Genomic DNA, 56,596 nt, shown 5'->3' with positions numbered 1-56,596 from the left:
GACGGCCTTGGGCGAGCAGCCGGCGCGTCGGGCGAGTTCTCCGATATACATGGGGCGTGATCGTAGTCGCTGGCGCCGGGCTCTCATGGTCTGCATGGCGTTGGCGCACAATGACCGGATCGCGGCGCTGGCTTCGCTCGAACGGTGCGCCCATCCCTGACACGAGGACCCACCATGAATGCACGCACTCCTTCACAACTGCTGCAGCCCGCAGCCGCGCTGGACCGGATCAGCCGCTCCTGGGACGAGCGCATCGTCCCGGCGCTGACCGAGTACATCGCCATTCCCGCCAAGTCGCCCATGTTCGCGCCCGACTGGGAGCAGCAGGGCCACCTGGAGACCGTGCTGCGCAATGCGGCCGACTGGGTGCAGGCGCAGAAGGTGGCGGGCCTGACGCTGGAGATCGTGCGCCAGCCGGGCCGCACGCCGGTGCTGTTCTTCGAGGTGGAAGGCACGCAGGACAAGGCGGCCTCCAGCCCCACGGTGCTGATGTACGGCCATCTGGACAAGCAGCCCGAGTTCGACGGCTGGCGCAGCGATCTGGGTCCGTGGACGCCCAAGTACGAGAACGGAAAGCTGTACGGGCGCGGCGGTGCCGATGATGGCTATGCGGTCTACGCCAGCATTGCCGCCGTGCAGGAGCTCAAGCGCCAGGGCGTGCCGCACCCGCGCATCCTGGGCCTGATCGAGACCTGCGAGGAAAGCGGCTCGCGCGACCTGTTGCCCTATGTCGATGCCCTGCGTCCGCGCCTGGGCGATGTGGGCCTGGTGATCTGCCTGGACAGCGGCGCCGGCAACTACGACCAGCTGTGGCTGACCACCAGCCTGCGCGGCATGGCCAGCGGCACGCTGAAGGTGGAGATCCTCACGGAGGGCGTGCACTCGGGCGATGCCTCGGGCGTCGTGCCGTCGTCCTTCCGCATCCTGCGCCAGGTGCTGGACCGTCTGGAGGACAGCAAGACCGGGCGCCTGCTGCCCGCCAGCTTCCACTGCGAGGTCCCGGCCGACCGCATGGCCCAGATGCGCGCCACGGCGGCCATCCTCGGCGAGGAGACCTATGCGCGCTTTCCCTGGGCGCACTACGACTGCGGCGGCTCCACGCTGTTTGCCCTGCCCACCACCACCGACCCGGTGCAGGCGCTGGTCAAGCGCACCTGGGAGCCCACGCTGAGTGTCACAGGCGCAGAGGGCCTGCCCGCGCTGCAGGATGCCGGCAACGTGCTGCGGCCCTACACGGCCTTCAAGCTCAGCCTGCGCCTGCCGCCCCTGGTCGATGCCGCCGCCTGCGTGCAGGAGATGAAGGCGCTGCTGGAGGACAACGCGCCCTACCAGGCCCGTGTGACCTGGCAAGGGCTGTCGGGTGCCAGCGGCTGGAATGCGCCAGCCATGGACGGCTGGTTCGAGGACGCGCTCAACGCCGCCAGCCAGGCGCATTTCGGCGCCTCCTGCGGCTACATCGGGCAGGGCGGCACGATTCCGCTGATGAACATGCTCAGCCAGGGCTTTCCCAAGGCCCAGATGATGGTCTGCGGCGTGCTCGGCCCCAAGAGCAACGCCCACGGCCCCAATGAATTCCTGCACGTGCCCTATGCCAAGAAGCTCACGGCCGCCGTGGCCCAGGTGATCGCCGCCATGGCCGTGACGCAGGCAGCTTCCGAAGCCGGTGCCGGCACTGCCGGCGTGGCGTGATGGCAGCGTCTGCCCCCGCACCCGTTCCTGCATCTGCCTCGCAAGGCCAGGTCACGCGCCTTGCGTCCAGCGACGGCGCCGAGCTGTCACTGTGCGATTGGCCTGCCGGCGAGGGCCCGGCGCGCGCCACCGTGCTGCTGGTGCACGGCCTGGGCGAGCACATCGGCCGCTATGCGGCGCTGGCCCAGCGGCTCAATGCCTGGGGCTATGCCGTACGCGGCTACGACCAATATGGCCACGGACGCTCGGCAGGGCCGCGCGGTGGCCTGACGGGCGACAACCGGCTTCTGGACGACCTGGCGGCCGTGGTGGATGACACGCGCGCCCGGCAACCGGCCGGCCAGCCGCTGGTGCTGTTGGGCCACAGCCTGGGCGGCCTGGTGGCGGCGCTGTTCGTAGCCCGGGCCATCCGGCCTGTCGATGCGCTGGTGCTGTCCTCGCCAGCCCTCGATGTGGGCCTGTCGCCGATCCAGAAATTGCTCGTTGGCACGCTGCCGCGCCTGCTGCCCGATCTGCGCGTGTCCAACGGCCTGCAGATTCCGTATCTCTCGCATGACGTGGCGGTCTGCGATGCCTACCGCGCCGATCCGCTGTGCCACGACCGCATCAGCGCACGGCTGGCGCGCTTTCTGGCGCAGGGCGGCCCGCAGGTGCTGGCCCGTGCGGGCAGCTGGCGTGTGCCCAGCCTGTTGCTGTGGGCAGGGGACGACAGGCTGGTGGCGCCGGCCGGCAGCCAGGCCTTTTCCGACCGTGCGCCGCCGGCCGTGGTGCAGGCGCAGTGCTTTGACGGCGCCTACCACGAGCTGTTCAACGAAAGCGATGCCTTCGCCGCGCCCGTGTTCACCAGGCTGCGGCAGTGGCTGGGCCGGTTCAGTCCAGCGTGAGCGCCGCCAGCGCGGCCAAGGGCGCGGTTTCCGCGCGCAGAACGCGTGGACCCAGCGTGACGGGCACGAAACCCTGGGCGCGGGCCAGGGCCTCTTCGGCCGGAGAGAGGCCCCCTTCGGGGCCCGATAGAAAGACCACGGGCGCATCCTCGGCCGTGGCGTCCACGATCTCGCCCAGCGGCCGGGTTCCCTCGCCCAGCGACAGCAGCAGCCGCAGCGTGCCGGGCGGCAGCTGTTTCGCGCCGCCCTCCAGCCAGTCTTGCAGGTCGGTGGGCGCATGCAGCGGCGGCACGCGGTTGCGTGTGCACTGCTCGCAGGCCGACACGGCCACGGCCTGCCAGTGCGCCAGCTTTTTCTCGGCGCGCTCGCCCTTGAGCTTGAGCACGCTGCGCTCGGCCACCAGCGGTGTGATGCTGGCGGCGCCCAGCTCGGCGGCCTTCTCCACCAGCCAGTCCATGCGTTCGTTGGCCGTGATGCCTGCCAGCAGGTGCACGGGGCGCAGCGGTTCGCGTTCCACGGCGTGGTGCGCGCCTATGCGCACGGCCACGTCGCTGCGGCCCATGCGCAGCACGGTGGCCTCGAACTCGCCGCCGCTGAAGCCTTCGCCGGCACGGCCCTGAAAGAGGGTGATGCCGTCGCCGGGCTGCAGGCGCAGCACCTGCACATGGCGGGCCGCGCCGGGCGGCAGTTCGATGTCGTCGCCGCTGCGCAGCGCGATGGGGCAGTGAAAGCGTGGCATGGCGTACCTGTCCTCAAACGCGCCCGTAGGCCCAGCCCACCTGGGGCTGAATGTTCTCGATCTGGTCCACCAGGCGCAGCAGCGGCGTCAGTTCGCGGTAGCGGCTGCAGGTGGCGCGGATGTAGTGGATGAAGCGCGGCGTATCCGCCAGGTAGCGGGGCTTGCCGTCTCGCAGTGTCAGCCGTGCAAAGATGCCGGCCACCTTGAGGTGGCGCTGCAGCCCCATCCATTCCACGCCACGGTAGAACTCGCCGAAATCGTCGCCCCAGCCGCTTTGGCTGCGCGCGCCCACCAATCCCGACTTGCGTGCCTTTTCCCAGTAACGCACGGTAATGTCGATGACAAAGTCCTCTTCCCAGCTGATGAAGGCATCGCGCAGCAGGCTGGCGATGTCATAGGTCACCGGGCCGTAGACCGCATCCTGGAAGTCCAGCACGCCCAGCGGGCCGCTGGCGGTCACGGGCTGCATGAGATTGCGCGTCATGAAGTCGCGGTGCACGAAGACGCTGGGTGCCGCCAGGTTGTGGGCCACGATCTGGTCGAAGGCCTTGGCCAGCGTGGCCTGCTGCCTGTCGTCGAGCACGGTCTCGCGGTGGCGCGCGATGTACCAGTCGGGGAACAGCTGCAGTTCGCGGCGCAGCAGGGCGTCGTCATAGGCGGGCAGCACGTCGGGGCGCGAGGCGGTCTGCCAGGCCAGCAGCACCTCCAGCGCCGAGCGGTACCAGGCTTCCGCGTCCTGGGGCTTTTCCGGGTCCAGCGCCTCGATGACGGTGTGGCCGCCCAGGTCGGACAGCAGCATGAAGCCGTGCACGGCGTCCCAGTCCAGGATCTGCGGCACGGCCAGGCCGGCCGAGGCCATCAGCGCCTGCACCTTGGCGAAGGGCGCGCAGTCTTCCTTGTCCGGCGGGGCATCCATGACGATGAGGCTGGCGCCGGCGGCGGTGTCCAGGCGCAGATAGCGGCGAAAGCTGGCATCGGCCGATGCCGGGCGCAGGGTTTCGGGGCGCAGCGCGTGGCGGGCGGACAGCGGGGCCAGCCAGGCGTCGAAGGCGGCATGGCGGGCGGGGTCGGCCCAGACAACGCCGGCCGTGGGGGTGTTTGGATGGCTCATGGATAATCGCGATTCTACAAACCGCCACCCCGGCGAATGCCCGGCGGTGATGCTAGGCTTGCGCCTTTGTCCACCCGCCGCTGTTGACCACCGTGTACCTCCGACCGCCGCTCCCCGATCCGCTGGCTGCCCGCGCGCCCGCGCGCCCCGCTGTACGCCCGCTGGCCTGGCTTGTGGCTCTCGCATGGGCCGGTGGCTCGACGCTGGCCCAGGCCCAGCCCGCTGCGGCCGATGAAGGCCGGCTGCAGCAGGTGCGCCCGCTGCGCCCCAGCACGCTGATGCAGGAAACCTACCCTGAGGCGGTCCGCTCCCAGCAGCCCGTCTACGTGCGTGGCGACGCGCTCAGCGGCCAGCCGGACATCAATGCGGTGATCGAGGGCAATGCCGAACTGCGCCGCGGCGACACCATGATCCGCGCCGACCGGCTCGAATACCAGGTGCCCGACGACCGCGTCAATGCCTCGGGCGCCGTGCACATCAACCAGGCCGGCAATGTCTACGAAGGCTCGCAGCTGGACCTGCAGGTCGATGCCTTCAAGGGCTTTTTCGACAACGCCGGCTACCGCTTCCTGGCCAACGGGGCCTACGGCAAATCCTCGCGCGTGGACTTCATCGACCGCGACCATGCCGTGGTCCATGACGCGACCTACACCACCTGCCAGCGCGATGACGAAGCCACCTGGCAGCCGGCCTGGATGCTGCGCGCCCGGACCTTGCACATCGACATGGCCGAGGAAGTCGGCGTGGCCGAAGGCGCGGCCCTGCAGTTCAAGGGCGTGACCGTGCTGCCCGTGCCGCGCATGAGCTTTCCGCTGTCGGACAAGCGCAAGTCGGGCCTGCTGCCTCCCACCATGGGCCTGGACAAGCTCAGCGGCATCGAATACACGCAGCCCTACTACTGGAACCTCGCGCCCAACCGCGACATGACCCTGTATCCCTCGGTCATGAGCAAGCGCGGCGTCAACCTGGGCGCCCAGTTCCGCTATCTGGAGCCCACCTATTCGGGCGAGGCCTACGCGGCCTACATGCCGGGCGACCGCCAGCGCGACCGTGACCGCTGGGCCTACTCGCTGCAGCACCGGGGCGTCATCAGCTCGCCCATCGGCGGCCTGGGGTTGAACATGAACCTCAACCGCGTCAGCGACGACAACTACTGGCGTGATTTCCCGCTGGCCGCCCGTTCCTTGCGCGAGCGCCTGCTGCCCAACGACGTGAACCTGTCCTGGGCGCGTGGCGACGGGGTGCTGACCCTGCGCACCCTGTACTGGCAGACCATGCAGGACGCATCGGCGCCCATTGCCCCGCCCTACGGCATGAAGCCGCAGCTGCAATGGCGCTACACGCCGCTGGACCTGCCGCACGGCCTGGACTTCAGCTTCGTGGCCGACACCACGCGCTTCGAGATCGACAAGCCCCTGGCCGGCATGACCTACAACAACGGCCAGCGCAGCTACATGCAGGCGCAGCTGAGCCGTCCCTTCCTGTCGCCGGGCGCCTTCATCACGCCCAGGATCCAGTTGCACACCAGCAACTACCAGGTGGACCGCCTGATGAGCAACGGCAGCCGCAATGCCTCGCGCACGCTGCCCACGGTCAGTGTGGACAGCGGCCTGGTGTTCGAGCGCGACACCACGCTGTTCGGCCGCCAGCTGCTGCAGACCTTCGAGCCGCGCGCCTTCTACACCTACACGCCCTACCGCGACCAGAGCTTTCTGCCGCTGTACGACACGGCGCGCAACGACTTCAACTTCGCGAGCATCTACTCCGAAAACGACTACAACGGCCAGGACCGCATTGCCGACAACCACCTGCTGACCCTGGGCGCGACCACACGCCTGATCGACGGGGCCACGGGCGCGGAAAAGGCGCGTTTCGGCATTGCGCAGCGCGTGCGTTTCTCCGACCAGAAGGTCATCCTGCCCGGCGAGGTGCCTGCCACCAGTCGGCTGTCCGACGTGCTGCTGGGTGCGGCCATCAACTGGACCGATGCCTGGTCCACCGAAGGCACGACCCAGTACAACCGCGACCTGAACCGCCCGGTGCGCACCACCTTCGGCGCGCGCTACAGCCCCAGCTCCTACCGCACGGTGAACGTGGCCTACCGTACCCAGTACGACACCGTGGCACGCACCGATGCCAGCAAGCTGGTCGATGTGGGCTGGCAATGGCCCATCAACGACCTCTGGGGCGACAAGGGCCGTGACCTGGGTGCCGGCCGTGGCCAGGGCGGCGGCCGCTGGTACACGGTGGGCCGGCTGAACTACAGCCTGAAGGACCGCAAGCTCGTCGATACCGTGGTCGGGCTGGAGTACGACGGCTGCTGCTGGATTGGCCGCGTGGTGCTGGAGCGCCTGCAAAGCTCCATCACCCAGTCCAACACCCGGCTGCTGTTCCAGATCGAGTTCGTAGGCTTCTCGCGGCTGAGCCTGGGTGCCGACCCGCAGCGCAGCCTCAAGCAGAATGTGCCGCGCTACCAATACCTGCGCGAGTCGGTGACGCCGCCCAGCCGCTTCACCAATTACGATTAGAGCCAAGGCTCCAAACACGCTTTTTGCAAGGCATCTCTCCCATGCGTTTTCTTTCCCAGACCCATTGCTGCGCAGCGGCCGCTGTGGCGCTGGCCTTGCTGGCCACCACAGCCCAGGCGCAAGGCCTGCGTGTTCCGGGCCAGTCCAGGGCGCCCCAGGCCGGCGATGCCTCCGTCTCGCGCGCGCTGGACGCCACCAACCAGCCCTTGTCGCGTGATCGCGGCAGCAATGCCGGCGTGCGCTCGGCCGACTACATCGTGGCCGTGGTCAACTCCGAGCCCGTGACCAACAACGAGGTGCGGGCCCGCATGGCGCGCGTGGCGCAGAACATTGCCGAGCAGGGCGGCCAGATGCCGCCCGAGGCGCTGCTGGCCCGCGAGGTGCTGGAGCGGCTGATCGTGGAAAAGGCCCAGCTGCAGGAAGCCAAGGACACGGGCCTGCGCGTGGATGACTACGCCGTGGACCAGGCGCTGACCAATGTGGCGCGGCAAAACGGCCTGGACAAGGCCGGCCTGCAGTCACGCCTGCGGGCCGAGGGCGTGAACGAAAAGCAGTTCCGCGAAGAACTGCGCCGCCAGATCACGCTGCAGCGCCTGCGCGAGCGCGATGTGGACGGCCGCGTGCGCGTGACCGAAGCCGACATCGACCGCTACCTGGCCGAGCAGCGCAGCGGCGGCGCCGACAAGGCGCCGGCGGCCGTGAATCTGGGCCACATCCTGATCGCCGTGCGCGAGGATGCCAGCCCCGCCGAAGTGGCCGAGCGCGAAGCCCGCGCCAAGCAGGCCGCCGAGGCGGCCCGCACGCAAGGCGACTTCCTGGCCGTGGTCAAGGAGTTCTCCGATGTGCCCGACGGCCAGGGCGGCGGCGCCATGGGCATGCGCCCGCTGGACCGTTACCCCGAACTGTTCACCAAGGCCGTGGGCCAGACGCCGCAGGGCGGCATCGTCGGCCCCTTCCGTTCGGGCGCGGGCTTTCACGTGCTCAAGGTTCTGGAGAAGTCGCAGGCCGGCATGCCTTCCGTGGTCACGCAAAACCATGCGCGCCACATCCTGCTGCGCATCGGCGACCAGATGACCGAGGCCGATGCCGCCAAGCGCCTGGCCGACTACAAGCGCCGCGTGGACAGCGGCCAGGCCAGCTTCGAATCGCTGGCCCGCGAGTTCTCGCAGGACGGCAGCGCGCGCAACGGCGGCGATCTGGGCTGGGCCTCGCCCGGCCAGTTCGTGCCCGAGTTCGAGCAGGTGCTCAATGCGCTGCAGCCCGGGCAGGTCAGCGACCCGCTGGTCTCGCGCTTCGGTGTGCACCTGATCCAGCTCATCGAGCGTCGCCAGGCCGCGCTGACGCCGCGCGAGCAGCGCGACATGGTGCGCAACGTGGTGCGCGAGCGCAAGCTCGAAACCGACTACCAGACCTGGCTGCAGGAGCTGCGTGGCCGCGCCTACGTCGAGTACCGCGAGCCCCCGCAATAAGACACCCCCCAAGCAGCCATGGCTGCGGCAGTCCACAATGGAAGGCGGTGCCATGGCGCACCGCCTTGCTTTTTCTATGAAACACATTCCTCGCAAACGCTTCGGCCAGAACTTCCTGACCGATGGCGGCATCATCGACGGCATCGTGCGTGCCATCGATCCCCGGCCGGGCCAGTCCATGGTCGAGATCGGTCCGGGCCTGATGGCCCTGACCCAGCCCCTGGTCGAGCGCCTGGGCCGGCTCACCGTGATCGAACTGGACCGCGACCTGGCCGTGCGCCTGCGCCTGCACGAGCAGCTCGACGTGGTCGAGTCCGACGTGCTCAAGGTGGACTTTCGCGCCATCGCTGCGCGCCTGGGCGTGCCCAAGCTGCGCATTGCGGGCAACCTGCCCTACAACATCTCCAGCCCCATCCTCTTTCACCTGCTCGAGCAGGTGGACGTGGTCGAGGACCAGCACTTCATGCTGCAAAAGGAGGTCATCGACCGCATGGTGGCCTCTCCGGCCACGGCGGCCTATGGGCGGCTGACGGTCATGCTGCAGTGGCGCTATGCGATGGAGAGCGTGCTGTACGTGCCGCCCGAGAGCTTCAATCCGCCGCCCAAGGTGGACAGCGCCGTCGTGCGCATGGTCCCGCGCGAGGCGCCGGCGGCCCTGGACGCGAAGCTGCTGGAGGAGATGGTGCAGGTGGCCTTCAGCCAGCGGCGCAAGATCCTGCGCAACACGCTGGGGCGCTGGCTGGAAGCCAAGGGCTTTGACGGGGAGTTCGACCTGCAGCGCCGCGCCGAGGAAGTGCCGGTGTCCGAGTACGAGGCACTTGCAGCCCGGTTCACGCGCAGCTAGACGCAGGTGGCGCACGGCGCCAGCGCCCGCATGGGACGCTGGCGCCGTGCAATCAATGTGCGGCTCTTACAGGAAAGAGTAGAAGCAGCGGAACGGGATCTTGCGCTCGGCCCAGTACTCGGCCGCGTCGCGGAAGCTGTCCAGCAGCTGCTCGCGCACTTCCTTGTCGAACTTGGGCGTGGTCGGGATCTGGTCGAGCACGAGCACAAAGCCCGGCTGCGGGCCGGCCTTGTGGATGGGGTCGGTCAGGCAGTCGTAGAGCGCGTCGAAGTTCTTGCCGAAATGCGCGGGGAAGAAGAACTGCGTGGCCAGCAGTTCCAGGATGTCGGCCTTGGTCTGCGCATGGGCCAGGTTGGCATACAGGAAATGGCACCCCAGCGTCTCGGCCGCCTGTTGCAGATCCTCCACCCTGTAGGCGCGGATGGACTGCACGATGTTGGCGCGCACGTTCCGCAAAGGGGTGTCCGGGATCTTACGAAGTGGTGCATCCATCTCCGTGGCTCTTTCTCTAACGTGGATGTGGCCTGCGGGTACGGGCACCTGGCCTGCGGCGTCCCCGGGCTGTGGATGAAATGCAGACCCCTGCCAGCGCACTGCGTCGGACGCGGAGGGTCGAACTGGCTGCAAAGACTGGGTCGAGGTCATTCGATGATCTTGCGAAAGCTGCTGTAGTGGTCGCTGGTGTAGTAGCAGGCATCGGGCTGCTGGGGCTCTCCGCCGCAGACGATGCGGCGGGCTCCGCGGTCACGCGAGCCGGGCGTGCGCACCGTGTACTCACGGTAGTAGCCGCGCGACTGGCGCGGCAGGATGCGCTCGCGGTTGCCGAACACCGTGCCGTCCTTGTCGTGGGCAAAAGGCCCGCCGCGCAGGATCAGCGTATAGGTGGAACGGCCTTCGCGCGGCAGCTCTGACAGGGTGACGGTGGCCATGGCCGCCGTCGAATCCACGCTCTCGGGCGCCGAGCGGCGCGCATCAGCGAGCGAGGGCGACAGCACAAAGGCGGCCCCGACGATGAGCGCTAGACCGGACTGGTACGCCTTGGCGGCGGCTGCCTTCAGCATCAACTACACCTTTCAGAAATCCAGGGAAGCCCTGAAATCTCGACCCGCTAGTGTGACGGAACACCCCTCAAAATGCAAGTTCTGCCTAAAAAACAGGCAGCTTGACCGAGGAAATGTCTGGGGATTGAACAGTGAGAAGGCAACTCTGCGCCTGAGTTGCCTTCCATTCAATGCAAATGCCGCCCGTTGTCTCAAAAACGCGCGCGGCCAAAACGAGGGACACCGAGCAAGGGCCGCCCCGCAGCGAGGGTGTCGTCCCCCTCCCGCGAAGCGAGAGAGGGCGCCGTGCACACGGGGGAAGCGGCGAAGCCGCTCAGGGGGTGCTTAACGGTTAGCGTTAGCGTCCGCCACCGTCAGCGCCGTCATGTTGACGATACGGCGCACCGTCGTGCTCGGCGTGAGGATGTGCACGGGACGGGCGGCGCCCAGCAGCACGGGGCCGATGGCAATGCCGCCGCCAGCGGCCTGCTTGAGCAGGTTGTAGCTGATGTTGGCCGCGTCGATGTTGGGCATGACCAGCAGGTTGGCATTGCCCAGCAGCGTGCTGTTGGGCATGAGCTGGGCGCGGGCCTTGCCGTCCAGGGCCACGTCGCCGTGCATCTCGCCGTCCACTTCCAGCCAGGGGGCCTGCTCGCGCAGCAGCTCCAGGGTCTGGCGCATCTTGACGGCGCTGGGCTGGTTGCTGGAGCCGTAGTTGGAGTGCGACAGCAGGGCTGCCTTGGGCTTGACGCCGAAGCGCATCATTTCCTCGGCGGCCATGATGGTGATCTCGGCCAGCTGCTCGGCCGTGGGGTCGTAGTTGACGTGGGTGTCCACCAGGAAGACCTGGCGGTCGGGCAGCAGCAGGCCGTTCATGCAGGCATAGGTCTGCACGCCGGCGCGGCGGCCGATCACCTGGTCCACGTACTGCAGGTGGTGCGATGTCTGGCCCCAGGTGCCGGTGATCAGGCCGTCCACTTCGCCCTTGTGCAGCAGCATGGAGCCGATCAGGGTCAGGCGGCGGCGCATCTCGATCCTGGCGATGGGCACGGTGATGCCCTTGCGCTCGGTCATGCGGTGGTAGGTCTGCCAGAAGTCGCGGTAGCGCTCGTCGTGCTCGACGTTGACCACGTCGTAGTCCTGGCCCTCCTTCAGGCGCAGGCCGAACTTCTCGATGCGCTGGGCAATGATGGCCGGGCGGCCGATCAGCGTGGGGCGCGCAATGCGCTCGTCCACCACGATCTGCGCGGCGCGCAGGATGCGCTCTTCCTCGCCTTCGGCATAGGCCACGCGCTTCTTGGTGGCCTTCTTGGCCGTGGCGAACAGCGGCTTCATCATCGTGCCCGAGGCATAGACGAAGGTCTGCAGATGGGCGCGGTAGGCGTCCATGTCCTGGATCGGGCGCTGGGCCACGCCGCATTCGGCGGCAGCCTGGGCCACGGCCGAGGCGATCTTCATCATCAGGCGCGGATCGAAGGGCTTGGGGATCAGGTACTCAGGACCGAAGCTCAGCTGCTCGCCCACGTAGGCTGCCGCCACTTCCTCGCTCTGCTCGGCCTGGGCCAGTTCGGCGATGGCGTGGACGGTGGCGATTTCCATCTCGGTGGTGATGGTGGTCGCGCCGCAGTCCAGCGCACCGCGGAAGATGTACGGGAAGCACAGGACGTTGTTGACCTGGTTGGGATAGTCCGAGCGGCCCGTGGCGATGATGGCGTCGCTGCGCACGGCCTTGACGTCTTCGGGAACGATTTCGGGGTTGGGATTGGCCAGCGCGAAGATCACCGGGCGCGCGGCCATCTTGACCACCATGTCCTGCTTGAGCACGCCGCCAGCGGACAGGCCCAGGAAGACGTCGGCGCCTTCGATGACCTGGCCCAGGGTGCGCAGCTCGGTGGCGCGTGCGAACTGGGCCTTGTCCTCGTCCATCAGTTCGGTGCGGCCTTCGTAGACCACGCCGGCCAGGTCGGTGACGAACACGTTCTCCCGGCGCAGGCCGACCTTGAGCAGCAGGTTCAGGCAGGCCAGGGCAGCGGCGCCCGCGCCCGAGGCGACGAGCCGGACCTCCTCGATCTTCTTGCCCGCGACCTTGAGCGCGTTGACCATGGCCGCAGCCACGGTGATGGCCGTGCCGTGCTGGTCATCGTGGAAGACGGGGATCTTCAGGCGGCGGCGCAGTTCGCGCTCCACGAAGAAGCACTCGGGCGCCTTGATGTCTTCCAGGTTGATGGCGCCGAAGGTGGGCTCCAGCGCGGCGATCACGTCGACCAGCTTTTGCGGGTCCTTCTCGTTGATCTCGATGTCGAAGACGTCCACGCCCGCGAACTTCTTGAACAGGACGGCCTTGCCTTCCATCACCGGCTTGGAGGCCAGCGCGCCGATGTCGCCCAGTCCCAGCACGGCCGTGCCGTTGGAGATCACGGCCACCAGGTTGCCGCGCGCCGTGTACTTGAAGGCGGCGGCCGGGTCCTTGACGATCTCTTCGCAGGGCGCTGCCACGCCGGGCGAGTAGGCCAGGGCCAGGTCATGCTGGTTGGCCATGGGCTTGGTCGGCACGATGGTCAGCTTGCCGGGCTTGGGAAACTCGTGGTATTCGAGTGCGGCACGGCGCAGCTGGGCACGTTTATCGGAAGGGGTCGGGGCCGTGTTGTCGGACATCAAGCGTCTCCAGCGAAGGCATGGCCAACGCACGCGCGGATCAGCCCGCGTGCCGTCGGCCGAGGTAGGGGGGAACCGATTGTAGGCCGACAGGCAATAGCCGGGCCCTGCTGTGAAACTGTTGTGATGCCTGGTTGCCCAATGTCCCGCGGCGGCGGCGGTCTTTGCTTGCGCGGCGCCGCAAAGCCGGGCAATCAGATGGCGTCCATCAGATGGCGTCCAGCGGAAACACCGGGCGGCTGACCTGGGCGAACGGAAAGCGCGAATAGTCCGAGGTGGTCACGCCGGGGCTGTCGCACTCGACCAGGCCGGCGGACAGCGGCACGAAGACGGGCCGGCAGTACATGCGCGACTTGAGCAGCACGAAGCGAAAGCGCGTCGGGTCCATGCCCACGCAGTGGAACACGCCCAGGTCCCAGGGCTCGTGCGTCTGCTCGGTGATCACGATCTGCGCTGCGCCCGTGTCCAGGCAGACCGTGCGGCCCATGTGGCAGCGCTGGCCGGTGTAGATGGGGCCGCTGACCGTGTAGGCGCCGTCGCTGACGGCGCGCACCGTGCCGCGCAGCCGCAGCGGCTGCTTGTGAAGGCCGATGCGTTCCAGCGAGACCTTGTTGCCCAGCGCGATCTCCACCTCGGCGCCTTCGCCGGCCGCCGTGAGCGAGGCAACCGCTTCGGGGTCGCACAGCGGGCCCACGGCAATGCCTGACAGGCCCAGCTCCAGCGCGGTCTGCAGCACGTCCATGGTGTCGCAGGTGCCGCCGGACATGCAGTTGTCGCCATGGTCGAGCAGCAGCACGGGGCGGTCGGCTCCCTCGGCCAGGGCCTGGGCGCGGCGCAGCGAATCGGCCAGCGGCTCGCTGCGGTAGACGAAGTCGGCGCGGCGCTGCCAGATCCGGGCGGCCAGCGCGTCCACGCTCGCCTGGGTGGCCGCGCGTTCGTCGGTCCTGCAGGTGGCGACCACGCTCACGCAGGGCGCGGCGATGTCGGCCAGCGAGAAGCCGCCGAACACCGAGACAGCGGGCAGGCCCTCCGCTTCCAGGGCGCGCGCTGCGTTCACGGCGTCCAGCATGGGGCCGTCCAGCGTGGTGCTGCGCAGCGTGTGGCTCATCAGGGGCAGGCGGTGCCAGCACACGGCGTAGCGCGCGCGGCCGGCCAGCATGTCCAGCAGCAGGCGGCCCGCGTGCTCGCCGGTCTCGTACATGTCGATGTGCGGATAGGTCTTGAAGCCGACCATCACATCGGCATTGCCCACCATTTTTTCGGTGATGTTGCCGTGCAGGTCCAGCGCCACGCCAACGGGCACGCCGGGTGCGGCGGCGCGCACGCGTTCGAGCAGGTCGCCTTCGCCGTCGGCGCTGTTCTCGGCCACCATGGCGCCGTGCAGGTCCAGCAAGATGGCATCGCAGCCCGGCGCGGCCGCCACGATGCGGTGCGTGAGTTCGTCATAGGCGGCCGCATGCACGGGGCCGCTGGGATTGGAGGTGGCCGACACGGGCGTGACCAGGGTGGCGCCCGCCGCCTCGGCCAGGTCGATGAAGGCGGCCATGGCCGTGCGCATGCCCTTGTTGGCCGAATAGGCCGCCTCGCCATAGGTGGGCGCAAACGCCTCGATGGGCGTGGGCACGGGCGAGAAGGTATTGGTCTCGTGGTTGAGCCGGGCGATCAGGATCTTCATGCCGGCACCCCGCCGTCCGCTGCCTGCACCACGCCCGCGGCCGCCAGCATGGCGCGCAGCAGCACGTTGCAGCCGGCCTCCAGGTGGGCGGGCTCGGCATCCTCGATCTCGTTGTGGCTGATGCCGTCGGCGCAGGGCACGAAGATCATGGCGGCAGGCGCCACGCGCGCCAGGTAGACGGCATCGTGGCCCGCGCCGCTGACCACGTCCATGGCGCTGTAGCCCAGGTCGGCGGCATTGGCGCGCACGGCCTCCACCAGGTGTGGCGTGAACGGCTGGGGCGGGAAGTAGACGACCTGCTCCACGCCAACGGTCACGCCATGCGCGGCCGCAATGCGCTCGCAGGCCGCGCGCAGTGCGGCGTCCATGTCCAGCAACTGGCCGTCGTCCGGCGCGCGCAGGTCCACGCTGAGCTTGACGCCGCCCGGGATCACGTTGCGCGAGTTGGGAAACACCTCCAGCGATCCCACGGTGCCGCGCGCATGCGGCAGGCGGTCCAGGGCGATGCGGTTGACCTCGGCCACGAGGTCGCTGGCGGCCAGCAGGGCGTCGCGGCGCAGCTCCATGGGCGTGGGGCCGGCATGGGCCTCCATGCCCTGCACGCTGACGTCGTACCAGCGCTGGCCCAGCGCGGCGCTGACCACGCCGATCACGCGTTCATGGTTTTCCAGCACCGGGCCCTGCTCGATATGGGCTTCGAAATACGCGCCCACCGCAGGCGCCGGGCCGGCCGGCCCGGCATAGCCGATGGCGCGCAGCGCCTCGTCCACGCTCACGCCCTGGGCATCGCGCTGGGCCAGCGCATGCTCCAGCGTGAAGGCATTGACGAACACGCCCGAGCCCATCATCACGGGCACGAAGCGCGAGCCTTCCTCATTGGTCCACACGGCCACCTCCACCGGGGCGCGCGTGCGCACGCCGCCATCGTTGAGCGTGCGCAGCACCTCCAGCCCGGCCAGCACGCCGTAGTTGCCGTCGAACTTGCCGCCCGTGGGCTGGGTGTCGATGTGGCTGCCCGTCATCACGGGCGGCAGCGCATCGTCCAGGCCCGCGCGCCGCGCGAAGATGTTGCCGATGGCATCGACGCGGATGCTGCAGCCAGCCTCGCGCGCCCACTGCACGAAGAGATCGCGCCCCTGGCGGTCCAGGTCCGTCAGCGCCAGGCGGCACACGCCGCCCTTGGGTGTGGCGCCTATGCGCGCCAGGTCCATCAGCGATTGCCACAGGCGGGCGCCGTCGGTGCGCAGCCCGGCCGCAACGGCGGCGGCTGCAAGAGGGGTACTGAGATCCATGAATGACTCCTGGGAATGCGAAAGGCGGTGGATCAGGCGATCCCTACACCGAGATACCGGTCCTTGATGGCGTCATCGGCCAGGAAAGCGGCATTGCCTGCCTCGTGCGCAATCGCACCCTGTTCGATGATGTAGTGGCGGTCGGCCAGCTGGGTGCAGACCTCCAGGTTCTGCTCCACCAGCAAGATCGCCACGCCGGCGGCCTTGATGGTCTTGAGCTGGGCCACGATCTCCTCCACGATCACGGGCGCCAGGCCCTCGACGGGCTCGTCCAGCATGAGCAGGCGCGGCGCGTTCATCAGGGCGCGGCCTATGGCCAGCATCTGCTGCTCGCCGCCCGACAGCTGGCCGCCGCCGTTGCCGCGCCGCTCCTTGAGGCGCGGGAAGATGCGGTAGATGTCGGCCAGCTGCCAGGGCGAGCGCTTGCGCTGGCCCAGCATCAGGTTCTCCTCCACCGTGAGCAGCTTGAAGATGCCGCGGTGCTCGGGCACCAGGCAGATGCCGCGCTGGGCCACCTGGTGCGTGGCCAGCCGGTGCACGGGCTCGCCGCCGAAGCGGATCTGCCCCTGCGAGGGCTGCATCACCCCCGCGATGGACTTGAGCGTGGTGGTCTTGCCCGCGCCGTTGCGGCCCAGCAGCGTGACCAGTTCGCCGTCCTGCACCTGCAGCGACACGCCCTGCAGCACATGGCTCTTGCCGTAGTGGGCGTGTATGCCCTCGACCGAAAGCAGGGGACCGCTCATGCCTTTCCTCCCGTGATCATGTTGCCCAGATAGGCGCTGCGCACACGCTCGTCGGCGCGGATCTCGTGGGGCAGTCCTTCGGCCAGCACGCGGCCCTGCTGCATGACGGTGATGGTGTCGGAGATGTCCATGACGATGTTCATGTTGTGCTCGATGAGGACCACGGTGTGCTCGTCCCTGAGGCCCTGGATCAGGCGCTTCATCTCGTCCAGGTCATCGATGCCCATGCCCGAGGTCGGCTCGTCCAGGAAGATGGCCTTGGGCCGTGCGGCCAGGGCCATGCCCACCTCCAGCCGCCGCTGCTGGCCGTGCGAGAGGTTGCCGGCCGGCGTGTCCGCATGGCGCTCCAGGCCCAGGCGCGACAGCACGCTGGCCACGGTGTCGGCCAGGGCGCGAGCACCCACGGGCGCGTTCCAGCAGTCCAGGGCCCTGGCGGGGGCCACGCCCTGCGCGGCCAGGCGCAGGTTCTCGCGCACGGGCAGGGTCAGGAACAGGCTGGTGACCTGAAAGGACCGTGCCATGCCACGCCGCACGCGGCGGTGGTCGGGCTCGCGCGTCACGTCGTGGCCGTCGAAGACGATGCGCCCGCCGCTCACGCTCTTGGTGCCCGTGAGCATGTGGAACAGCGTGGTCTTGCCCGCGCCGTTGGGGCCGATCACCGAGTGCACGGTATGGGCGCGCACCTTGAGGTCCACGCCGCCCAGGGCGACGAACTTGTCATAGCGCTTCTCGACGCCCACGGCCTCGAGCAGGATGGGAGATGCTGCGGCGCTCATGCCTGGCCTCCTTTGGTTTCTGCAGCGGCCGCCGCGGCATCTGCCGGCCCTTTGCGGCGCACCAGGGCCCACAGGCTCTCGCCCAGGCCCCACAGGCCGCGCTGCAGGCCCAGGCTCACGATCATCAGCACCACGCCCAGCAGCAGCAGCCAGCGCGGCCACAGCGTGGACAGCCAGTCGCCCAGCAGCACGTAGAAGGCCGCGCCCAGCACCGAGGCCAGCAGGTTGCCCGTGCCGCCGATCACGGTCATCACCAGGATCATTTCGCTGGTGTGGTACTCGGCATTGGACAGCGGGGCGATGCCCGTCATCATGGCGTGCAGCGCGCCGGCCAGGCCCGTGACCGCGCCCGAGATCACGAAGGCCTGCAGCTTCAGCAGCCTCAGGTCGTAGCCCACGGCGGCGGCGCGCTCCTCGTTGTCGCGCACGGCCAGCAGCGTGCGGCCGAACATGGAGTCGCAGACGCGGCGCAGCAGCCAGAACACCACCAGAAAGAGCACGGCCACAAAGCCGTAGTACTGCCAGGGCGTGGCCAGCGGCCACAGCGTCTGGCCGGCCACCGCGAGGGCGGGGCGGGGCACATCGAGCAGGCCGTTGTCGCCGCCGGTGATGTCCGTGGCCGAGTAGGCGATGAAGTAGAACATCTGCGCAAACGCCAGGGTGAGCATCACGAAATAGGTGCCGCGCTGGCGTATGGCCACCCAGCCGACGATGGCCGCGCCCACGGCGCCCATGGCGGTGGCGGCCAGCAGGGCCAGCGGCATGGGCAGGGGCCAGCGTGTCAGCAGCAGGGCGATGGTGTAGCTGCCCAGCCCGAAGAAGATGCCCTGCCCGAAGGACAGCAGCCCCGTGTAGCCCAGCAGCAGATTGCAGCCCATGGCCGCGAGGCCGAAGATCAGCACTTCGCTGGCCAGCGAGCCCGACTGCATGCACAGCGGCATGGCCACCACGATGGCCAGCGCGAGAAGGAGATGGGAATGCCTGGTCATGGTCTTCATCCTTTGCGGCCCAGCAGGCCATGGGGTCGCAGCAGCAGCACGGCGGCCATGGCCACGTAGATCATCAGGCGCGCGCCCTCGGGCCACAGCGTGCTCATCACGCTTTGCACGATGCCGATCAGCAGGCCGCCGACCAGTGCGCCGCCGAAGCTGCCCAGCCCGCCCACGACCACGATCACGAAGGCCACGCCCAGTGCCTCCACGCCCATGAAGGGCTCTGCGCCGCGTATGGGCGCGGCCAGCACGCCGGCCAGCGCCGCCGTGGCAGCGCCCAGCGCGAACACCAGGCTGAAGATGCGCAGCACGTTCACGCCCAGCAGGGACACCATCTCGGTCGATTCGCTGCCCGCGCGCACCGCGCTGCCCAGCCGCGTGCCTTCCAGCAGCCACCACAGCAGCACGGCCAGCACGGCGGTGAAGCCGATCACGAACAGCCGGTACTTGGGATAGACGAAGCTGCCCCACATCACCACGCCCTGCAGCAGATCGGGCACGGCCACGCTGTCGCCCAGCGGGCCCCATTGCACGATCACCAGCTCCTGCACCACCAGGGCCAGGCCCACGGTGACGATGATGTGGAACTCATGCGCCTTGGCATACACATGGCGCAGCATGAGCTTTTCCACCAGCCAGCCCAGCGCGCCCACGGCCAGCGGCACCACGACCAGGGACAGCCAGAAGCTCATGCCCCAGCGCGTCATCTGGTAGCAGAAATAGGCGCCCAGCAGGTAGAAGGCACCGTGCGCGAAATTCACGAAACGCAGCAGGCCGAAAACGATGGACAGGCCCACGGCCAACAGGAAATACAGCATGCCTATGCCGATCCCGTTGATGGTCTGAAGCAGATAGATGCTCATACAGGGTCCGAAACGATGGACGAAGGAGGCGAAGTGCCCGGTGGCTCTGAAGCACGCCGGTCATGGTGCTGTGCCTATGAAACTGGCGCGGCCTAAGTGAGGGACACCGAGGAAGGGCCGCCCCGCACCGAGGGTGTCGTCCCCCTCCCGCGAAGCGAGAGAGGGGGAAGGCGCGCAGCGCCTCAGGGGGAGCTCTAAACCAGCTTGCAGCCGGTCTGGTCTACGGGCAGGAAGGACTTGCCGGAGCTGACCACATCCACGTAGTCGTCCTTGTTCTTCATCTTGGACTTGGCCTTGCCCTTGAGCAGGTAGTAGTTCTTGAGCACCTGGTGGTCTGCCTTGCGCACCTCTTCCTCGCCCGTCAGGCCCTGGTACTTCATACCTTCCAGCGCGGCGACCACGGCCTTGGGGTCGACCGTGCCGGCCTTGACGATGGCATCGATCATCAGCTTGGTGCAGATGTAGTGGCCGGCCAGGCTGTAGTTGGGATTGGCCTTGAACTTGTCGTTGCAGCGCTGCACCAGATCACGGTTGAGCGGCGTGTCCACCGTGTGCCAGTACTGGGCGCCGAAGTACACGCCGTCGCACAGGTCGGCGCCCAGCGACTCGAACTGCTCCAGCCCCGAGGCCCAGGCGATCAGGATGGTCATGTTCTTGTTCATGCCGAAGCTGATGGCCTGGCGCAGCGTGTCCGAGGACTGGGCGCCGAAGTTCAGCAGCAGCAGCACGTCGGGCTTGGCGGCCACGGCATTGGTCAGGTAGCCGCTGAACTCCTTTTCGGTCAGCGAGTGGTAGCTGTTGCCCACATGCTCGATGCCCTTTTCCTTGAAGATGTTCTTGGCCGCCGTCAGCAGGCCGTCGCCGAACACGTACTGCGGCGTGATGGTGTACCAGCGCTTGGCCTTGGGCAGGGATTCGATCAGCGGGCGCACGGTCTGCTCGATGGCGCCGAAGGTGGGTGCCGACCAGCGGAAGGTGGCGCTGTTGCAGTCCTTGCCCGTGATCTCGTCTGCGCCTGCGGTGGTGATGAAGATGCCGCCGGCCCTCTCGGCCTCCTTTCCCATGGCCAGCGCCTCCGACGACAGGATGCCGCCTGCGAAAAAGCGCGTGCCCTGCTGCTGGGAAGACTCCTGCAGCTTGCGCACGGCCGTGGCGGGCTTGCCCTCGGTGTCCAGCACGGTGTAGGCCAGCGGGCGGCCCAGCGCCTTGCCGTACTGCTCTATGGCCAGCTTCATGCCCAGGTCCGCGTACTTGCCGTTGGCCGCGAAGGCGCCCGACATGGGCACGGGGCAGGCGAACTGGATGCTGTCCTTGGACTGCGCCCAGACGCTGCGGCCCAGGCCCAGCGATGCGGGCAATGCGCCCAGTGCCGAGAGTTGCAGGAGGTGACGACGTTGCATGGGATCTCCGTGATGGGGACTGAAGGCGCTGCGGCCCGGGTACGCTTTTCAGAGCAAGTTGCATGCCAGTCGAAACGGGTGCGTGCAGGCTCCTTGATTCATATTTATAGTGATAAATACAAGGAATAGGGCGCGTGCTAACCCTAGGCGCAAACGCCCACGCGCCATGGCGGTGCATACTGCACCAAACCCGTATGCAGACTGGGCGCGGACACGATTCGGTGCCCTTCCGGAGAACACAACAATGGCTACACCCAAGTCGGCCCCCCTGGCGATCCGGCAGCTCAAGCGCCCGGATCTGGTGGCCCAGGAGATCAAGCGTCTGATCACCGAAAAGAACCTCAGCCCCGGCGACCGCCTGCCGCGCGAAAGCGAGCTGCAGGCCCAGTTCCAGGTCAGCAAGGGAACGATCCGCGAGGCTCTCAAGTCGCTGGAAGTGCAGGGGCTGATCACCATCTCCACGGGCCCTTCGGGCGGTGGCACGGTCGTCGAGGTGCCGCTGGACCGCACGCTGCAGTTCATGCAGAACTACCTGTTCTTCCAGGAGGTGACCATCGACGACATCTACACGGTGCGCCAGATGCTGGAGCCCGAGCTGGCGGCAGGCGCCGTGCCCCATCTGACCGAGGCCGATTTCGAGGCCCTGGAGCACAGCATCGCCTGCTGCGATCCCACGCAAAGCAGCGACGACCTGGTGAGCCAGCGGCGCGAGGACGTGAACTTCCACGACATCCTGGCGGCCGCCAACCCCAACCCGTTCCTGCGCTTCACCTGCGAGCTGATCAACGAGATGATCCGCCAGCTCATCGTCTTCGCCAACCGTACTCCGCAGGCCGAGCACCGGCGCTTCGGCGAGGCCAATGCGCAGTTCCACCGCAGCATCGTGCAGGCCGCGCGCGAGCGCGATGCTGCGAAGGTGCGCGCATTGATGCAGGAGCACATGCGCGATGCGGCCAGCAGCGTCAAGCGCATGAAGGGCCGCATCCAGGGCCGGCTCATCCTCGATGCCGACAGCCTGCGCAGCCCGCGTCCGCGACGCGCCGTGCAGCCGGTGGAAAAGGCCGCAGCGACAGCGCCAGGGACTGCGTCAAAAACAACGGCAAGGGCGAGCGCAAGGACCACCGCGAAGGCCCCGGCAAAGGCCCCCGCAAAAACCATCCCAAAGGCCTCCGCAAAGACGGCTGCGAAGGCTCCGGCAAAGTCGCCTGCAAAGGCCACGTCCGCGCGTCCCGCTGCCGCACGCAAGCGCGCGGCCTCCTGAGCTGTCCCGCACCGGTCATCGGCGCCCCACGCCACGCGTTTCGCGCTGCCCGCTGCTGGTATGCTGCCGCGCGCTTGGCCTTCACGCATTCCCCTCACGAGACAACAGCATGAGACAAACCCCTTTCGCATCCTCCCGCACCCCGGTGCGCCGCGCAGCCCTGTGGCACGCCCTGGCCGGCGGCCTGGCGCTGGCGGCCACGCTGGCGGCGCCCCTCGCCCATGCCCAGGGCGCAGGCAGCTATCCGTCCAAGACCATTCGCCTGGTCGTGCCCTTCGCACCCGGTGGCTCCACCGACATCCTGGGCCGCCTGCTGGCGCAAAAGCTGGGCGAGAGCATGCACACCACGGTGGTGGTGGACAACAAGCCCGGTGCCAACGGCACCATCGGCTGCGACCTGGTGGCCAAGGCGCCGGCCGACGGCTACACCGTGGTGCTGGGCGACGTGGGCTGCATGGCCATGGCCAAGGGCCTGTATACCAAGCTGCCCTATGACCCGCTGCGCGACTTCGCGCCCATCAGCCTGGTGGCGCGCAGCCCGCTGGTGCTCACCGTGGGAGCGCAAAGCCCGTTCCACTCACTCAAGGAGCTAACGGCGGCGGCCCAGGCCCAGCCCGGCAAGCTCAACTACCCCTCGTCGGGCACGGGCGGACCCAACCATCTGGGCGCCGAGCTGTATGCCATGCAGGCCAAGGTCAAGATCGGCCACGTGCCCTACAAGGGCAGTGCGCCTTCGGTGGTGTCGCTGGCCGCCGGTGAGACCGACTTCGGCTTTCTCACGGCCGTGACCATTGCCGCGCAGCTCAAGGCCGGCAAGGTGCGCGCGCTGGCCGTGGCCCACAACGAACGCCTGCAGTCCATGCCCGACGTGCCCACCATGTCGGAGGCCGGCCTCAAGGACTTCACGGCCGATGCCTGGTTCCTCGCGGCCGTGCCCGCAGGCACGCCCAAGCCCATCGTGGACCGGCTCTACGCCGAGATCGCCAAGGCCCTGCCCGCGCCCGAGGTCAAGGAAAAGCTGGACGCCATGGGCGTGCTGCCCTCGGGCCTCAAGCCCGACGCCTCGGCCCAGTTCCTGCGCGTGGAAGTGGACAAGTGGCGCGATGTGATCAAGAACGCGGGCATCACGCTGGACTGATTTCGCAGCCTTGCCGTTGCCATGCAAAAAGCCCCTGCGGCCTCACGGCCCAGGGGCTTTTCTCATGCGCCGGAGATGCTCAGTTCGTTTCGGTCAGGGCATCGCCCAGGGCGCTGACCAGCCGCTCGATCTCGGCCTTCTCGCTGATGAAGGGCGGCGCGATCTGGATGGTGTCGCCGCCGTAGCGCACGTAAAAGCCCTTGTCCCAGCACTTCATGGCGATCTCGTAGGGACGGCGTGCCGGCTCGCCGGGCAGCGACTCGATGGTGAAGCCCGCAGCCAGGCCGAAGTTGCGGATGTCGGCCACATGCTTTGCTCCCTTGAGGCTGTGCACGGCCTGCTCGAAGAACGGGGCCAGCGCGCGCACGCGGCCCGGGCCGTCCTCGCGCTGCAGCAGGTCCAGCGCGGCCACGCCCGCCGCGCAGGCAATGGGGTGGGCCGAGTAGGTATAGCCGTGCGGGAACTCCAGCATGTACTCGGGGCCGCCCGCTGCCATGAAGGTGTCGTAGATCTCCTTGCTGGCCACCACGGCGCCCAGGGGCTGGGCGCCATTGGTCACCTGCTTGGCGATGTTCATGATGTCGGGCGTGACGCCGAAGGCCTCCGCCCCCGTCATGGCGCCGCAGCGGCCGAAGCCCGTGATGACCTCGTCGAAGATCAGCAGGATGTTGTTCTGCGTGCAGATCTCGCGCAGGCGCTGCAGGTAGCCGGCCGGCGGAATCACCACGCCGGCCGAGCCCGAGAAGGGCTCGACGATGACGGCTGCGATGTTGCTGGCGTCATGCAGGGCGATCAGGTCCAGCAGCCGGTCGGCCAGCGCGCGGCCATCGGTGGTGGGCATGCCTTTGTGGAAGGACCCCAGCGCCGGCTGCGTGTGCGGCAGGTGGTCGGCCTCCACGCCCTGGCCGAAGGTCTTGCGGTTGCCCACCATGCCGCCGACCGAGATGCCGCCGAAGTTCACGCCGTGGTAGCCCTTCTCGCGCCCGATCAGCCGGGTCTTGCCGCCCTGGCCCTTGGCGCGCCAGTAGGCGCGTGCCATCTTCAGCGCCGTGTCGGCGGCTTCCGAGCCCGAGCCCGTGAAGAACACATGGTCCAGGCCTGCGGGCGTCAGCTCCTTGATCTTGTTGGCCAGCGCGAACGAGGCCGGGTGGCCGAACTGGAAGGCCGGCGCATAGTCCAGCTGCTGGGCCGCGCGGCCGATGGCTTCGGCGATCTCGCGGCGGCCATGGCCCAGGCCCGAGCACCACAGGCCCGACAGGCCGTCGAAGATCTTGCGGCCGTCGGCATCGGTGTAGTACGCGCCCTGGGCGCTGGTGATCATGCGCGGGCGCGCCTTGAACTCGCGGTTGCCGGTGAAGGGCATCCAGTGGGCCTCGAGCCAGGCGGCATCGGTGCGCGTGGCGGGGGCGGCGCTTTGTTCGGTGGGAACCAGGGTCATGGCGATCTCCTCGAGCCTAGGGAAGAAATGTGGATCGGCCCATTGTGAGCGCGCTGTTTGATTTCGCGAAGAGCACGATATCGAGGTTTACTTGCATATTTCTGCAAGTGACCAAGCGCCTGCCGGTCGCGGCATGGCGTGCGCGCATTGGGGGAATCCGTCGCCACTGCCGCCCCGTGGCTCCCCTATAGTGGCTCCCCTGTAGCGGTGGCCATGTCCGGCAAGCACACCGGGAGGCGAATGGCGATGGCGGAATTTTCTCTGGATACACCTGCGAGCCGCCGGGCACGCGATGGCCGTGCGCGTGCGGCGCTGGGCCAGCTGGGCGACATGGATCTGCGCCTGCTGCGCGTGTTCAAGGCCGTGGTCGAGTGCGGCGGCATGTCGGCTGCCGAGCTGGAGCTGAACATCGGCAGCTCCACGCTGAGCCGCCACATGAAGGACCTGGAAGAGCGCCTGGGCCTGACGCTGTGCCGGCGCGGGCGCGCCGGCTTCGCACTCACGCCCGAAGGCCACCGCATCTACGAGGCCACGCTGCAGCTGCTGGGCGGCGTGGAGGGGTTTCTGGGCCAGGTGGACGACATCCATGGCCGGCTGGCCGGCACGCTGGACGTGGCGCTGTTCGACAAGACCGTGGGCAATCCGCAGTCACGCATTCCCGAGGCGATAGGCCTGCTGCACGATCAGGCGCCGCAACTGCACCTGCGGCTGCACGTGGCCTCGATACAGGCCATCGAGCGCGGACTGATGGAGGGGCGCTGGCAGGTGGGCGTGCTGCCCTCTGCACCCAGTTCGGGCGCGCTGGACAGTGCCCGGTTGTTCGGCGAGCGCATGCAGCTGTACTGCGCTCCCGGCCATCCGCTGCATGGCGCCGACCATGGCGGGCTGGACTGGGACAGCCTGGGCGCACATGCCTTTGCAGGCCTGGGCTACCAGTCACCCAATATGGCGCTCAGCCACCAGGCCGGCCTGCAGCGCCAGGCCACGGGTTTTGACCAGGAGGCCATTGCCATGCTGGTGCGCTCGGGCCGCTACCTGGGATTTCTGCCCGACCACTATGCACAGGCCATGGAGGGCCAGGGTCTGCTGCAGGCCGTGGCCCCCCACCGGTTCTTCTATCTCTGTGATTTCTTCGCGGTCTGGCGCAGTGCCGTGGTGCCTGGGCGTGCAGCCCGTGTGTTCATCGACGCGCTGCTGGGCGTGCACCGTGAATGAACGGCTTTGCCACAGCCTTGACAAGAGGAAAATCACAGGTTTGCGAAGAGGCTATACACAGCTTTTCACACAGCTTGTGCACATATTTTCCAGCGTATGCGCTTGACAATGTTTGGCATTGTGACCGGCGCCGGGGCTTCAGTCCGCCCCGATGCGGTCGAAAGGCATGTATGGATTCCGTGCCGGCCATGGGCCGCACGGGCAGCGCCTTGATACCAACGATTTCGCATTTCCCGGGTTCTTGCCACCATGCGCCGCCATGTCCACCTCTCTTGCCGCCACGGCAGGGCCGGGTTTCAGCCCGTGCCGCCATCGACCATCCTTGCCAGGGTTTCGGTCAGCCAATTGCCGAATGAGGCGTCCGCGCTGAAGGACCGCAGGGGCGTGGGCATGTTCGTGCTCCTGGCGGGTTCAGGCCGCAGCCGCAGTGGCTGCTGCGGGCGGCGCCATGCCGGCGCCCGCGTCGGCACGGCGGCGCAGGCCGCGCTCCCACAGCTTTTCATGGAAGAAGAAGGCCACGGCCTGCACCGTGGGCTCCAGCAGGCTGAGCGTCAGCGCGGCCCAGAGATTGCGGGTCACGGCATAGGCCACGGCCGCTGCCACGGTGACATGGATGACGTAGTAGCTGGCAGTCTTCAACAGCGTGCGGCGGTGGTGGTGAAGGGTCTGGCGGATGCGGCTCATGGGGCTCTCCTCGGGATGAGACTCCATGCTAGATGTGCGAAATAGTTATGGCCAATCGAAAATGATCATCAAAGTTATAAACACTATCGATGGCCGGCGGTTGCGTGCTGCGGCCTTGTGCCATGCCGGGGGCGCGCCATGAGCTGGGACCAGATTTTCGTGCTCGGCTGGGCGCCGCATCCGCAGTGGTTCCAGTGGCTGCATCCGGGCCTGGTGACGCTGTCGGTGCTGGTGGCCGTGGCCACGTCGGTGATGGCCATGCAGATTGCCGGGCTGGCGCGCGATGCCGCGTCGCCGCGCATACGCCGCGTGGGCGTGCTCACGGGCGCCTTCTGCCTGGGCGCGGGCATCTGGGCCATGCACTTCATCGGCATGCTGGCCTTCGTGCCCTGCACCTTTGGCGACTACGACCCCTGGATCACCACGCTGTCCATGCTGCCCAGCATGCTGGCGTCCTGGCTGGCGCTGACGCTGATGGTGCGGCCGCAGCTGTCCACGCAGGCGCTGGTGGGCGGCGGCGTGCTCATGGGGCTGGGCATTGGCTCCATGCACTACATCGGCATGGCGGCGGCCCAGACCTGGACCTCGATGCTCTACGACCCCTGGGGCGTGCTGCTGTCGGTGATCGTGGCGGCAGGCATGGCCATGCTGTCGCTGTGGGTGCGCTTCAGGCTGGGCAACACGGGCCGGCTGTGGCCCACGCTGGTGGCCGGCATCGTCATGGGCTTGGCCATTTCCTGCATGCACTATGCGGGCCTGTATGCACTGCGCCTCAAGCCTGAGATCGATGTGCTGGCGCAGGTGGAGTCGCCCACGCATGCGCTGCTGGTGTTCTCCATCGTCGGCATGGTGGTGCTGATCTTCGGTCTGGTGTTCGCGGTCAACATGACGCTGCGCTACCGCCAGATCTATCGCCAGGTGCAGCGCAGCGAATCGCGCCTGCGCGCCGTGGTGGAGACGGCGGTGGACGGCATCGTGATGATCAACGGGCGCGGCAGCATCGTGTCGTTCAACGGTGCGGCCGAGCGGCTGCTGGGCTGGACGGCGCAGGAGGTGGTGGGCCGCAGCGCCAGCCTGCTCATGCCCGCGTCGGGCTGCGATGGCGATGGCGGCTCGCTGCAAAAGCATCTGGCCACGGGCTTTGCGGGCCTGCTGGGCTCCAGCCGCGATATCAACGCCATGCACAAGGACGGCACGCAGATCGCCGTGCGCTTGGCCGTGGGGCGGGTGGCGATTGCCGGCGATCCGCTGTACGTGGGCTTTGTGACCGATATCCGCGAGCGCCGCCAGATGCTGCAGTCGCTGCGCCGCAGCGAGGAGCAGTACCGCACCCTGATCAACAACGTGCCCGGCACCACGTTCCGCTGCCTGTACGACGGCAAATGGACGCCGCTGCTGCTCAGCCGCTCCATCGAGGAGTTGACGGGCTGGACCGAGCAGGATTTCACCGATGGCCTCACGGGCTGGGACCGGCTCATCCACGCCGAGGACCGCGACCGGCTGGAGGCTGCGGTGGCGCATTCTCTGGCGCGGCGCCAGACCTACAACGCCGACTACCGCCTGCTGCACCGCGACGGCAGCACGCGCTGGGTGTCCGAGACCGGGCGCGGCGTCTTCAACGAACAGGACGAACTGACCTGGATCGACGGCGTGATCATGGACCAGACGGCGGCGCGCGCGCGCAATGCCGAGTTCGAGGGCACGGTGCGCGCCATCGACCTGTCGCTGGCCACCATCGAGTACGACCTGCGCGGCCATGTGCTGCGCGCCAACCGCAATTTCCTGGACCTGTTCGGCTACCGGCTCGACGAGGTCGCGGGCCGCCACCACGGCATGTTCTGCGAGCCCGGCTATGCGCATTCGCCCGAGCATGTGCAGTTCTGGCGCCGCCTGGCCGAGGGCGAGTTCCAGGCCGGCGAGTTCCTGCGCTGCGGGCACGAGGGGCGGCGCATCTGGGTACAGGCCACCTACAACCCCATACGCGGTGCCGACGGCCGGCCCTACAAGATCGTCAAGCTGCTCACCGACATCAGCGCCCAGCGCAAGCTGGCCCAGGAGCTGGTGCTGGCCAAGGAGCATGCCGAAGCCGCGGCCGCCGCGCGCAGCACCTTCCTGGCCAACATGAGCCACGAGATCCGCACGCCCATGAACGCCATCATCGGCTTCACCGAGGCGTTGCGCGAAACGGCGCTGCAGCCCACGCAGGCGCGCTACCTGGACACGGTGCACTACGCGGCGCGCTCCATGCTGCGCCTGCTCAACGACATCCTGGACACGGCCAAGCTCGACAAGGGGGCGGTGGAGCTGGAGATAGAGGACTTCTCGGTGCGCGAGCTGTGCCAGCAGATCCTGGCATCGCTGCGCATCACGGCCGATCGCAAGGGCCTGGACCTGCGCCTGGACTACGACCCGCACACGCCGGCCGCGCTGCGCGGCGACGGCATGCGTGTGCAGCAGATCCTGGTGAACCTGCTGGGCAATGCCGTGAAGTTCACCGAACGCGGCCATGTGCTGCTGCGCGTGCGCTACGAGCAGGGCGTGCTCCAGCTCGATGTGCATGACACGGGCATAGGCATCGCGGCCGAGAAGATCCACCGCATCTTCGACCCCTTTGCCCAGGCCGACGCCTCGACCACGCGGCGTTTCGGCGGCACGGGCCTGGGCACGACCATCTCGCGCCAGCTGGCCGAACTCATGGGCGGCAGCATCCAGCTGCACAGCACGGTGGGCGTGGGCACGGTGTTCGAGGTGCGCCTGCCCCTGCCGGTCGGCGAGAGCCCGCTGTCCGAGCGCGGGGCGGCCAGCCGCGGCCTGCCGCCGCTGCACATCCTGGCGGTGGACGATGTGCCCGAGAACCTGGAGCTGCTGCAGATCAACTTCTCCAGCCAGAACCACCAGATGGTGCTGGCCCACGACGGTGCCGAGGCGCTGCGCTGCGTGCAGGCGCAGGAGCCGCCTTTCGACGTGGTGCTGATGGACCTGCAGATGCCGGGCATGGACGGCCTGGCGGCGGCGCGCGCCATCCGTGTCTGGGAGCGGCAGCTGCAGCGCCGGCCCGTGCCCATCGTCGCGCTGTCGGCCAGCGTGCTGGAGAAGGACCGCAGCGACGCCACCGCCGCCGGCATGGACGGCTTTGCCTCCAAGCCGCTGGACATGGCGCGGCTGCAGGCCGAGATCGCACGCCTGCTGTCGCTGCAGGTGGCGCTCAAGGAGGCCAGGCCGCCCGCGCCCGCCAGCGCCCAGCCGGGGCTGCCTGATGTCACGGTGGACTGGGCCTCGGGCATTGCGCTGTGGGGCCGGGTCGATCCGCTGGTGGCCGCCATTCGGCGTTTCCTCAATGAACAGCTGGACCTGGCCGACCGCCTGCGCCGTGCCCTGCAGCGCCCCGGACCCGAGGCCTTGATCGGCCTGGCGCACCGCGTGCGCGGCGCGGCCGGCAACCTGGGCCTGCAGGCCGTGTACCGGCTGGCATCGCGCCTGGAAGGCCTGGCGCAGGAGGGCGCCGGGCAGCCGCAGCTGCTTGCCCTCATCGACCAGCTGCACCAGGCGCTGGATGCCGTCGCGCGCGAGCTGCGCCAGCGCCACCCGGCCGCCATGCCGATGGCCGAGGCGCAGGGGGCGGCATCGGGCGAGGCGCCGGGCCAGGCGCAGGGCCATGCGTGGGCGCAGGCCGAGGGCGATGCGGCGCCCCAGGCGGGCGCACCCGCCCTGCCTGCCGATGCCCGGCCCTGGCTGGAGCGCATCGTGGCCGCCTTGCACAGCGGGGAGCTGGACGGGCAGGCCATGCAGGCCCTCGTGCGCATGCTGACGGCCGAACAGCTTCAGCCGCTGCAGCAGGCACTGGATAATTTCGACTTCGAGCGCGCGCAGGAATGCGCCCAGCAGTTGCAGCAGCAACTGCCCTCGAACGATGGAGACAGAGCATGAATGCGCCCAATCTATTGGCAACGGACAAGCGCCCGCGCCTGCTGCTGGTCGATGACGACCCGACCAACCTGCATGTGCTGCGCCAGATCCTGGGCGAGGATTACCGGCTCTCGTTCGCCACGGACGGGCGCAAGGCTCTGCAGCTGGCCCAGCACCAGCCGGACCTGATCCTGCTGGACATCATGATGCCCGAGCTCGATGGCTACGCCGTGTGCCGCCAGCTCAAGGCGCAGGCCGACACGGCCCGCATCCCGGTGATCTTCATCACCGCCCTGTCGGACGGACAGGACGAGGCCCTGGGCTTTGCCTCGGGCGCGGTGGACTACATCGTCAAGCCCGTGCGCGCGCCCGTGGTGCGGGCGCGGGTGCGCAACCACCTGTCGCTGGTCAAGCTCGACGAGCTGCGCAGCACGCGGCTGCAGATCGTGCAGCGCCTGGGCCGCGCGGCCGAGTACCGCGACAACGAGACGGGCATGCACGTGATCCGCATGAGCCACTACGCCAAGACACTGGCCTTGGCGGCCGGCTGCACCGACGAATGGGCGGACGACCTGCTCAACGCCGCGCCCATGCACGATGTGGGCAAGATCGGCATCCCCGATGCCATCCTGCTCAAGAACGGCCCGCTGACGGCCGAGGAATGGACGGTCATGCGCCGCCATCCGCAGATCGGCGCCGAGATCATCGGCGAGCACGATTCCCAGGTGCTGCAGATGGCCTACAGCATCGCGCTGACCCACCACGAGAAATGGGACGGCACGGGCTATCCGCAGGGCCTGGCGGGCGAGGACATCCCGCTGGCCTCGCGCATCGTGGCCGTGGCCGACGTGTTCGATGCCCTCACCACGGAACGCCCCTACAAGCACGCGTGGACGGTGGACGACGCCATGGATCACATAGAGCAGCAGGCCGGCGCCCACTTCGACCCGCGCCTGGTGCCGCTGTTCATCGGCCTGCGCCCGCAGCTGGAAGACATACGCGAGCGCTGGAAGGATTGACGGGGAACCGATTCCGGCAGGGTGCGCCGGGGCTTTGGCAATCGCTTACCCTGGGCGGCCTGTCTCCGGCACCTGCCTGTCCTGCCCATGTCTTGTTCGCCTTCTCCATTCTCTTCCTTGCCTGCCGCTGACCGCTTCCATGTCCGCGCACTGACCGCCGCCGACCTGCCCGGTCTGCTGGACATCCAGCGGGCCTGCTATGGCGAGGACTATGCCGAGAGCGGCGAGGTCTTTGCGCGGCGCCTGGCCGGCACGGCCCATTGCTCGCTGGCACTGGAGCAGGACGGCCGTGTGCGCGCCTATCTCGCGGCCTACCGCAGCCTCATGGCCAAGATCACGCCGCTGCACGGTGACTTCGAGGCCGTTGAGCAGGCCGACACCCTGTACCTGCACGACATGGCCGTGCACCCCGAGGCCGCAGGCCAGGGCCTGGCCCGTGCGCTGCTGGCGCCGCTGTGGGAGCGGGCGCGCGCCGAGGGCCTGCGCCACACGGCCCTGGTGTCGGTGCAGGGCTCGCGCGGCTACTGGGAGCGCCATGGCTATGCCGTGCAGGCGTTGACCGATCCGCTGCAGCAGCAGCGCCTGGTGAGCTACGGCGACGGTGCGCTGTACATGGCCCGGCCGCTGTAGGGCGGCGCTACGGGGCGCTACAGGGTGCCGTGTCGCGTGGTGGTCTGCAAGGCGCGGTGATGGGGTTTTTGGCCGGGGACGGGCCGGCCGCCTCTGGTCATAATGCGCGCCATGCCCGATCGCTGGAAACCCAATGTCACTGTGGCGGCCATCATTGAGCGCGATGGCCGTTTTCTGCTGGTGGAAGAAGACACGGCCGATGGCGTGCGCTACAACACCCCCGCCGGCCATCTCGACCCTGCCGAGTCGCCCATCACCGCCTGTGTGCGCGAGGTCGATGAGGAGACGGCGCACGACTTCGTGCCCACGGCCCTGGTCGGCGTCTACCTGAACCGCTTCGTGCGCACGCGCACCGGCTCCGACATCACCTATCTGCGCTTTGCCTTCACGGGCGAGCTGGGTGACTTCCGGGCCGGCCAGCCGCTGGACGACGGCATCATCCGCACGGTCTGGATGACGCTGGACGAACTCAAGGCCTGCACCGCCCAGCACCGCAGTCCGCTGGTGATGCAAAGCATAGAGGACTACCTGGCCGGCCGCCGCTACCCGCTGGAGCTGATCCACACCGATCCCAGCGTGCTGCAGGCTCCGCAGCCCCACTGAGTCACCAAGGCACCGAGCACCATGCCGGCCCTGTCTGTCACACAACGCCACGCTCCCGCGTCTTGATGGCATGCAGACCTCCTCCGCCACCGACGATCCCCTGGCCCTGTTCGAGCGCCACCGCCCGCGCCTGTTCGGCCTGGCCTACCGCATGCTCGGCCAGCGCGCCGATGCCGAGGACCTGGTCCAGGAGGCCTGGCTGCGCTGGCATGGCGCCGAGCGCGCCGGCATAGAGCAGCCCGAGGCCTGGCTGGTCTCCGTGACCACGCGCCTGGCCATAGACCGGCTGCGCCGCCTGCGCGCCGAGCGCGAGCACTACCAGGGCTTCTGGCTGCCCGAGCCCCTGGTCCAGCCCTGGGCCGAGGAGTCCGCACCCTCGGCCGAAGACCTGCTGGAGCGTGCCCACGACGTGTCCACGGCGCTGATGTTCGTGCTCGAGCAGCTCACGCCCGACGAGCGCGCCGCCTTTTTGCTGCGCGAGGTCTTCGATGCCGACTATGCCGAGGTGGCCCAGGCCCTGGGCCGCAGCGAGGCCGCCTGCCGCCAGCTAGTGCACCGCGCCCGCAGCCATGTGCAGGCCGGCCGCCCGCGCTTTGCGGCGCCGCCCGAGGCCCATGCCGCGCTGCTGCAGCGCTTTGCGCAGGCCGTGCAGGGTGGGGACTTTGCGCAGATCCAGGCGCTGTTCGCGCCCGATGCCGAACTCATCAGCGACGGCGGCGGCAAGGTGCCCTCGTTCGGCCGCGTGCTGGAGACCGGCCGGCGCCTGGCCCTGCTGTACTTCGCCACCACGCGCCGCATGCGGCGCAACGGCCAGCGCCAGACCCTGCACCTGGCGCGCGTCAACGGCTTGCCGGGCCTGCTGCGCTGCATCGACGGCGAGCTGGAATCCGTGCAGACGCTGCTGGTCGAAGACGGCCTGATCCGCCGCATCTACACGCTGCGCAATCCCGACAAGCTGTCCGGCGTGCCAGTGCCGCCGCAGGCGCTGCCGTAGTCAGACGAGTTGCAGGTCGCGGGGCGTCGCGCCTTCGAAGACACGCTGCAGCTGGGCGGGACTCAATCCATACATGCGCCGGAACAGGCCGCCCAGCACGGCGCGGTACTCGTTGAGCACGGGATGGTCGCGGTTCTGGAACAGGTTTTTCTGGTTGACCTCGACCTGCTCTCCCACGATGCGACCGCCCGCGCGCGCGGACAGCCCGCCGCCCAGCAGCCAGTAGGTCGTGCCGTGGCCGTGGTCCGTGCCCTTGTTGCCGTTCTCGCGGAAGGTGCGGCCGAATTCGCTGATCACCACCACCACCGTATGGCGCCAGGCCTCGGGACCTATCTCCTGGGCAAAACCGGCCAGGCCCCGGCCCAGCTCGTCCAGCCGTCCGGCCAGCGCGCCTGTGGCGCCGCCCTGGGCCACATGCGTGTCCCAGCCGCCTACATCGACGAAGCCCAGGTCGAAGCGATCGCGCATAAGGGCCGCCATGCGCTGCGCCACCAGCGCAAAGCCCCGCGCGCTGATGGCGTCGCGCCCGGCCTGGTCCATCTCTTCCTGCACGCTGCGCTGCACCGCATCGCGCACGGCAAAGCCCTCCTGCACGGCCGTGCCCAGGGCAGTGCCTGCGTACATGGCGGCAATGGCCTGGCTGCGTCTATCGTCCAGCCCGCCCTTGCCCACGGACGCCAGGGCCATGTTGGCGGACGGCAGGCCGCCACGCAGCAGCAGTGGCAACTGGGGCGTGAACGACATGGGCGACACCGGGCCCCGCCCGTCCTGCCCCAGCACCTGGGCCAGCCGGTTCAGAAAGCCCGACTGGTAGCTGCGGCGCCCGTCCAGGCCCTGGCCCAGTTCGATGGAGTCCTGTGTCTCGAAATGGCTGCGCGACAGGTCGTGCGTGCCTGCAAAGGGCACGAAGCAGGCCTGGCCGGCTTGGAACAGCGGATGGATGCTGTCCTCCAGCATCGGATGCAGGCCCCAGCGGCCATCCAGCGCCAGCGCGCCACCGGCCTCGCCGGAACGGGGGATGGCAATGCTGGGACGGGCCTCGTAGTAGAAGTCGCTGTGCGTGGGCACCAGCAGACTGTTGCAGTCATAGGCACCGCGCAGAAACACCAGCAGCAGGCGCGGCGTGGCTGGCTGGAGGGCGGCCGCCTGCAGCCGGCCCAGGTGGGCGGCAAAGGGCAGGGCCGATGCCATGGTCAGGAAGTGGCGTCGCTGCATGGAAAGTCTCCGGGGTTCAGCGGAACATCATCTCGGGTGCGGACAGGAAGTAGGTATTCCAGTCCGCCGGATTGCGGGCCTGGGCCAGTGCCGCCTGCGTGGCCTGGCTCCACTGGGGCAGGCGCTGGCGCACGCTGGCCCGTTCCGACAGCATGGGGTAGGGCGGCTTCTCCAGCGCCTCCTTGGGGTCGGCGCGAAACAGCACGGCGCTGCGCGTGGCGATCTGGCGCGCCACCTCGAAGCGTGCCGCCATCTGGCCCGAACTGGCCCAGTCGGACTGCATCTGCGGGTAGCCGTCCGGCGTCTCATGCGCGTAGAGGTTCTGGCCCAGCCGGTTGATCCAGCCCAGCACGGGCGCCACGTCGGCCGCCACGCGCTGGTCCACCGACAGCCGCGTGGCGGCCAGCACGTAGTGCAGCGGATCGCGGAACTTGCGGCCAAAGCGCGCGGCCTCCGGATCGGTCAGCAGCGCCGCCACGGTGGCTGCGATGTCGCCCCGGCTGCGCGTGAAGGCCTGTGCCGTGCGCTGCACCAGGGCCGGCGGCGGATCGTCGGCAATGAAGAACACCGCCAGCTTGTGCGCGATGAACTGCGCCGTGGCCGGCGCGGCGACGATGCGGTCCAGCGCCTCCTGGACCTCGGCCATGCCGCGCGCGTGCAGGGGCTGGCCCAGGAAGGTCTTGGCTCCGTAGTCGTGCCGGTTGGGATTGAACTCGAAGAATCCCGAGCGCAGGTAGTCGCCCTGGCGCCCGGCGCGCATGCGCGGCGGCGGCGTGCCGGCCGGCTGCAGATTGATGCCCACGCCTGTCAGGATGCGCGCCATCTCCTGCACGTCGGCCTGGGTGTAGCCGCTGCCCACGCCCATGGTGTGCAGCTCCAGCAGCTCGCGCGCGTAGTTTTCGTTGATGCGGCCCGCCGCATTGCTGGCGTTGTCCAGGTAGCGCAGCATGGCCGGGTGGCGCAGCGAGGCCTCCAGCAGGCTGCGGAAACTGCCCAGCGCATGCGGGCGTATGGCCTGCTCCTCGTAGTCGCCCACCCAGGCGCGGATATCGGCCTTGCGCAGGCTGACGCTGAAATGGTTCATCCAGAACCAGGTCATCTGCTCTTGCAGCTGTGCCGGCGAGTACAGCGCGCGGATCACGAAGCGCTTCTGGGCATCGCTGCCCAGCTTGTTCAGCGTGCGCTGGTAGGCCTGCTGCCGCGCGGCCTTTTCATCGGCCGATGCGGCTTCCTGCACGGCCTTGCGCTGGTCGCCCAGCTCCAGCAGCACCTGGTCCATGGGGCGCTGGCTGATGCCCAGCCCATCAATGCGCTGCTGCGCCTGCGCAGGCAGCGGCTGAGGCCCCGGCTGCAGTTGCCGGGCCAGCCAGGCCTTGAGGCCCAGGCGCTGCAGCTGCGCATCCTCGCTGTCGGTGGCGCCCCAGGTGACGCGGTCCAGCCATTGCTGGCGCTGCGCGGCGGTGAGCGGTGCCTCGGCCACTCCCTGCAGCGCGGCCGCTGCGGACGACGGCGGGGCCTGCAAGGGCGCACAGCCTGTGGCCAGGACGATGGCGGAGAAAGTGAGAGCGATGGCGAACGGCGAAGTGCGGCGCATGGTGTCTCGGTGGGTAGGGGGCATCCATTGGACTCCAGCATCCTCCACCCATGTGCTTCGCCCTGTAAAGCGCCGGTAGCAAAAAGTAAAAGGCAAAAAAAAGCGGAGTGCTTCACACTCCGCTTTTTCTGAGGGACCCGGCCTTATTTGCTGGGCCGGCTCGCGCATTCAGCGCACTGTCCGTACAGGGCCATCGAATGGTCCTGGATCACCCAGCCCTTGGCCTTGGCGATCAGGTTCTGGCGCTTTTCGATATCGGGATCGTAGAACTCCTCGACCTTGCCGCAGCTGGTGCAGACAAAGTGGTCGTGGTGCTGGCCTTCATTGAGCTCGTAGACGGCCTTGCCGCTCTCGAAATTGCTGCGGATGAGGATGCCTGCCTGCTCGAACTGCGTGAGCACGCGGTAGACCGTGGCCAGGCCGATGTCCGAACGCTCGTCCAGCAGCACGCGGAACACGTCTTCGGCCGTCATGTGGCGTTGCGCACCCGTCTGGAAGATCTCCAGGATCTTCAGGCGGGGCAGCGTGGCCTTCAGGCCGGTACTCTTGAGTTCGTCGATGTTCTTCATGTCTGGGTCTTTGGCAGAGACTGCCCGCTGGGCTGCCACCACGGCAGGTGCGGGACGGCGAACAAAATGGCCCTGGTGCCAGGGGCGTCGCATGATCGCAAGCCCCAGGGACCAGCCGCTACAATGATCCACGATCATATCCCTATGCTGATACCAATGCATGTTCAAGCCCGTTGCCGCGCCAGTGCGGCCCTGATGCTGTTGATCGGGGTGGCGCTGGCAGGCTGCAGCAGCCTCGATGGCGCCGCGCACCGAGTCGCCAATGTCGTCACTCCCTACAAGGTCGAGGTCGTCCAAGGCAACTTCGTCTCCCGCGAACAGGTCGAGGCCCTGCAGCCCGGCATGAGCCGCCAGCAGGTGCGTGACATCCTCGGCACGCCGCTGGTCACCAGCGTATTCCACGCCGACCGCTGGGAATATGTGTTCACCATCAAGCGTCCCGGCGTCGATTCCCAGGTGCGCAAGCTGACCGTCTTCTTCAACGGCGACCTGTTCGCCCGCTCCGAAGGCGACGAGATGCCCACCGAGGCCGAATTCGTCGCCAGCCTGGGCTCCAAGAAGAAGCTGGGCAAGATTCCTCAGCTGGAAGCCAGCGAGGAGCAACTGTCCAAGTTCCCCGCTGCCAAGCCGGTCGAAGAGCCCGTGGCCGCCGAGCCGCCGCCCGCGGCGGCCAGCTATCCGCCACTGGAGCCCGGCGCCCGCTGATATCGCCGCCCGCGCGCCGCAAGGCATGCGGGCGTTTTTCCGTGGATGGCGGCTGCCGCGGTGCCTGCCGTGCGCCCGGGCAGTCCACTTTCCACGCATTGAGCCTTTGCATCTCTTTCCCGACATGAACGCCACGACCGCCACTTCCTCCAGCAACAACCAGCGCCTGCGCGTGGCCGTGGCCGGCGCCTCCGGCCGCATGGGCCGCATGCTGATCGAGGCCATCGCGCAAAGCGATGACCTTGCGCTGACCGCCGCGCTGGACCGTCCCGACAGCCCTGCGCTGGGCACCGATCCCTCGGCCTTCCTGGGCCTGGCCAGCGGCATCGTCATCGAAAGCGATGTGCGCGCCGCGCTGTCCAAGGCCGACTGCCTGATCGACTTCACGCGCCCCGAGGGCACGTTGGAGCACCTGGCCATCTGCGCCGAACTGGGCGTCAGGCTGGTCATCGGCACCACGGGCTTCAGCGACGAGCAAAAGGCCCGCATCGCCGAGTACGCCCAGCGCACGGCCGTGGTGCTGTCGCCCAACATGAGCGTGGGCGTGAACGTGACCTTCAAGCTGCTGGAGATGGCGGCCAAGGCCCTGTCCAGCGGCTACGACATCGAGATCGTCGAGGCCCACCACCGCCACAAGGTGGATGCGCCTTCGGGCACCGCCCTCAAGATGGGCGAGGTCATCGCCGAAGCCCAGGGCACGAAGCTGGCCGACCGCGCCGTCTACGAGCGCTTCGGCCACACCGGTGCGCGCGAGGACAACACCATCGGCTTTGCCACCGTGCGCGGTGGCGACATCATCGGCGACCACACGGTGCTGTTTGCGGGCACGGGCGAGCGCATCGAGATCTCGCACAAGTCCAGCAGCCGTGCCGGCTATGCCCAGGGCAGCCTGCGTGCCGCGCGCTTCCTGGCGGGCAAGACCAGCGGCCAGTACGACATGTACGCCGTATTGGGCCTGTGACGAGGCTCGCAGCACGGGCAAGGTAAGACCATGAGCGGTCCACTCTGGCTCTGGTGGCAGCAAGGCGATGCCGTCGCGCGCGGCACGGCGCTGCTGCTGCTGGCGCTGTCGGTGGCCAGCTGGGTGGTCATCGTCTGGAAGGTCTGGTTCATGGCCGCCAGCCGGCGCCGCGTTCCCCAGGCCATTGCGGCCTTCTGGAGCGCGCCGGACCTGGCCTCGGGCCAGGCCCGCATGGGCGAGGGGGATCGCCAGCAACTGGTGGCACCCATGGCCGAGGCCGTGACACAGGCGCTGGCACCCATGGGCAGCGGCCTGGCGCTTGCGGGACGCGCGGCGCATTCCGTCCGCCTGACGCGGGGGCTTCGCCAGGCGCTGCAATCGGCCAGCCACCAGCTGCAATGGGGCCAGACCCTGTTGGCCACGGTGGGCGCCACGGCACCTTTTGTCGGCCTGCTGGGCACCGTCTGGGGCATTCACCACGCGCTGGCCACGCTGGCGGGCAGCGGGCAGATCGGCATCGAACAACTGGCCGGCCCGGTGGGCGAGGCCCTGGTGATGACGGCGGCCGGACTGGCCGTGGCCCTGCCGGCCGTGCTGGCCTACAACCTGCTGGGCCGGGCCGCGGCCCAGATGGAGGCCCTGCTGGAAGGCTTTGCCCATGACCTGCAGGCCATGTTCGGCACCCAGCCGGCCGAGCAGGCGCCGCACGATGACGGCATGGCCGTCGCCGGCCTGTCGGCCGGCCCCATGGAAGCGCCCTGACGGGGCGGCTCGCCAGGATCGCACATGGCCTTTGGACGACTGAGCGGCAAGGAAAGCTCCTCCCAGCCCATGCACGCCATCAACGTCACCCCGCTGGTGGATGTGATGCTGGTGCTCGTCGTCATCTTCATCCTCGCGGCACCCATGCTGGCCGCCTCGCTGCGCGTGCAATTGCCCCAGGCCCAGGGCACCCAGCCCATGGCCGCCGCGGGCGAGGACGATGCGCTGCTGCTGGAGGTCGATGCGAAGGGCGCGCTCTGGATGCAGGGCCAGCCCGCCACGGCGGATGCGCTGCGTGAGCGCCTCGCTCAGCTCGGCGCGCGCAACCCCCAGGCAGAACTGCAACTGCGTGCCGACCAGGCCGTGCCCTATGGCCGCGTGGCCGAACTCATGGGCTGGGCCCACGCGGCAGGGCTGACGCGCATAGGCTTCGTGGCCGAGCCGGCGCGAAACCAGGATGGAAAACCCGCAGCCGTCCTGGGTCCCACCGGCGCCGGGCGCTGAAGCGATCAGGCGCTCAAGCGCTCAAGCGCTCAAGCGCCGCCGGGCCTGTGCCCGCGAACCTAGTCCTGTCCTTCGGGCCAGCGCTCGTTGCCCGCCAGCCGCAGATGCTGGCCATGGTCCGAGGAGCGCTGGTACAGACTGAGCCCGAACAGCGGCAGCATGCCGATCAGGTGATCGAAGATCGCGCCCTGTATGGCCTCGTACTCCACCCAGACCGTGGTGCTGGTGTAGCAAAACAGCTCCAGCGGCACCCCCATGGGAGAAGGCTCCATGGTGCGCACCAGCAGGAACATGTTCGGTGTCTTGTGGATGTGCGGATGGCGCAGCAGGTAGGCGTATGCATAGGCCTTGAACGCGGCCAGATTGCTCAGATGCTGCGCTGCCATCTCGCTGCCCGCCGGCGCATCGGCCATGCGCAGGCCGCCATCACTGCTCCAATAGTCCTTGAGGGGCTCGAGCAATGACAATTTCTGCCGCTGCTCTGCCGTCAGCAGGCGGATGGTGTGGGCGTCTATGTGCAGCGAGCGGCGGATGCGGCGCCCGCCCGACTCGAACATGCCGCGCCAGTTCTTGTAGCTGTCGCTCATCAGCCGCCAGGTCGGAATGGTGGTGATGGTCTTGTCCCAGTTCTGCACCTTGACCGTGTGCAGCGCGATGTCGATCACGAAGCCGTCGGCGCCGACCTGGGGCATCTCGATCCAGTCGCCCACGCGCAGCATGTCGTTGGAGCCCAGCTGCACGCCGGCCACGAAGGACATGATGGTGTCCTTGAAGATCAGCATCAGCACGGCCGAGGCCGCGCCCAGGCCGGACAGCAGCAGCAGCGGCGAGCGGTCCACCAGGGTGGCGACGATGAGCACGATGGCGATCAGGAACACCAGCAGCTTGCCCAGCTGCACATAGCTCTTGATCGAGTGCGCCTGCGTGGCCTTGCGCTCTTCCTTGAGGTCGTGCGCCTCGTTCATGGCATTGAGCAGGGCGCTGACCACGCGGGCCACGTGGTAGATGGTGCAGGCGATGGCCAGGTTCAGGATCAGGGTGGCCCACTGCGGCTGCAGCTGCGGTATGGCCTGCACGCCGGACTGCATGACCAGCGAAGGCACGGCCTTGGCCAGCCGCTGCAGCACGCTGTCGTGCAGCAGCACCTGGGCCCACTCCATCTCCACCAGCGTGCTGCGCATGCGCGGCAGCACGCGCAACAGCAGCCATTGCACGACAAAACCCGCGGAGCGGGCCAGCAGCACCAGCGCGCACAGCGCAGCCAGGGCCTGCATGACGGGATCCCAGCCGGAAATCAAAGACCAGTTCAGCAAGAGAAAACTCCAGGGCGCGGAAAAACCTGCCGCGCGATAGCGGCATGCCCGGGATGTCCGTATCCGTTCCTGCGCAAGTCCGGGCTGGCGATGGCGGAACGTCTGCGGCGCACTGCCACAGAGGGTGCCAAGCATACGCAGCGCGGCTTTTCCCCGCGCGGCGGCCGGGCAACCGGGTGCCGATGGCGCAGTACCGCCTGCGGGCTTGTGGGCTGCTTGCGGCACCGGCGGGCCGGGGCCCTAAAATCGTCGGTTGATTCCGGCCATCCGGCTCGTCCGGCCACCTTGTCCGGCCCTTGGGGCCGCAGCACCATGCAAGAGAAATACAACCACATCGACGTTGAGCGCGCAGCGCAAGACCACTGGTCCGCCCGCGACGCCTACCGCGTGACCGAAGACCAGGCCAAGCCCAAGTTCTACGCCTGCTCCATGCTGCCCTACCCCAGCGGCAAGCTGCACATGGGCCATGTGCGCAACTACACCATCAACGACATGCTGGCGCGCCAGCTGCGCATGAAGGGCTACAACGTCCTCATGCCCATGGGCTGGGATGCCTTCGGCCTGCCGGCCGAGAACGCGGCGCTCAAGAACAAGGTGCCGCCTGCGCAGTGGACCTACGACAACATCGCCTACATGAAAAAGCAGATGCAGGCGATGGGTCTGGCCATCGACTGGAGCCGCGAAGTGGCCACCTGCGATCCCGACTACTACAAGTGGAACCAGTGGCTGTTCCTGCAGATGCTGGAAAAGGGCATTGCCTACCGCAAGACCCAGATCGTGAACTGGGACCCGGTGGACCAGACCGTGCTGGCTAACGAGCAGGTCATCGACGGCCGCGGCTGGCGCACGGGCGCGCCGGTCGAAAAGCGCGAAATCCCCGGCTACTACCTGAAGATCACCGACTACGCCCAGGAGCTGCTGGACCATGTCCAGGTGGGCGGCGACAAGGCCACGCTGACCGGCTGGCCTGAAAAAGTGCGCCTGATGCAGGAAAACTGGATCGGCAAGAGCGCGGGCGTGCGCTTCGCCTTCACCCACGACATCCGTGGCACCGACGGCCAGCCCATCCAGGACGGGCGCCTGTATGTGTTCACCACGCGCGCCGACACCATCATGGGCGTGACCTTCTGCGCCGTGGCGCCCGAGCACCCGCTGGCCCAGCATGCCGCGGCATCGCAGCCCAAGCTCGCGGCCTTCATCGAAGAATGCAAGAAGGGCGGTACCACCGAGGCCGAACTCGCGCTCAAGGAAAAGGAAGGCCTGCCCACGGGCCTGTTCGTCACCCATCCGCTGACGGGTGCCCAGGTCGAGGTCTGGGTCGGCAACTACGTGCTCATGAGCTACGGCGACGGCGCCGTCATGGGCGTGCCCGCGCATGACGAGCGCGACTTCGCCTTTGCGAAGAAGTACGGCATCGCCATCCGCCAGGTCATCGCGGTCGAGGGCGAGACCTTCAGCACCGAGGCATGGGCCGACTGGTACGGCGACAAGCAGCGCGCTGTCTGCATCGAATCCGGCGAACTCGACGGCCTGCCCCATGGGGCTGCCGTGGACAAGGTGGCCGAACTGCTGGCCGCCAAGGGCCTTGGCGAGAAGAAAACCACCTGGCGCCTGCGCGACTGGGGCGTGAGCCGCCAGCGCTACTGGGGCACGCCGATTCCCATCATCCACTGCGAGGACTGCGGCGCCCAGCCCGTGCCTGCCAAGGACCTGCCCGTGGTCCTGCCCCAGGACCTGGTGCCCGATGGCTCGGGCAACCCCCTGGTCAAGAGCGAAGCCTTCCACGCCGGCGTGGTCTGCCCCTGCTGCGGCAAGAGCGCGCGCCGCGAGACCGACACCATGGACACCTTCGTGGACTCGTCCTGGTACTTCATGCGCTATTGCGACGCCAGGAACAGCGAGCAGATGGTGGGCAAGGGCACGGACTACTGGATGCGGGACCAGCATGCCGCCACCGGCGGCAGCGGCATGGACCAGTACATCGGCGGCATCGAGCACGCCATCCTGCACCTGCTGTACGCGCGTTTCTGGACCAAGGTCATGCGCGACCTGGGCCTGGTCAAGGTCGATGAGCCCTTCACCAAGCTGCTGACCCAGGGCATGGTGCTCAACCACATCTACAGCCGCCGCACGGCCAAGGGTGCCAAGGAGTACTTCTGGCCCAAGGATGTCGAGCATGTGTTCGACGAGACCGGCAAGATCGTGGGCGCCAGGCTCAAGGCCGAGGTGGACAGCGCCGACGGCCTGCTGCCCGTGGGCACGGACATCGACTACGAGGGCGTGGGCACCATGTCCAAGTCCAAGAACAACGGCATCGATCCGCAGGAGCTGATCGAGAAGTACGGCGCCGACACCGCGCGCCTGTACACCATGTTCACCGCGCCGCCCGAGCTGACGCTGGAGTGGAACGATGCCGCCGTCGAAGGCAGCTACCGCTTCCTGCGCCGCGTCTACAACTTCGGCGCCAAACTGTCGCAGATGGACATGGCCGGCGCCGTGCAGAGCGTGGCCGGCGCCAAGTCGCTGGACGACGTGGCATTCGGCAAGGCCGCCAAGGCCCTGCGCCTGGAGATCCACACCGTGCTCAAGCAGGTGGAGTACGACTACCAGCGCATGCAGTACAACACCGTGGTCTCGGGCGCCATGAAGATGATCAACGCGCTGGAGGACTTCAAGTCCCACGACGACGCGGGCGCCCAGGTGGCGCTGATCGAAGGCTTCGGCGTCCTGCTGCGCGTGCTCTACCCGGCAACGCCCCACCTGGCCCATGTGCTGTGGAGCGAACTGGGCTACGCCGCCCACCTGGGCGATGTGCTGGACGCGCCCTGGCCCCAGGTCGATCCCCTGGCCCTGGTGCAGGACGAGATCTCTCTGGTGCTGCAGGTCAATGGCAAGCTGCGCGGGGCCATCCTCGTGTCCTCGACGGCCGACAAGGCCGAGATCGAGCGCATTGCCCTGGCCAACGAGGAATGCCAGAAGTTCACCAATGGCGCGGCGCCCAAGAAGGTGATCGTGGTGCCGGGCCGCCTGGTCAACGTCGTGGTCTAGGCCATGGCATGCCCCCTGAGGCGCTGCGCGCCTTCCCCCTCTCGCTTCGCGGGGGGGGCGACACCCTCGCTGCGGGGCGGCCCTTGCTCGGTGTCCCTCGCTTTGGGCGCGACCGTTGCAAGGGCTGTGAGTGGCGCAAGCGCCTTGGAGAACTGATATGCAAAAACGTACCCTGCTCACCACCCTGGCCCTGGCTCCGCTGCTGGGGGCCTGCGGCTTTCGCCTGCGGGGGGTGCCGACCTTCGTGTTCCGCTCGCTCTACATCCAGGCGGGCCGGGGCTCTCCGGTGGCGCGGGAGCTGTCGCGCAACCTGGCCAGTGCCAGCGACAAGCTGACCGTGCTGCGCGATCCGGCATCGCCCGACGATGCGGATGCGATCTTCCAGATCATCAGCGAGCGGCAGGAGCGGGTCATCGTTGGCATGAACGCGCTGGGCCAGGTGCGCGAGCTGCAGCTGCGCCTGCGCGTGCGCTTCAAGCTGCGCACGCCCAATGGAGACGAGCCGATCCCCGAGACCGAGATCCTGCAGCAGCGCGACGTGACGTACAACGAAACCAATGCGCTGTCCAAGGAGGCCGAGGAGGCCATGCTCTACAAGGACATGCGTACCGACATCGTCCAGCAGTTGCTGCGCCGCCTGTCGGCCGTCAAGAGCTTGACCTGAGCCCCATGCAGCTTGCCCTGAACCAGCTCGGCGGCCATCTGGCCAAGGGATTGCGCTCGCTCTACGTGCTGCACGGCGACGAGCCGCTGCAGCAGCAGGAGGCTGCCGACGCCATCCGTGCCGCCGCGCGCGCCGCGGGCTACACCGAGCGCAGCAGCTACACCGTGGCCGGCGCCCATTTCGACTGGAGTGCCGTGCTGGCGGCCGGTGGTTCGCTGTCGCTGTTTGCCGATCGGCAGATCATCGAGATCCGCATTCCCTCGGGCAAGCCCGGCAAGGACGGCGGCGCCGCGCTGCAGCAGATCGCCGAGGCGGCGCGCGGCAATGACAGCACGCTCACCCTGGTCATGCTGCCGCGCCTGGACAAGGCCACCAGGACCGGCGCCTGGTTCAGCGCGCTGGAAGCCCAGGGCATGACGCTGCAGATCGATCCCATAGAGCGCGGCCAGCTGCCGGCCTGGATTGCCCAGCGCCTGGCAGCCCAGGGCCAGCGCGTGGCACCCGGCGAGGAAGGCCAGCGCACGCTGCAGTTCTTTGCCGACCGCGTCGAGGGCAACCTGCTGGCCGCACACCAGGAGATCCAGAAACTGGCCCTGCTGCACCCCGCCGGCAAGCTGAGCCAGGCGCAGGTGGAGCAGGCAGTGCTCAATGTGGCGCGCTACGACGTGTTCAAGCTGTCCGAGGCCGTGCTGTCCGGCCAGTTGGCGCGCGTCTCGCGCATGCTCGACGGCCTGCAGGCCGAGGGCACGGCCGAGGTGCTGGTGCATTGGACCCTGGCCGAGGACATCCGCTCCATCTGCCGCGTCAAGGACGCCATGGCCGCAGGTCAGCCCCTGCCCATGGCCCTGCGCGCCCAGCGCGTCTGGGGCGTCAAGGAGCGTTTGTTCGAGCGCCTGCTGCCGCGCATCACCGACGCCCAGGCCGCGCGCCTGCTGCAATCGGCCCACGCGGTGGACGGCATCGTCAAGGGCCTGGCCTTCGAGGGCTGGCCACGCGACGGCTGGCAGGCCCTGCGCCGCCTGGCCATGGACCTGGCCCAGGCCGGCGCCAAGGGCTGACGTACCCCGTTCCTAGCTCGTCTTTTCCAGCTGCGCCTGGGCCTTGGTGGCCCAGGTCTCGAGGTTGTCCAGCAGGTCCTTCTGGCTGAAGGAGCAGCTTTCCTCGCTGAACAGCGCGCTGGACTCCAATCGGTCCAGCAGATTGAGCAGCACTTCGCCGTAGCGCGGCGGCAGGGCCTGCAGCAACTCCGAGGAAGCCCTGGCCTGCTGCCCGAGCACGGCGGCCGGCAGCTGCTGCTGTGCCAGTTGGGCGAAGCCCGCGCGCAACTGTGCGAGCTGCTGGGCGGCGAGAAGAGTGTCGTGGCTGGTGGACATGGCGGGAAAACCTCTGCGTACTCGGCAGCAGTGTAGGGTGGCCGCGACATCCTGCCGGCCGCCGGAACGCGGGGTTTGCCCTCTGGTGGCCGTGCGAGGACGCATCCCAGCCGCATCCCAGCCGCATGTTGGCGCGGGGCATGCCCGCTCTCGGTGCGCAAATGGGCGCAACTCGGCGAGAATCTCGGAATGAACGCGCTCAATATCGTCGAATACACCCACAACCTGGGCGTTCAGGCCAAAGTGGCCTCCGCCCAGATGGCCCGAGCCTCGGCTGCCGTCAAAAGCCGCGCCCTGCTGGCGCTGGCGCGCCTGCTGCGGGAGAACGTGGAGCCGTTGCAGACCGACAACGCCCGTGACCTCGAACGCGCCGTGGCCAACGGCCTGTCCGCTCCCATGGTGGACCGCCTGCGCCTGACGCCCAAGGTGCTGGAAACCTGTGCCCAGGGATGTGAGCAGCTGGCCTCCATGGCCGATGTGATCGGCGAGATCATCGGCATGAAGCAAATGCCCAGCGGCATCCGCGTAGGCCAGATGCGTGTGCCGATCGGCGTGTTCGGCATGATCTACGAAAGCCGCCCCAACGTGACCATCGAGGCGGCCAGCCTCAGCATCAAGAGCGGCAACGCCTGCATCCTGCGCGGCGGCTCCGAGGCCATCGACTCCAACAAGGCGCTGGCTGCCCTCGTCGCCAGGGCGCTGGCCGAAGCCGGCCTGCCCGAGCACGGCGTGCAGCTGGTGCAGACCACGGACCGCGAGGCCGTGGGCCAGCTCATCGCCATGCCCGACTACGTGGACGTCATCATCCCGCGCGGCGGCAAGGGCCTGATCGAGCGCATCAGCCGCGAGGCCAAGGTGCCCGTCATCAAGCACCTGGACGGCAATTGCCACACCTATGTCGATGATCCCTGCGACATCGCCATGGCCGTCAAGGTGGCCGACAACGCCAAGACCAACAAGTACAGCCCCTGCAATGCCAGTGAAAGCCTGCTGGTGGCGCGCGGCGTGGCCGCCGAATTCCTGCCGAAGATCGGCGCCATCTACGCCGCCAAGGGCGTGGAGATGCGCGGCTGCCCCGAATCGCTGGCCATCCTGAAGTCTGTGGCCGGTGCTCAACTGGCCGAGGCCACCGAGCAGGACTGGAGCGAGGAATATCTGGCGCCCATCATCAGCGTCAAGATCGTGTCCGGCGTGGACGAGGCCATCGCCCACATCAACCGCTACTCCAGCCACCACACGGACGCCATCCTGACGCGCGACCATATGCACGCCCAGCGCTTTCTGCGCGAAGTGGACTCGGCCAGCGTCATGGTCAATGCCAGCACGCGCTTTGCCGATGGCTTCGAGTACGGCCTGGGCGCGGAAATCGGCATCAGCACCGACAAGTTCCATGCGCGCGGTCCTGTGGGCATCGAAGGCCTGACCTCGCTCAAATACGTGGTGCTGGGTGAAGGCGAAGTCCGCACCTGACCGAGCCGTGCTGCGCGCCGGAATGCCCCGCGCCGGCACCGCAGCACTGCAATGAATCCATGAAAATCATCATTCTTGGCGCCGGCCGTGTGGGCTACAGCGTGGCAGAAAGCCTGGTGTCCGAACGCAACGACATCACGGTGATCGACACCGACGCACGGCGCCTGCGCGAGCTGGAGTCGCGCTTCGACCTGCGTGGCGTCGTGGGCAGCGGCATCGATCCCCATGTGCTGGCCGAGGCCGGCGCCAAGGACACGGACCTGCTGATCGCCTGCGCCGCGCTCGACGAAACCAACCTTGTGTGCTGCAAGCTGGCCCAGGTCCTGTTCGAGATTCCCACACGCATCGCGCGCGTGCGCTCCTCGGGCTTTGGCGAGGACGAGGCGCTGCTGGGCAAGGAAGGCTTTGGCGTCGACCGCATCATCTGCCCCGAGGAATCGCTGACCAACTACATCAGCAAGCTCATCGAGTTTCCCGAAGCCATGCAGGTGCGTGCCTTCGCGGGCGGGCGGGCCGCACTGGCCTCGGTGCGCGCGCGCGACGGCGCCCCCGCCGTCGGCAAGCGCATCGGCGAGCTGCGCGACTGCATGCCCGAGCTGGCCATGCGCATCGTGGCCATCTACCGGCGTTTCCTGGACGAGCCCGACCGCTTCGTCCGCTGCGACGGCAACACGCGCATCGAGCCCGGCGACGAGGTCTTCATCCTGGCCGCGCGCGAGCATGTGGCCGAGGTGCTGCGTGCCATCCACCAGCCTGCCGGCCGGCCTTCGCGCCCGGTCTACCGCATCATGGTCGCCGGCGGTGACCAGGTCAGCCAGCGCCTGGCGCTGCAGCTGTCGCGCGTGCCGGGCCGCTTCCACATCAAGATCATCGAGCCCGACGAGCAGCGCTGCCAGGACCTGGCCTCGCTGCTGCCGGCCGAGGTGCTGGTGCTGCACGGCGATGCCACCGACGAGGACCTGCTGGCCGATGAAAGCGTGGAGGACGTGGACCTGTTCCTGGCCCTGACCGACGACGATGAGAACAACATCATGGCCAGCCTGCTGGGCAAACGCATGGGCGCGCGGCGCGTGCTGTCGCTGATCACGCGGCGTGCCTACGCCGACCTGATGCACGGCACGCAGATCGACATTGCGCTGTCGCCGGCCCAGGCCATGCTTGGCGAACTGCTGGCCTATGTGCGCCGCGGCGACGTGCAGGCCGTGCACAGCCTGCGCCGGGGCGTGGCCGAGGCGCTGGAGATCGTGGCGCGCGGCGACCGCAAAAGCTCGCGCGTGGTCGGCCGCAAGGTCGAGGACCTGCGCGTGCCCGAGGATGCCCACATCGGCCTCATCGTGCGCGGCATACCCGAAGGCGTGCCGGCCGACGAAATCGCGGCCGGTGCCGAGCCCGAGGTCATCATCCCGCGCAGCACCACCGTGATCGAGAGCGGCGACCACGTGATCTTCTTCCTGCCCCACAAGCGGCTGGTACGGGACGTGGAGAACCTGTTTCGCGTCAGCGCCACCTTCTTCTGAGCCGACACCATGCGCGACCTGTTACCCGTCCTGCGCGTGCTTGGCATGCTCATGGTCATGTTTGCGCTGTCCATGCTGCTGCCCTTTGCAGTGTCCTGGTTCACCGACGACGGCATCTGGCGCATCTACCCCTGGGCCATCGGCATCACGGCGGCTGCGGGGCTGTCGCTGTGGATAGGCCTGGACCACTTCCGGCGCGAGCTGCAGCCGCGCCACGGCGTCATCCTCGTCACCCTGGTCTGGGTGGTTTTGCCGCTGTGCGCCATGCTCCCTCTGGTGCTGGGCATGGGCCATGTGGGGCTGAGCATCAGCTTCACCCATGCCTATTTCGAGGCCGTCTCGGGCCTGACGACCACCGGCGCCACCGTGCTCACGGGGCTGGATGCGCTGCCTGTGTCCATCAATGTCTGGCGCACCTTCCTGCAATGGTTGGGCGGCATGGGCATCCTGATCCTGGCCGTGGCCATCCTGCCCCTGCTGGGCGTGGGGGGCGCCCAGCTGTTCCGTGCCGAAGCCGCTGGCCCCATCAAGGACACCAAGCTGACGCCGCGCGTGACCGAGACCGCCAAGGGCCTGTGGGGCGTGTACGGCGTGTTCTCGCTGGCCTGTCTGCTGGCCTTCTGGGCGGCAGGCATGTCGCCGCTGGATGCGCTGATGCACATGTTCGCCACCGTCAGCCTCGGTGGCCTGTCCTCGCATGACACCAGCTTTGCGTATTTCGACTCGCCGTTGATCGAACTGACCGCCCTGGTCTTCATGCTGCTGGCCAGCTGCAACTTCGCGCTGTACTTCGTGGCCATGCGCAAGGGCCGCTGGGACGGCTTCTGGCGCGATCCGGAAATGCGCGCCACGCTGGCCGTGCTGCTGGGAGGCGGGCTGATCGTGGCGCTGCTGCTATGGGCCAAGGGCGTGTACGGGCCCGTGGAGGCCCTGCGCTACGGTCTCTTCCATGTGGTCTCGGTGGCCACGACGACCGGCTTCACCACGGTGGACTACCTGACCTGGCCCGTCTTTGCGCCCGTGCTCATGCTGCTGATGTCGGGTGTGGCCACCAGTGCGGGCTCCACGGGCGGCGGCATCAAGATGGTGCGCATGCTCATCCTGCTCAAGCAGGCGCGGCGTGAACTCACGCGGCTCGCGCATCCGCGCGCCTTGCAGCCCGTGCGGCTGGGCACCGGCGTGGTGGACAACCGCATGATCTTCTCGGTGCTGGCCTTCATGCTGGTCTATGGCGCCACCGTGATCACACTCAGCATGGTGCTGCTGCTCACCGACCTGGACCCGGTGACCGCCTTCTCCGCCGTGCTGGCCAGCGTGCACTGCATGGGGCCGGGCCTGGGCGCGGTGGGCCCGTCCTCCAACTATGCTGTGCTCACCGAATTCCAGACCTGGGTCTGCACCCTGGCCATGCTGCTGGGGCGCCTGGAAATCCTCAGCTTCATGGCCTTGCTTTCGCCGGCTTTCTGGCGCCGCTGACGCTGCAAAGACTGGGGAAAACACCTAGACCATGGTCCAATCTCTACAATTGCCCCCCACCGTCGTACCCAGAGGGTCTTTATGGTTCCACATCTCATCACGGCCCTGACCGGCCCGATCAACGAGCTTGAGCAGCGCATCCTCGACTCCATGCCGGCGATCGAGCGCTGGTTCCGGCTCGAATGGATGGAACACACGCCGCCTTTCTATTGCTCGGTGGACATCCGCAACGCCGGTTTCAAGCTCGCACCCGTGGACACCAACCTCTTCCCCGGGGGCTGGAACAACCTGACCGACGAAATGCTGCCGCTGGCCGTACAGGCGGCCATGGCGGCGATCGAGAAGATCTGCCCCGAAGCGCGCAATCTGCTCATCATTCCCGAGAACCACACGCGCAACACGCACTACCTGGCCAACGTGGTGCAGCTCAAGCGCATCTTCAACATGGCCGGTCTGAACGTGCGCATCGGCTCCATCAGCCCCGATGTCAAGAAGACCACCACCGTCACCCTGCCGCATGGCGACACGGTGACGCTGGAGCCGGTGATCCGCAGCAAGCGCCGCATCGGTCTCAAGGATTTCGATCCCTGCACCATCTTGCTCAACAACGACCTGTCGTCCGGCGTCCCGGGCATCGTCGAGGAGCTGTACGAGCAATACCTGCTGCCCCCCCTGCATGCAGGCTGGAGCGTGCGCCGCAAGAGCCGCCATTTCCAGAGCTATGAGGAAGTGGCCAAGCGCTTCGGCAAGCTGCTGGGCATCGATCCCTGGCTGATCAACCCGCTGTTCGGGCGCAGCGAAGGCATCGACTTCGCCAATGGCGTGGGCATGGAAGGCCTGGCCGAACAGGTCGATGTGCTGCTGGCCAAGGTGCGCCGCAAGTACAAGGAGTACGGCATCAAGGAAAAGCCGTTTGCCATCGTCAAGGCCGACAACGGCACCTATGGCATGGGCGTGATGACCGTGCGCGATGCCAAGGAGCTGGCCGAGCTGCCGCGCAAGAGCCGCAACAAGATGGGCATGATCAAGGACGGCCAGACCGTGCACGACGTGATCATCCAGGAAGGCGTGCTCACCCAGGAGCGCATGAACAACGCCGTGGCCGAGCCCGTGGTCTACATGATGGACCGCTACGTGGTCGGCGGCTTCTACCGCATGCATCCCGAACGCGATGTGGACGAAAACCTCAACGCGCCCGGAGCCGGCTTCGTGCCGCTGGCCTTCCAGCACAGCACCCAGCTGCCCCAGATCGGCGCGCGCCCGGGTGCCAGCATGCCCAACCGCTTCTACATGTATGGCGTGGTGGCCCGGGTCGCCATGCTGGCGGCCAGCTATGAGCTGGAGGCGACCAACCCCAACGCGGAAATCTACGACTGATCGGGGTGCTGTCCGATGCGCTCGTCATCAGGACAGCGGACAATGCCGGCATTTCAATTGACTGAAGCCATCTCCCCACGGGATGGCGCATAGACCTGTGCAGAAAACCAAATCTTCGTTGGCCGCGCTCACCCTGGGCGCCATCGGCGTGGTCTATGGCGATATCGGCACCAGCGTGCTGTATTCGGTCAAGGAGGTCTTCGGCTCCGGCCATGTGCCGTTCACCCAGGAGAACATCTACGGCGTTCTGTCGCTGCTGTTCTGGACCCTGACGGTCATCGTCTCGCTCAAGTACGTGGTCCTGGTGCTGCGTGCCGACAACAACGGCGAAGGCGGCCTGGTCGCCATGCTGGCCCTGGCCTCGCAGACCGTCAAGGACAAGCCCCGCCTGCGCAACGTGCTGCTGCTCATCGGCATCTTCGGCACTTCGCTTTTCTATGGTGATGGCGTGATCACGCCGGCCATCTCCGTGCTCTCGGCCGTCGAAGGCCTGGAAGTGGTCTCTCCGCACTTCACCAAGGCCGTGATCCCGCTGACCCTGGTGATCCTCTTCCTGCTTTTCTGGTTCCAGAAGCACGGCACGGCGGGGATCGGTCGGTTTTTCGGCCCCATCACCCTGGTCTGGTTTGCCACCATCGCAGCGCTGGGCGTGCACCAGATCGCGGGCCATCCCGAAATCCTGGCGGCCATCAGCCCGCACTTCGCAGTGCGCTTCATCTGGGACAACCCCGGCACCAGTTTCATCATCCTGGGCGCCGTCGTGCTGTGCGTGACCGGGGCGGAGGCGCTTTACGCCGACCTGGGCCACTTCGGCAAGAAGCCCATCCGCCTGGCCTGGTTCTCCGTGGCCATGCCTGCCCTCACGCTCAATTACTTCGGCCAGGGGGCGCTGCTGCTGGCCAACCCGGCCGCCGTCAAGAATCCCTTCTACATGATGGCCCCGGCCTGGGCGCTGCTGCCCCTGGTGCTGATGGCCACCATGGCCACGGTCATCGCTTCGCAGGCCCTGATCACGGGCGCCTTCAGCGTCACGCGCCAGGTCATACAGCTGGGCTATCTGCCGCGCCTGGAAGTGCGCCACACCAGCGTGCGCGAGACCGGCCAGATCTACATGCCCCTGGTCAACTGGAGCCTGTTCGTGGCGATTGCGCTGGCCGTGGTGCTGTTCCGCTCCAGCGGCAACCTGGCGGCCGCCTACGGCATTGCGGTCACGCTGGACATGCTGATCACCACCACGCTGACCTTCTTCGTGATCCGCTACCGCTGGAACTACCCGCTGGCCCTGTGCATCGCGGCCACCGGATTCTTTTTCCTGGTGGACCTGGCCTTCTTCTCGTCCAACCTGCTCAAGCTGTTCGACGGCGGCTGGTTCCCGCTGCTGATTGGCGGCACGGTGTTCTCGCTGATGATGACCTGGCGCAAGGGCCGCGAGCTGCTGCACGAAAAGCTGCAGGCCGATGCCATCGACCTCAAGAGCTTCCTCGAATCGGTCTGGCGCCATCCGCCGGCGCGCGTGACGGGCACGGCCGTCTTTCTTTCCGGCGAACCGGGCACCGTACCCAACGCCCTGCTGCACAACCTCAAGCACAACAAGGTGCTGCACAACCAGAACATCTTCGTCACGGTGCGCAACCATGAAATTCCCTGGGTGGGCCTGGACAAGCGCACCGAGATCGAGGCGCTGGGCAGCGACTGCTGGCAGGTCATCATCAACTACGGCTTCAAGAACGAACCGGACGTGCCGGCGGCACTGTCCCTGCTGCGCCCCCGGGGTTGCCAGCTCGACGCCATGGAGACCAGCTACTTCCTGTCGCGCGATGTCATCATCCCGCGCATCAGCCACCGCATGGCGCCCTGGCGCGAAAAGCTGTTTGCCCAGATGCACCGCAACGCCAGCCGTGTCTCCGACTTCCTGCACCTGCCCAGCAACTCCGTGGTGGAGCTGGGCTCCAAGATCGAGCTGTAGGCGTCGCCAGCGCATCGCACGGTCGGCGGCTGTGGTGACAGAATCGCGCGATGCGCTTTTTCCGTGACTTGAGTCCCTCTGCCTTCGCAGCCGGCTTCGTGGCCGTGCTCGTGGGCTTCACCAGCTCGGTGGCCCTGGTCTTTCAGGCCGCCCAGGCCTTCCATGCCACGCCCGAGCAGATCACGTCCTGGATCTGGGCGCTGGGACTGGGCATGGGCCTGTGCTCTCTGCTGCCCTCGCTGATACTGCGCATGCCGGTCATGGTCGCCTGGTCCACGCCAGGCGCAGCCGTCCTTGCCACGGCAGGGCTTGCCGGGGGCTTTTCCATGGGCGAGGCCATTGGCGCCTTCATCATCAGCGCGGGGCTGATCATCCTGGTGGGAGCCACAGGCTGGTTCGAGCGCGTCATGAACCGCATCCCCATGGAAATCGCTGCCGCCCTCCTGGCGGGCGTACTGGCCAACTTCGGCATGCAGGCCTTTGCCGCCGCCAGGGATGCGCTGCCCCTGGTGCTGGTCATGCTGCTGACCTATCTGCTGTCGCGCCGCCTGGCACCGCGCTATGCGGTCATCGCCACGCTGGTGGCCTCCATCGCCTGGGTGGCGCTCAACGGGCAAATGCAATGGTCCGCCGTGCATGCAGGCCTTGCCTGGCCAGTCTTCACCATGCCGCAGTTCTCGGTGCCCGCCCTGGTGAGTCTGGCCTTGCCCCTGTTCGTCGTCACCATGGCCTCGCAGAACCTGCCCGGCGTGGCCGTCATCCGTGCCACCGGCTACGACCTGCCCATCTCCCGCATCATCAGCATGACGGGCATCGCCACCCTGGTGCTGGCCCCCTTCGGTGGCTACGCGCTCAACCTCAGTGCCATCACCGCTGCCATCTGCATGGGCCCCGAGGCCCATGAGGACAAATCCCGCCGCTACACGGCGGCGGCGATCTGTGGCCTCTTCTATATAGTCATCGGCATCTTCGGCGCCGTGGTCACGGGACTGCTCACCGCCTTCCCCAAGGAACTGGTGGTCTGCCTAGCGGGACTGGCCCTGCTGGGCTCCATAGGCAGCGGCCTGGCGACAGCTCTCAAGGGGGAGGAACACAGGGAGGCTGCGTTGATCACCTTTCTGGTGACGCTCAGCGGCGTGGTGATAGCCGGAGTCGGCTCGGCGTTTTGGGGCGTGGTCGCGGGCAGCCTGGCGCTATTTGTGCAACATTACCGACGTGCACGGGCTGACTGATACGCGGCCCAGGCCCGGGCACCCCACTTCCGCCTCCCATACAGGCGAGGCACGGGCCGCCGCCTTCTGCACACAACCCATGCAAATCCTCTTCGTCGCCGATCCGCTCGAATCGTTCCAGACCTACAAGGACACCACCTTCGCCATGATGCGCGAGGCGCAGCGGCGCGGCCACTCCATCGTGGCCTGCGAACCCAGGCAGCTTTCCTGGCAGCGCGGCGGCAAGGTCGTCGCCCAGGTGCGGCACATCCAGCTCACGGGAGATGCCCGGCAGTGGTTTGAAATCTCCAAGGAAGGCCTGGAGGAGCTGGCGGGCTTCGACGCCATCCTCATGCGCAAGGACCCGCCCTTCGATTCCGAATACTTCTACTCCACGCACCTGCTGGAACAGGCCGAGCGCGAAGGCGCAAAGGTCTTCAACAAGCCCAGGGCGTTGCGAGACCATCCGGAAAAGCTGGCCATCCTCGAATTCCCGCAATTCATCGGCCCGACCCTGGTCACGCGCAGCGCGCAGGACATCCGCGCCTTCCATGAAGAGCATCAGGACATCATCCTCAAGCCGCTGGACGGCATGGGCGGCATGGGCATCTTCCGCGTGGGCGCCGACGGCCGCAACCTGGGCAGCATCATCGAAACCCTGAACCAGGGCGGTGCCAGCAGCGTCATGGTGCAGAAATTCCTGCCCGAGATCACCGAGGGCGACAAGCGTGTGCTCGTCATCGGCGGCAAACCTGTTCCCTATTGCCTGGCACGCATTCCCCAGGGCAACGAAGTGCGCGGCAACCTGGCAGCGGGCGGCAAGGGCGTGGCCCAGCCTCTGAGCCAGCACGACAAGGCCATGGCCGAAGAGATCGGCCCCCTCCTCATGGAGCGTGGACTGCTGCTGGCCGGTGTCGATGTCATCGGCCAGTGCATCACCGAGATCAATGTGACCAGCCCCACCTGCTTCCAGGAGATCCATGACCAGACCGGCTGCGACGTGGCCAGCCTCTTCGTCGACGCTCTGGAACAGGCCTTGGCGGCGGCTTGAAAAAACTTGGCGGATGACGCCAGTCATCCGCCAAGTTTTGGTGCTAGAATTGCGCCCCTGCACTCGATGACACGCAAATGTCTGAAAAGTGAAGCTTCCAGAGTTTTGTAAGACCGTTAAAAAACGTGCTACAATGCAAGGCTCTGCTGAAGAGAGCGATGCAGATCGCTGGTGTTGAAAAAATCGAAGAAATTTGATTGCAACGACGCTAAAAACTGTGCTAGAATTCAAG

General features: G+C 67.7%; 47 protein-coding genes (1 of these 47 cut by a window edge). 27 read left to right on the top strand and 20 right to left on the bottom strand.

All coding sequences use genetic code 11. The features are described from left to right. On the bottom strand, positions 1–51 hold the start of the coding sequence (locus ACF8NF_RS13590; RefSeq protein WP_313284181.1) for a MerR family transcriptional regulator. Its footprint begins 339 nt before the window's first position; the window shows 51 of its 390 coding nt (coding positions 1–51); the start codon lies at positions 49–51; its stop codon lies off the left edge, out of view. 123 nt (positions 52–174) lie between these two features. On the opposite strand from ACF8NF_RS13590, the gene ACF8NF_RS13585 reads away from it, so the two are divergent. Both ACF8NF_RS13585 and ACF8NF_RS13580 read left to right on the top strand, forming a co-directional pair. Then, on the top strand, positions 175–1,689 hold the full coding sequence (locus tag ACF8NF_RS13585) for a M20 family metallopeptidase (protein WP_212645613.1): 1,515 nt from the start codon (positions 175–177) through the stop codon (positions 1,687–1,689). Beyond that, positions 1,689–2,573, top strand: a complete 885-nt coding sequence (locus ACF8NF_RS13580; RefSeq protein WP_392450721.1) for an alpha/beta hydrolase — start codon at positions 1,689–1,691, stop codon at positions 2,571–2,573. The genes ACF8NF_RS13585 and ACF8NF_RS13580 overlap by 1 nt, the downstream gene beginning before the upstream one ends. Here ACF8NF_RS13580 and ACF8NF_RS13575 read toward each other — a convergent pair. Beyond that, positions 2,560–3,312 (bottom strand): 16S rRNA (uracil(1498)-N(3))-methyltransferase, encoded by a 753-nt coding sequence (locus ACF8NF_RS13575; protein ID WP_016454204.1) that lies wholly within the window; start codon positions 3,310–3,312, stop codon positions 2,560–2,562. The two genes, ACF8NF_RS13580 and ACF8NF_RS13575, sit on opposite strands and share 14 nt — an antisense overlap. Before the next feature lie 13 nt (positions 3,313–3,325). After that, on the bottom strand, positions 3,326–4,423 hold the full coding sequence (locus ACF8NF_RS13570) for an aminoglycoside phosphotransferase family protein (RefSeq protein WP_016447236.1): 1,098 nt from the start codon (positions 4,421–4,423) through the stop codon (positions 3,326–3,328). A gap of 92 nt (positions 4,424–4,515) precedes the next feature. On the opposite strand from ACF8NF_RS13570, the gene ACF8NF_RS13565 reads away from it, so the two are divergent. From ACF8NF_RS13565 to rsmA, 3 genes are all read left to right on the top strand, one after another. Further along, entirely contained in the window at positions 4,516–6,951 is a 2,436-nt protein-coding gene (locus tag ACF8NF_RS13565; RefSeq protein ID WP_043791605.1) for an LPS-assembly protein LptD, read from the top strand. 41 nt (positions 6,952–6,992) lie between these two features. Then, a complete protein-coding gene (locus ACF8NF_RS13560; protein WP_016447234.1) occupies positions 6,993–8,420 on the top strand; it encodes a peptidylprolyl isomerase in 1,428 nt (475 codons plus the stop codon). A 76-nt stretch (positions 8,421–8,496) separates the two neighbouring features. Beyond that, complete coding sequence (gene rsmA, locus ACF8NF_RS13555) at positions 8,497–9,264, top strand: 16S rRNA (adenine(1518)-N(6)/adenine(1519)-N(6))-dimethyltransferase RsmA (RefSeq protein ID WP_017404994.1); 768 nt, start codon at positions 8,497–8,499, stop codon at positions 9,262–9,264. Between the two features lie 66 nt (positions 9,265–9,330). Here the strand turns inward: rsmA and ACF8NF_RS13550 are convergent, their stop codons facing one another. The 10 genes from ACF8NF_RS13550 to ACF8NF_RS13505 all read right to left on the bottom strand — a co-directional run bounded on the left by ACF8NF_RS13550 (position 9,331) and on the right by ACF8NF_RS13505 (position 20,700). After that, on the bottom strand, positions 9,331–9,756 hold the full coding sequence (locus ACF8NF_RS13550; RefSeq protein WP_013804792.1) for a barstar family protein: 426 nt from the start codon (positions 9,754–9,756) through the stop codon (positions 9,331–9,333). Between the two features lie 149 nt (positions 9,757–9,905). Continuing rightward, positions 9,906–10,325, bottom strand: a complete 420-nt coding sequence (locus ACF8NF_RS13545; RefSeq protein WP_074921142.1) for a ribonuclease domain-containing protein — start codon at positions 10,323–10,325, stop codon at positions 9,906–9,908. Positions 10,326–10,649: 324 nt separating this feature from the next. Next, positions 10,650–12,959: an NADP-dependent malic enzyme gene (locus ACF8NF_RS13540; protein WP_016447231.1), complete on the bottom strand. Its 2,310-nt coding sequence runs from the start codon at positions 12,957–12,959 to the stop codon at positions 10,650–10,652. Between the two features lie 208 nt (positions 12,960–13,167). Then, on the bottom strand, positions 13,168–14,634 hold the full coding sequence (locus tag ACF8NF_RS13535) for a M81 family metallopeptidase (RefSeq protein WP_016447230.1): 1,467 nt from the start codon (positions 14,632–14,634) through the stop codon (positions 13,168–13,170). Then, positions 14,631–15,926: a Zn-dependent hydrolase gene (locus tag ACF8NF_RS13530; protein ID WP_016447229.1), complete on the bottom strand. Its 1,296-nt coding sequence runs from the start codon at positions 15,924–15,926 to the stop codon at positions 14,631–14,633. The genes ACF8NF_RS13535 and ACF8NF_RS13530 overlap by 4 nt, the downstream gene beginning before the upstream one ends. A gap of 32 nt (positions 15,927–15,958) precedes the next feature. Beyond that, the gene (locus ACF8NF_RS13525) at positions 15,959–16,669 is read right to left on the bottom strand and encodes an ABC transporter ATP-binding protein (RefSeq protein WP_017404300.1); all 711 of its coding nucleotides are present in this window, start codon (positions 16,667–16,669) and stop codon (positions 15,959–15,961) included. Continuing rightward, positions 16,666–17,445, bottom strand: coding sequence for an ABC transporter ATP-binding protein (locus ACF8NF_RS13520; RefSeq protein WP_012207823.1), 780 nt, complete (start codon positions 17,443–17,445; stop codon positions 16,666–16,668). Before ACF8NF_RS13520 ends, ACF8NF_RS13525 begins: the two co-directional genes overlap by 4 nt. Next, positions 17,442–18,434 carry a branched-chain amino acid ABC transporter permease gene (locus ACF8NF_RS13515; RefSeq protein WP_026062103.1) on the bottom strand — a complete coding sequence of 331 codons (993 nt, stop codon included), beginning with the start codon at positions 18,432–18,434 and terminating at the stop codon, positions 17,442–17,444. Before ACF8NF_RS13515 ends, ACF8NF_RS13520 begins: the two co-directional genes overlap by 4 nt. Before the next feature lie 5 nt (positions 18,435–18,439). After that, a complete protein-coding gene (locus ACF8NF_RS13510) occupies positions 18,440–19,300 on the bottom strand; it encodes a branched-chain amino acid ABC transporter permease (protein WP_012207821.1) in 861 nt (286 codons plus the stop codon). 194 nt (positions 19,301–19,494) lie between these two features. Further along, complete coding sequence (locus tag ACF8NF_RS13505) at positions 19,495–20,700, bottom strand: ABC transporter substrate-binding protein (protein ID WP_392450720.1); 1,206 nt, start codon at positions 20,698–20,700, stop codon at positions 19,495–19,497. A 244-nt stretch (positions 20,701–20,944) separates the two neighbouring features. Between ACF8NF_RS13505 and ACF8NF_RS13500 the strand changes: the two genes are divergently transcribed. Together ACF8NF_RS13500 and ACF8NF_RS13495 are read left to right on the top strand one after the other, a co-directional pair. After that, positions 20,945–21,961: a FadR/GntR family transcriptional regulator gene (locus tag ACF8NF_RS13500; protein ID WP_209670365.1), complete on the top strand. Its 1,017-nt coding sequence runs from the start codon at positions 20,945–20,947 to the stop codon at positions 21,959–21,961. A gap of 109 nt (positions 21,962–22,070) precedes the next feature. After that, the gene (locus ACF8NF_RS13495) at positions 22,071–23,099 is read left to right on the top strand and encodes a tripartite tricarboxylate transporter substrate binding protein (protein ID WP_016454212.1); all 1,029 of its coding nucleotides are present in this window, start codon (positions 22,071–22,073) and stop codon (positions 23,097–23,099) included. Positions 23,100–23,178: 79 nt separating this feature from the next. Here ACF8NF_RS13495 and ACF8NF_RS13490 read toward each other — a convergent pair whose 3' ends face one another. Beyond that, a complete protein-coding gene (locus ACF8NF_RS13490) occupies positions 23,179–24,537 on the bottom strand; it encodes an aspartate aminotransferase family protein (RefSeq protein ID WP_016454213.1) in 1,359 nt (452 codons plus the stop codon). A 246-nt stretch (positions 24,538–24,783) separates the two neighbouring features. On the opposite strand from ACF8NF_RS13490, the gene ACF8NF_RS13485 reads away from it, so the two are divergent. Then, complete coding sequence (locus ACF8NF_RS13485; protein WP_046238008.1) at positions 24,784–25,752, top strand: LysR family transcriptional regulator; 969 nt, start codon at positions 24,784–24,786, stop codon at positions 25,750–25,752. A 411-nt stretch (positions 25,753–26,163) separates the two neighbouring features. On the opposite strand, the gene ACF8NF_RS13480 is transcribed toward ACF8NF_RS13485, so the two are convergent. After that, positions 26,164–26,436 carry a DUF2061 domain-containing protein gene (locus tag ACF8NF_RS13480; RefSeq protein WP_016447220.1) on the bottom strand — a complete coding sequence of 91 codons (273 nt, stop codon included), beginning with the start codon at positions 26,434–26,436 and terminating at the stop codon, positions 26,164–26,166. A 138-nt stretch (positions 26,437–26,574) separates the two neighbouring features. Here ACF8NF_RS13480 and ACF8NF_RS13475 point away from each other — a divergent pair, with 138 nt between their 5' ends. The 5 genes from ACF8NF_RS13475 to sigJ all read left to right on the top strand — a co-directional run bounded on the left by ACF8NF_RS13475 (position 26,575) and on the right by sigJ (position 33,588). Then, positions 26,575–30,363, top strand: coding sequence for a PAS domain S-box protein (locus ACF8NF_RS13475; RefSeq protein WP_016447219.1), 3,789 nt, complete (start codon positions 26,575–26,577; stop codon positions 30,361–30,363). Further along, on the top strand, positions 30,360–31,361 hold the full coding sequence (locus ACF8NF_RS13470; protein ID WP_016447218.1) for an HD-GYP domain-containing protein: 1,002 nt from the start codon (positions 30,360–30,362) through the stop codon (positions 31,359–31,361). The genes ACF8NF_RS13475 and ACF8NF_RS13470 overlap by 4 nt, the downstream gene beginning before the upstream one ends. Positions 31,362–31,448: 87 nt before the next feature. Beyond that, the gene (locus ACF8NF_RS13465; protein ID WP_126312527.1) at positions 31,449–31,991 is read left to right on the top strand and encodes a GNAT family N-acetyltransferase; all 543 of its coding nucleotides are present in this window, start codon (positions 31,449–31,451) and stop codon (positions 31,989–31,991) included. A gap of 102 nt (positions 31,992–32,093) precedes the next feature. Continuing rightward, complete coding sequence (locus ACF8NF_RS13460; protein WP_017407282.1) at positions 32,094–32,594, top strand: NUDIX hydrolase; 501 nt, start codon at positions 32,094–32,096, stop codon at positions 32,592–32,594. Positions 32,595–32,664: 70 nt separating this feature from the next. Then, entirely contained in the window at positions 32,665–33,588 is a 924-nt protein-coding gene (gene sigJ / locus ACF8NF_RS13455) for an RNA polymerase sigma factor SigJ (protein WP_016454217.1), read from the top strand. Here the strand turns inward: sigJ and ACF8NF_RS13450 are convergent, their stop codons facing one another. The 3 genes from ACF8NF_RS13450 to fur form a co-directional block, all read right to left on the bottom strand. After that, positions 33,589–34,803, bottom strand: a complete 1,215-nt coding sequence (locus ACF8NF_RS13450) for a DUF1501 domain-containing protein (RefSeq protein ID WP_046987749.1) — start codon at positions 34,801–34,803, stop codon at positions 33,589–33,591. Between the two features lie 16 nt (positions 34,804–34,819). Beyond that, entirely contained in the window at positions 34,820–36,397 is a 1,578-nt protein-coding gene (locus tag ACF8NF_RS13445; protein ID WP_392450725.1) for a DUF1800 domain-containing protein, read from the bottom strand. 143 nt (positions 36,398–36,540) lie between these two features. Continuing rightward, entirely contained in the window at positions 36,541–36,966 is a 426-nt protein-coding gene (gene fur / locus ACF8NF_RS13440; protein WP_013804774.1) for a ferric iron uptake transcriptional regulator, read from the bottom strand. 156 nt (positions 36,967–37,122) lie between these two features. Here fur and ACF8NF_RS13435 point away from each other — a divergent pair, with 156 nt between their 5' ends. The 4 genes from ACF8NF_RS13435 (at position 37,123) to ACF8NF_RS13420 (ending at position 39,898) form a co-directional block, all read left to right on the top strand. Next, positions 37,123–37,671, top strand: coding sequence for an outer membrane protein assembly factor BamE (locus ACF8NF_RS13435; protein WP_016447212.1), 549 nt, complete (start codon positions 37,123–37,125; stop codon positions 37,669–37,671). Positions 37,672–37,795: 124 nt separating this feature from the next. Further along, complete coding sequence (dapB, locus tag ACF8NF_RS13430; protein WP_017407286.1) at positions 37,796–38,632, top strand: 4-hydroxy-tetrahydrodipicolinate reductase; 837 nt, start codon at positions 37,796–37,798, stop codon at positions 38,630–38,632. A 30-nt stretch (positions 38,633–38,662) separates the two neighbouring features. Continuing rightward, positions 38,663–39,394 carry a MotA/TolQ/ExbB proton channel family protein gene (locus ACF8NF_RS13425; RefSeq protein ID WP_392450718.1) on the top strand — a complete coding sequence of 244 codons (732 nt, stop codon included), beginning with the start codon at positions 38,663–38,665 and terminating at the stop codon, positions 39,392–39,394. Between the two features lie 24 nt (positions 39,395–39,418). Further along, positions 39,419–39,898: a biopolymer transporter ExbD gene (locus tag ACF8NF_RS13420; protein ID WP_016447209.1), complete on the top strand. Its 480-nt coding sequence runs from the start codon at positions 39,419–39,421 to the stop codon at positions 39,896–39,898. 59 nt (positions 39,899–39,957) lie between these two features. Here the strand turns inward: ACF8NF_RS13420 and ACF8NF_RS13415 are convergent, their stop codons facing one another. Then, positions 39,958–41,172 carry a mechanosensitive ion channel family protein gene (locus ACF8NF_RS13415; protein WP_213757988.1) on the bottom strand — a complete coding sequence of 405 codons (1,215 nt, stop codon included), beginning with the start codon at positions 41,170–41,172 and terminating at the stop codon, positions 39,958–39,960. Between the two features lie 351 nt (positions 41,173–41,523). Between ACF8NF_RS13415 and leuS the strand changes: the two genes are divergently transcribed. The 3 genes from leuS to holA all read left to right on the top strand — a co-directional run bounded on the left by leuS (position 41,524) and on the right by holA (position 45,981). Beyond that, the gene (gene leuS / locus ACF8NF_RS13410; protein ID WP_392450717.1) at positions 41,524–44,259 is read left to right on the top strand and encodes a leucine--tRNA ligase; all 2,736 of its coding nucleotides are present in this window, start codon (positions 41,524–41,526) and stop codon (positions 44,257–44,259) included. A gap of 157 nt (positions 44,260–44,416) precedes the next feature. Continuing rightward, entirely contained in the window at positions 44,417–44,923 is a 507-nt protein-coding gene (gene lptE / locus ACF8NF_RS13405) for an LPS assembly lipoprotein LptE (RefSeq protein WP_392450716.1), read from the top strand. 5 nt (positions 44,924–44,928) lie between these two features. After that, entirely contained in the window at positions 44,929–45,981 is a 1,053-nt protein-coding gene (gene holA, locus ACF8NF_RS13400; protein WP_392450715.1) for a DNA polymerase III subunit delta, read from the top strand. Between the two features lie 12 nt (positions 45,982–45,993). Here the strand turns inward: holA and ACF8NF_RS13395 are convergent, their stop codons facing one another. Continuing rightward, positions 45,994–46,296 (bottom strand): hypothetical protein, encoded by a 303-nt coding sequence (locus ACF8NF_RS13395; RefSeq protein ID WP_016447204.1) that lies wholly within the window; start codon positions 46,294–46,296, stop codon positions 45,994–45,996. Positions 46,297–46,485: 189 nt separating this feature from the next. Between ACF8NF_RS13395 and ACF8NF_RS13390 the strand changes: the two genes are divergently transcribed. From ACF8NF_RS13390 to gshB, 7 genes are all read left to right on the top strand, one after another. Next, a complete protein-coding gene (locus ACF8NF_RS13390; protein ID WP_016447203.1) occupies positions 46,486–47,766 on the top strand; it encodes a glutamate-5-semialdehyde dehydrogenase in 1,281 nt (426 codons plus the stop codon). Positions 47,767–47,825: 59 nt separating this feature from the next. Continuing rightward, entirely contained in the window at positions 47,826–49,283 is a 1,458-nt protein-coding gene (gene trkA, locus ACF8NF_RS13385) for a Trk system potassium transporter TrkA (protein ID WP_016447202.1), read from the top strand. Positions 49,284–49,292: 9 nt separating this feature from the next. Next, complete coding sequence (locus tag ACF8NF_RS13380) at positions 49,293–50,759, top strand: TrkH family potassium uptake protein (protein ID WP_016447201.1); 1,467 nt, start codon at positions 49,293–49,295, stop codon at positions 50,757–50,759. Between the two features lie 81 nt (positions 50,760–50,840). Continuing rightward, a complete protein-coding gene (gene gshA / locus ACF8NF_RS13375) occupies positions 50,841–52,136 on the top strand; it encodes a glutamate--cysteine ligase (protein ID WP_012207794.1) in 1,296 nt (431 codons plus the stop codon). A 97-nt stretch (positions 52,137–52,233) separates the two neighbouring features. Then, positions 52,234–54,102: a potassium transporter Kup gene (locus tag ACF8NF_RS13370; protein ID WP_026062036.1), complete on the top strand. Its 1,869-nt coding sequence runs from the start codon at positions 52,234–52,236 to the stop codon at positions 54,100–54,102. A 50-nt stretch (positions 54,103–54,152) separates the two neighbouring features. Continuing rightward, positions 54,153–55,334: a benzoate/H(+) symporter BenE family transporter gene (locus ACF8NF_RS13365; RefSeq protein ID WP_160850952.1), complete on the top strand. Its 1,182-nt coding sequence runs from the start codon at positions 54,153–54,155 to the stop codon at positions 55,332–55,334. A gap of 79 nt (positions 55,335–55,413) precedes the next feature. Then, on the top strand, positions 55,414–56,364 hold the full coding sequence (gene gshB / locus ACF8NF_RS13360; protein WP_016454229.1) for a glutathione synthase: 951 nt from the start codon (positions 55,414–55,416) through the stop codon (positions 56,362–56,364). Positions 56,365–56,596 lie beyond the last annotated feature (232 nt).

It is taken from the genome of Delftia sp. WSY_22, assembly GCF_043104185.1.
Classification (GTDB): domain Bacteria; phylum Pseudomonadota; class Gammaproteobacteria; order Burkholderiales; family Burkholderiaceae_C; genus Comamonas; species Comamonas tsuruhatensis.
The sequence above is the reverse complement of the archived record's forward strand: the minus strand, read 5'-3'. Positions and strand labels throughout refer to the sequence as shown.

Excerpts from the sequence above, each read along its gene's own strand:
- ACF8NF_RS13390 (WP_016447203.1), top strand. The coding sequence starts at position 46,486 with ATGAACGCGCTCAATATCGTCGAATACACCCACAACCTGGGCGTTCAG.
- ACF8NF_RS13380 (WP_016447201.1), top strand. The coding sequence starts at position 49,293 with ATGCGCGACCTGTTACCCGTCCTGCGCGTGCTTGGCATGCTCATGGTC.
- gshB (WP_016454229.1), top strand. The coding sequence starts at position 55,414 with ATGCAAATCCTCTTCGTCGCCGATCCGCTCGAATCGTTCCAGACCTAC.
- leuS (WP_392450717.1), top strand. The coding sequence starts at position 41,524 with ATGCAAGAGAAATACAACCACATCGACGTTGAGCGCGCAGCGCAAGAC.
- ACF8NF_RS13425 (WP_392450718.1), top strand. The coding sequence starts at position 38,663 with ATGAGCGGTCCACTCTGGCTCTGGTGGCAGCAAGGCGATGCCGTCGCG.
- ACF8NF_RS13550 (WP_013804792.1), bottom strand. The coding sequence starts at position 9,756 with ATGGATGCACCACTTCGTAAGATCCCGGACACCCCTTTGCGGAACGTG.
- ACF8NF_RS13540 (WP_016447231.1), bottom strand. The coding sequence starts at position 12,959 with ATGTCCGACAACACGGCCCCGACCCCTTCCGATAAACGTGCCCAGCTG.
- ACF8NF_RS13450 (WP_046987749.1), bottom strand. The coding sequence starts at position 34,803 with ATGCAGCGACGCCACTTCCTGACCATGGCATCGGCCCTGCCCTTTGCC.
- ACF8NF_RS13480 (WP_016447220.1), bottom strand. The coding sequence starts at position 26,436 with ATGAGCCGCATCCGCCAGACCCTTCACCACCACCGCCGCACGCTGTTG.
- ACF8NF_RS13575 (WP_016454204.1), bottom strand. The coding sequence starts at position 3,312 with ATGCCACGCTTTCACTGCCCCATCGCGCTGCGCAGCGGCGACGACATC.
- ACF8NF_RS13570 (WP_016447236.1), bottom strand. The coding sequence starts at position 4,423 with ATGAGCCATCCAAACACCCCCACGGCCGGCGTTGTCTGGGCCGACCCC.
- holA (WP_392450715.1), top strand. The coding sequence starts at position 44,929 with ATGCAGCTTGCCCTGAACCAGCTCGGCGGCCATCTGGCCAAGGGATTG.
- ACF8NF_RS13435 (WP_016447212.1), top strand. The coding sequence starts at position 37,123 with ATGCATGTTCAAGCCCGTTGCCGCGCCAGTGCGGCCCTGATGCTGTTG.
- ACF8NF_RS13560 (WP_016447234.1), top strand. The coding sequence starts at position 6,993 with ATGCGTTTTCTTTCCCAGACCCATTGCTGCGCAGCGGCCGCTGTGGCG.
- ACF8NF_RS13495 (WP_016454212.1), top strand. The coding sequence starts at position 22,071 with ATGAGACAAACCCCTTTCGCATCCTCCCGCACCCCGGTGCGCCGCGCA.
- ACF8NF_RS13505 (WP_392450720.1), bottom strand. The coding sequence starts at position 20,700 with ATGCAACGTCGTCACCTCCTGCAACTCTCGGCACTGGGCGCATTGCCC.
- ACF8NF_RS13485 (WP_046238008.1), top strand. The coding sequence starts at position 24,784 with ATGGCGGAATTTTCTCTGGATACACCTGCGAGCCGCCGGGCACGCGAT.
- ACF8NF_RS13445 (WP_392450725.1), bottom strand. The coding sequence starts at position 36,397 with ATGCGCCGCACTTCGCCGTTCGCCATCGCTCTCACTTTCTCCGCCATC.
- ACF8NF_RS13460 (WP_017407282.1), top strand. The coding sequence starts at position 32,094 with ATGCGCGCCATGCCCGATCGCTGGAAACCCAATGTCACTGTGGCGGCC.
- ACF8NF_RS13470 (WP_016447218.1), top strand. The coding sequence starts at position 30,360 with ATGAATGCGCCCAATCTATTGGCAACGGACAAGCGCCCGCGCCTGCTG.
- ACF8NF_RS13515 (WP_026062103.1), bottom strand. The coding sequence starts at position 18,434 with ATGACCAGGCATTCCCATCTCCTTCTCGCGCTGGCCATCGTGGTGGCC.
- ACF8NF_RS13395 (WP_016447204.1), bottom strand. The coding sequence starts at position 46,296 with ATGTCCACCAGCCACGACACTCTTCTCGCCGCCCAGCAGCTCGCACAG.
- lptE (WP_392450716.1), top strand. The coding sequence starts at position 44,417 with ATGCAAAAACGTACCCTGCTCACCACCCTGGCCCTGGCTCCGCTGCTG.
- ACF8NF_RS13475 (WP_016447219.1), top strand. The coding sequence starts at position 26,575 with ATGAGCTGGGACCAGATTTTCGTGCTCGGCTGGGCGCCGCATCCGCAG.
- gshA (WP_012207794.1), top strand. The coding sequence starts at position 50,841 with ATGGTTCCACATCTCATCACGGCCCTGACCGGCCCGATCAACGAGCTT.
- ACF8NF_RS13510 (WP_012207821.1), bottom strand. The coding sequence starts at position 19,300 with ATGAGCATCTATCTGCTTCAGACCATCAACGGGATCGGCATAGGCATG.
- ACF8NF_RS13420 (WP_016447209.1), top strand. The coding sequence starts at position 39,419 with ATGGCCTTTGGACGACTGAGCGGCAAGGAAAGCTCCTCCCAGCCCATG.
- ACF8NF_RS13465 (WP_126312527.1), top strand. The coding sequence starts at position 31,449 with ATGTCTTGTTCGCCTTCTCCATTCTCTTCCTTGCCTGCCGCTGACCGC.
- ACF8NF_RS13585 (WP_212645613.1), top strand. The coding sequence starts at position 175 with ATGAATGCACGCACTCCTTCACAACTGCTGCAGCCCGCAGCCGCGCTG.
- ACF8NF_RS13535 (WP_016447230.1), bottom strand. The coding sequence starts at position 14,634 with ATGAAGATCCTGATCGCCCGGCTCAACCACGAGACCAATACCTTCTCG.
- dapB (WP_017407286.1), top strand. The coding sequence starts at position 37,796 with ATGAACGCCACGACCGCCACTTCCTCCAGCAACAACCAGCGCCTGCGC.
- fur (WP_013804774.1), bottom strand. The coding sequence starts at position 36,966 with ATGAAGAACATCGACGAACTCAAGAGTACCGGCCTGAAGGCCACGCTG.
- ACF8NF_RS13545 (WP_074921142.1), bottom strand. The coding sequence starts at position 10,325 with ATGCTGAAGGCAGCCGCCGCCAAGGCGTACCAGTCCGGTCTAGCGCTC.
- rsmA (WP_017404994.1), top strand. The coding sequence starts at position 8,497 with ATGAAACACATTCCTCGCAAACGCTTCGGCCAGAACTTCCTGACCGAT.
- trkA (WP_016447202.1), top strand. The coding sequence starts at position 47,826 with ATGAAAATCATCATTCTTGGCGCCGGCCGTGTGGGCTACAGCGTGGCA.
- ACF8NF_RS13530 (WP_016447229.1), bottom strand. The coding sequence starts at position 15,926 with ATGGATCTCAGTACCCCTCTTGCAGCCGCCGCCGTTGCGGCCGGGCTG.
- ACF8NF_RS13580 (WP_392450721.1), top strand. The coding sequence starts at position 1,689 with ATGGCAGCGTCTGCCCCCGCACCCGTTCCTGCATCTGCCTCGCAAGGC.
- ACF8NF_RS13525 (WP_017404300.1), bottom strand. The coding sequence starts at position 16,669 with ATGAGCGGTCCCCTGCTTTCGGTCGAGGGCATACACGCCCACTACGGC.
- ACF8NF_RS13520 (WP_012207823.1), bottom strand. The coding sequence starts at position 17,445 with ATGAGCGCCGCAGCATCTCCCATCCTGCTCGAGGCCGTGGGCGTCGAG.
- ACF8NF_RS13415 (WP_213757988.1), bottom strand. The coding sequence starts at position 41,172 with ATGCAGGCCCTGGCTGCGCTGTGCGCGCTGGTGCTGCTGGCCCGCTCC.
- ACF8NF_RS13500 (WP_209670365.1), top strand. The coding sequence starts at position 20,945 with ATGGCTACACCCAAGTCGGCCCCCCTGGCGATCCGGCAGCTCAAGCGC.
- ACF8NF_RS13490 (WP_016454213.1), bottom strand. The coding sequence starts at position 24,537 with ATGACCCTGGTTCCCACCGAACAAAGCGCCGCCCCCGCCACGCGCACC.
- ACF8NF_RS13365 (WP_160850952.1), top strand. The coding sequence starts at position 54,153 with ATGCGCTTTTTCCGTGACTTGAGTCCCTCTGCCTTCGCAGCCGGCTTC.
- sigJ (WP_016454217.1), top strand. The coding sequence starts at position 32,665 with ATGCAGACCTCCTCCGCCACCGACGATCCCCTGGCCCTGTTCGAGCGC.